This window comes from Streptomyces sp. NPDC020807, assembly GCF_040641575.1.
Lineage (GTDB): Bacteria > Actinomycetota > Actinomycetes > Streptomycetales > Streptomycetaceae > Streptomyces.
Genome location: NZ_JBFADU010000014.1, coordinates 55393 through 111915, shown reverse-complemented (window position 1 = coordinate 111915; position 56523 = coordinate 55393). Strand labels below are relative to the sequence as shown.

49 protein-coding genes (2 of these 49 cut by a window edge) are annotated in these 56523 nt (G+C 73.9%); 19 read left to right on the top strand and 30 right to left on the bottom strand.

Annotated features, from left to right (window positions below):
• The 3 genes from AB0G79_RS21125 to AB0G79_RS21115 form a co-directional block, all read right to left on the bottom strand.
• On the bottom strand, window positions 1-26 hold the beginning of the coding sequence (locus AB0G79_RS21125; RefSeq protein WP_360808681.1) for an SDR family oxidoreductase. It extends 742 nt beyond the left edge of the window; the window shows 26 of its 768 coding nt (coding positions 1-26); its start codon is at window positions 24-26; the stop codon falls past the left edge of the window.
• Window positions 27-58: 32 nt separating this feature from the next.
• On the bottom strand, window positions 59-1465 hold the full coding sequence (locus AB0G79_RS21120; protein ID WP_360808577.1) for a DUF6421 family protein: 1407 nt from the start codon (window positions 1463-1465) through the stop codon (window positions 59-61).
• Between the two features lie 167 nt (window positions 1466-1632).
• Entirely contained in the window at window positions 1633-2184 is a 552-nt protein-coding gene (locus tag AB0G79_RS21115; RefSeq protein ID WP_360808575.1) for a GNAT family N-acetyltransferase, read from the bottom strand.
• A 162-nt stretch (window positions 2185-2346) separates the two neighbouring features.
• Between AB0G79_RS21115 and AB0G79_RS21110 the strand changes: the two genes are divergently transcribed.
• The 4 genes from AB0G79_RS21110 (at window position 2347) to AB0G79_RS21095 (ending at window position 5609) form a co-directional block, all read left to right on the top strand.
• Window positions 2347-3009 (top strand): DUF5134 domain-containing protein, encoded by a 663-nt coding sequence (locus tag AB0G79_RS21110; RefSeq protein ID WP_360808573.1) that lies wholly within the window; start codon window positions 2347-2349, stop codon window positions 3007-3009.
• Between the two features lie 95 nt (window positions 3010-3104).
• On the top strand, window positions 3105-4043 hold the full coding sequence (locus tag AB0G79_RS21105) for a M56 family metallopeptidase (RefSeq protein WP_360808571.1): 939 nt from the start codon (window positions 3105-3107) through the stop codon (window positions 4041-4043).
• An 88-nt stretch (window positions 4044-4131) separates the two neighbouring features.
• The gene (locus AB0G79_RS21100) at window positions 4132-4800 is read left to right on the top strand and encodes a phosphatase PAP2 family protein (RefSeq protein ID WP_360808570.1); all 669 of its coding nucleotides are present in this window, start codon (window positions 4132-4134) and stop codon (window positions 4798-4800) included.
• 149 nt (window positions 4801-4949) lie between these two features.
• Window positions 4950-5609, top strand: a complete 660-nt coding sequence (locus AB0G79_RS21095) for a helix-turn-helix domain-containing protein (protein WP_360808568.1) — start codon at window positions 4950-4952, stop codon at window positions 5607-5609.
• Here the strand turns inward: AB0G79_RS21095 and AB0G79_RS21090 are convergent.
• Entirely contained in the window at window positions 5588-7126 is a 1539-nt protein-coding gene (locus tag AB0G79_RS21090) for a hypothetical protein (RefSeq protein ID WP_360808566.1), read from the bottom strand. The genes AB0G79_RS21095 and AB0G79_RS21090 overlap by 22 nt on opposite strands.
• A gap of 178 nt (window positions 7127-7304) precedes the next feature.
• Here AB0G79_RS21090 and AB0G79_RS21085 point away from each other — a divergent pair, with 178 nt between their 5' ends.
• The gene (locus tag AB0G79_RS21085) at window positions 7305-7952 is read left to right on the top strand and encodes a DUF305 domain-containing protein (RefSeq protein WP_360808564.1); all 648 of its coding nucleotides are present in this window, start codon (window positions 7305-7307) and stop codon (window positions 7950-7952) included.
• On the opposite strand, the gene AB0G79_RS21080 is transcribed toward AB0G79_RS21085, so the two are convergent.
• Window positions 7930-8295 carry a helix-turn-helix transcriptional regulator gene (locus AB0G79_RS21080; RefSeq protein WP_360808562.1) on the bottom strand — a complete coding sequence of 122 codons (366 nt, stop codon included), beginning with the start codon at window positions 8293-8295 and terminating at the stop codon, window positions 7930-7932. The two genes, AB0G79_RS21085 and AB0G79_RS21080, sit on opposite strands and share 23 nt — an antisense overlap.
• A gap of 150 nt (window positions 8296-8445) precedes the next feature.
• Between AB0G79_RS21080 and AB0G79_RS21075 the strand changes: the two genes are divergently transcribed.
• Window positions 8446-9525 carry an NADH:flavin oxidoreductase/NADH oxidase gene (locus AB0G79_RS21075; protein WP_360808560.1) on the top strand — a complete coding sequence of 360 codons (1080 nt, stop codon included), beginning with the start codon at window positions 8446-8448 and terminating at the stop codon, window positions 9523-9525.
• A gap of 122 nt (window positions 9526-9647) precedes the next feature.
• Window positions 9648-10730, top strand: coding sequence for an exo-alpha-sialidase (locus AB0G79_RS21070; RefSeq protein WP_360808558.1), 1083 nt, complete (start codon window positions 9648-9650; stop codon window positions 10728-10730).
• Between the two features lie 40 nt (window positions 10731-10770).
• Here AB0G79_RS21070 and AB0G79_RS21065 read toward each other — a convergent pair whose 3' ends face one another.
• Window positions 10771-11448 (bottom strand): uracil-DNA glycosylase, encoded by a 678-nt coding sequence (locus tag AB0G79_RS21065; RefSeq protein ID WP_360808556.1) that lies wholly within the window; start codon window positions 11446-11448, stop codon window positions 10771-10773.
• 81 nt (window positions 11449-11529) lie between these two features.
• On the opposite strand from AB0G79_RS21065, the gene AB0G79_RS21060 reads away from it, so the two are divergent.
• Complete coding sequence (locus AB0G79_RS21060) at window positions 11530-12543, top strand: BadF/BadG/BcrA/BcrD ATPase family protein (RefSeq protein ID WP_360808554.1); 1014 nt, start codon at window positions 11530-11532, stop codon at window positions 12541-12543.
• Between the two features lie 133 nt (window positions 12544-12676).
• Window positions 12677-13594, top strand: a complete 918-nt coding sequence (locus tag AB0G79_RS21055; protein WP_360808552.1) for a hypothetical protein — start codon at window positions 12677-12679, stop codon at window positions 13592-13594.
• A 68-nt stretch (window positions 13595-13662) separates the two neighbouring features.
• On the opposite strand, the gene AB0G79_RS21050 is transcribed toward AB0G79_RS21055, so the two are convergent.
• From AB0G79_RS21050 to AB0G79_RS21010, 9 genes are all read right to left on the bottom strand, one after another.
• Complete coding sequence (locus tag AB0G79_RS21050; protein WP_360808550.1) at window positions 13663-14757, bottom strand: lactonase family protein; 1095 nt, start codon at window positions 14755-14757, stop codon at window positions 13663-13665.
• Between the two features lie 89 nt (window positions 14758-14846).
• Window positions 14847-16403 (bottom strand): FUSC family protein, encoded by a 1557-nt coding sequence (locus AB0G79_RS21045; RefSeq protein WP_360808548.1) that lies wholly within the window; start codon window positions 16401-16403, stop codon window positions 14847-14849.
• A 227-nt stretch (window positions 16404-16630) separates the two neighbouring features.
• Window positions 16631-17431, bottom strand: coding sequence for a hypothetical protein (locus AB0G79_RS21040; RefSeq protein WP_360808546.1), 801 nt, complete (start codon window positions 17429-17431; stop codon window positions 16631-16633).
• A 172-nt stretch (window positions 17432-17603) separates the two neighbouring features.
• Window positions 17604-18344, bottom strand: coding sequence for a DsbA family protein (locus AB0G79_RS21035; protein ID WP_360808544.1), 741 nt, complete (start codon window positions 18342-18344; stop codon window positions 17604-17606).
• Window positions 18341-22150 (bottom strand): multicopper oxidase domain-containing protein, encoded by a 3810-nt coding sequence (locus AB0G79_RS21030; RefSeq protein ID WP_360808542.1) that lies wholly within the window; start codon window positions 22148-22150, stop codon window positions 18341-18343. Before AB0G79_RS21030 ends, AB0G79_RS21035 begins: the two co-directional genes overlap by 4 nt.
• Before the next feature lie 73 nt (window positions 22151-22223).
• The gene (locus tag AB0G79_RS21025; RefSeq protein WP_360808540.1) at window positions 22224-23525 is read right to left on the bottom strand and encodes a methyltransferase domain-containing protein; all 1302 of its coding nucleotides are present in this window, start codon (window positions 23523-23525) and stop codon (window positions 22224-22226) included.
• Complete coding sequence (locus AB0G79_RS21020) at window positions 23522-25219, bottom strand: dihydrodipicolinate synthase family protein (RefSeq protein ID WP_360808538.1); 1698 nt, start codon at window positions 25217-25219, stop codon at window positions 23522-23524. Before AB0G79_RS21020 ends, AB0G79_RS21025 begins: the two co-directional genes overlap by 4 nt.
• Window positions 25220-25222: 3 nt before the next feature.
• The gene (locus AB0G79_RS21015; protein ID WP_360808536.1) at window positions 25223-25771 is read right to left on the bottom strand and encodes a DUF6190 family protein; all 549 of its coding nucleotides are present in this window, start codon (window positions 25769-25771) and stop codon (window positions 25223-25225) included.
• The gene (locus AB0G79_RS21010) at window positions 25761-26945 is read right to left on the bottom strand and encodes a pyridoxal phosphate-dependent aminotransferase (protein ID WP_360808534.1); all 1185 of its coding nucleotides are present in this window, start codon (window positions 26943-26945) and stop codon (window positions 25761-25763) included. Before AB0G79_RS21010 ends, AB0G79_RS21015 begins: the two co-directional genes overlap by 11 nt.
• Before the next feature lie 554 nt (window positions 26946-27499).
• On the opposite strand from AB0G79_RS21010, the gene AB0G79_RS21005 reads away from it, so the two are divergent.
• Window positions 27500-28099 carry a helix-turn-helix domain-containing protein gene (locus tag AB0G79_RS21005; RefSeq protein ID WP_360808532.1) on the top strand — a complete coding sequence of 200 codons (600 nt, stop codon included), beginning with the start codon at window positions 27500-27502 and terminating at the stop codon, window positions 28097-28099.
• A 180-nt stretch (window positions 28100-28279) separates the two neighbouring features.
• Here the strand turns inward: AB0G79_RS21005 and AB0G79_RS21000 are convergent, their stop codons facing one another.
• Window positions 28280-28849, bottom strand: coding sequence for a YceI family protein (locus AB0G79_RS21000; protein ID WP_360808530.1), 570 nt, complete (start codon window positions 28847-28849; stop codon window positions 28280-28282).
• 38 nt (window positions 28850-28887) lie between these two features.
• Complete coding sequence (locus tag AB0G79_RS20995) at window positions 28888-29217, bottom strand: rhodanese-like domain-containing protein (RefSeq protein ID WP_360808528.1); 330 nt, start codon at window positions 29215-29217, stop codon at window positions 28888-28890.
• A 91-nt stretch (window positions 29218-29308) separates the two neighbouring features.
• Here AB0G79_RS20995 and AB0G79_RS20990 point away from each other — a divergent pair, with 91 nt between their 5' ends.
• The 4 genes from AB0G79_RS20990 to AB0G79_RS20975 all read left to right on the top strand — a co-directional run bounded on the left by AB0G79_RS20990 (window position 29309) and on the right by AB0G79_RS20975 (window position 32309).
• Entirely contained in the window at window positions 29309-29764 is a 456-nt protein-coding gene (locus AB0G79_RS20990; protein WP_360808526.1) for a MarR family transcriptional regulator, read from the top strand.
• Window positions 29765-29906: 142 nt separating this feature from the next.
• Entirely contained in the window at window positions 29907-30989 is a 1083-nt protein-coding gene (gene corA, locus AB0G79_RS20985; protein WP_360808679.1) for a magnesium/cobalt transporter CorA, read from the top strand.
• 98 nt (window positions 30990-31087) lie between these two features.
• Window positions 31088-31579, top strand: coding sequence for an Lrp/AsnC family transcriptional regulator (locus tag AB0G79_RS20980; protein ID WP_360808524.1), 492 nt, complete (start codon window positions 31088-31090; stop codon window positions 31577-31579).
• 103 nt (window positions 31580-31682) lie between these two features.
• Entirely contained in the window at window positions 31683-32309 is a 627-nt protein-coding gene (locus AB0G79_RS20975; protein ID WP_360808522.1) for a DinB family protein, read from the top strand.
• 16 nt (window positions 32310-32325) lie between these two features.
• Here the strand turns inward: AB0G79_RS20975 and AB0G79_RS20970 are convergent, their stop codons facing one another.
• Window positions 32326-34413, bottom strand: a complete 2088-nt coding sequence (locus tag AB0G79_RS20970) for a SpoIIE family protein phosphatase (protein ID WP_360808520.1) — start codon at window positions 34411-34413, stop codon at window positions 32326-32328.
• A gap of 418 nt (window positions 34414-34831) precedes the next feature.
• Between AB0G79_RS20970 and AB0G79_RS20965 the strand changes: the two genes are divergently transcribed.
• Genes AB0G79_RS20965 through AB0G79_RS20945 form a run of 5 tightly spaced genes read left to right on the top strand, consistent with a single transcriptional unit; the run spans window position 34832 to window position 44249 of the window.
• On the top strand, window positions 34832-36523 hold the full coding sequence (locus AB0G79_RS20965; RefSeq protein ID WP_360808518.1) for an FAD-dependent monooxygenase: 1692 nt from the start codon (window positions 34832-34834) through the stop codon (window positions 36521-36523).
• A gap of 59 nt (window positions 36524-36582) precedes the next feature.
• Window positions 36583-38088 carry an NAD(P)/FAD-dependent oxidoreductase gene (locus AB0G79_RS20960; RefSeq protein ID WP_360808516.1) on the top strand — a complete coding sequence of 502 codons (1506 nt, stop codon included), beginning with the start codon at window positions 36583-36585 and terminating at the stop codon, window positions 38086-38088.
• The gene (locus AB0G79_RS20955) at window positions 38085-41351 is read left to right on the top strand and encodes a ferritin-like domain-containing protein (RefSeq protein WP_360808514.1); all 3267 of its coding nucleotides are present in this window, start codon (window positions 38085-38087) and stop codon (window positions 41349-41351) included. Before AB0G79_RS20960 ends, AB0G79_RS20955 begins: the two co-directional genes overlap by 4 nt.
• A 4-nt stretch (window positions 41352-41355) precedes the next feature.
• Window positions 41356-42984, top strand: coding sequence for an FAD-dependent monooxygenase (locus AB0G79_RS20950; protein ID WP_360808512.1), 1629 nt, complete (start codon window positions 41356-41358; stop codon window positions 42982-42984).
• 11 nt (window positions 42985-42995) lie between these two features.
• The gene (locus AB0G79_RS20945; protein WP_360808510.1) at window positions 42996-44249 is read left to right on the top strand and encodes a cytochrome P450; all 1254 of its coding nucleotides are present in this window, start codon (window positions 42996-42998) and stop codon (window positions 44247-44249) included.
• On the opposite strand, the gene AB0G79_RS20940 is transcribed toward AB0G79_RS20945, so the two are convergent.
• The 12 genes from AB0G79_RS20940 to AB0G79_RS20885 form a co-directional block, all read right to left on the bottom strand.
• Window positions 44227-44811, bottom strand: a complete 585-nt coding sequence (locus AB0G79_RS20940) for an isochorismatase family protein (protein ID WP_360808508.1) — start codon at window positions 44809-44811, stop codon at window positions 44227-44229. The two genes, AB0G79_RS20945 and AB0G79_RS20940, sit on opposite strands and share 23 nt — an antisense overlap.
• Before the next feature lie 140 nt (window positions 44812-44951).
• Window positions 44952-45920, bottom strand: a complete 969-nt coding sequence (locus AB0G79_RS20935; protein ID WP_360808506.1) for a hypothetical protein — start codon at window positions 45918-45920, stop codon at window positions 44952-44954.
• A complete protein-coding gene (locus tag AB0G79_RS20930) occupies window positions 45917-47176 on the bottom strand; it encodes a DUF2306 domain-containing protein (RefSeq protein ID WP_360808504.1) in 1260 nt (419 codons plus the stop codon). Before AB0G79_RS20930 ends, AB0G79_RS20935 begins: the two co-directional genes overlap by 4 nt.
• Before the next feature lie 135 nt (window positions 47177-47311).
• Complete coding sequence (locus tag AB0G79_RS20925) at window positions 47312-47827, bottom strand: helix-turn-helix transcriptional regulator (RefSeq protein ID WP_360808502.1); 516 nt, start codon at window positions 47825-47827, stop codon at window positions 47312-47314.
• 43 nt (window positions 47828-47870) lie between these two features.
• A complete protein-coding gene (locus tag AB0G79_RS20920; protein ID WP_360808500.1) occupies window positions 47871-48227 on the bottom strand; it encodes an STAS domain-containing protein in 357 nt (118 codons plus the stop codon).
• 92 nt (window positions 48228-48319) lie between these two features.
• Entirely contained in the window at window positions 48320-49228 is a 909-nt protein-coding gene (locus tag AB0G79_RS20915) for an anchored repeat-type ABC transporter permease subunit (RefSeq protein ID WP_360808498.1), read from the bottom strand.
• Window positions 49225-49959: an anchored repeat-type ABC transporter ATP-binding subunit gene (locus AB0G79_RS20910; RefSeq protein ID WP_360808496.1), complete on the bottom strand. Its 735-nt coding sequence runs from the start codon at window positions 49957-49959 to the stop codon at window positions 49225-49227. Before AB0G79_RS20910 ends, AB0G79_RS20915 begins: the two co-directional genes overlap by 4 nt.
• Window positions 49956-51692, bottom strand: a complete 1737-nt coding sequence (locus AB0G79_RS20905) for a choice-of-anchor M domain-containing protein (protein WP_360808494.1) — start codon at window positions 51690-51692, stop codon at window positions 49956-49958. Before AB0G79_RS20905 ends, AB0G79_RS20910 begins: the two co-directional genes overlap by 4 nt.
• Window positions 51689-53275, bottom strand: coding sequence for an anchored repeat ABC transporter, substrate-binding protein (locus tag AB0G79_RS20900; RefSeq protein ID WP_360808492.1), 1587 nt, complete (start codon window positions 53273-53275; stop codon window positions 51689-51691). Before AB0G79_RS20900 ends, AB0G79_RS20905 begins: the two co-directional genes overlap by 4 nt.
• Window positions 53272-54501 (bottom strand): choice-of-anchor M domain-containing protein, encoded by a 1230-nt coding sequence (locus tag AB0G79_RS20895; RefSeq protein WP_360808490.1) that lies wholly within the window; start codon window positions 54499-54501, stop codon window positions 53272-53274. Before AB0G79_RS20895 ends, AB0G79_RS20900 begins: the two co-directional genes overlap by 4 nt.
• A gap of 116 nt (window positions 54502-54617) precedes the next feature.
• Entirely contained in the window at window positions 54618-55268 is a 651-nt protein-coding gene (locus AB0G79_RS20890; protein WP_360808488.1) for a choice-of-anchor M domain-containing protein, read from the bottom strand.
• Between the two features lie 186 nt (window positions 55269-55454).
• Window positions 55455-56523, bottom strand: partial view of an aminopeptidase P family protein gene (locus AB0G79_RS20885; RefSeq protein WP_360808486.1) — the 3' portion only. 353 nt of this gene lie beyond the right edge of the window; the window shows 1069 of its 1422 coding nt (coding positions 354-1422); its start codon lies beyond the right edge, outside the window — the gene reads right to left on this strand; the stop codon is at window positions 55455-55457.

Sequence of the window (56523 nt, the reverse complement as noted above, 5' to 3'; positions counted from 1 at the left end):
CCGTTGACGTTGACGTTGGCGTTCACGGGCGACTCCTCCGTCGGCTCGATGAGGTCGCTCACGCGGCGGCCCGCGCGATGCTCGGGACGTCGGCGGCGGTGATCCCCTTGGTGTCGGCGATCACGCCCTTCAGCTTCTTGGCGAGGGCCTCGAAGAACATGCTGAGCGGAAACTCGTCCGGAAGCACGTCGTCGACCAGCTTGCGCGGCGGCAGCGTGAGGTCGAGGGCCTCGGAGCCCTTGGCCCACTTGGAGGCCGGGTGCGGGGCGACGTAGGTGGTGACGAACTCGTACGCCTTGATCCAGTGGACCAGCTTCGGGCGGTCGATGCCGTCGCGGTAGAGCGTCTCGATCTCGGCGCAGAGCTGGTTCGTGACCTCGGGGGCCCGCTGCCAGTCGATCGTGAGGACGTTGTCCGTCCAGCGCACCACGTCGTGCTTGTGGAGGTACGCGAAGAGCAGCTGGCCGCCCAGGCTGTCGTAGTTCCGGGTCCGGTCGCCGGTGAGCGGGAAGCGGAACATGCGGTCGAAGAGGACCGTGTACTGCACGTCGCGCCCGTGGGCGTTGCCCTCGGACTCCAGGATCACGGCCTGCTTGAAGGCGGTGAGGTCGCAGCGGAGCTCCTCGAGCCCGTACATCCAGAACGGCTGGCGCTGCTTGATCATGAAGGGGTCGAAGGGCAGGTCGCCGCGGCTGTGGGCGCGGTCGTGGACCAGGTCCCAGAGCACGAAGGCCTGCTCGCAGCGGGTCTGGTCGTCGACCATGGCGGCGATGTCCTCGGGCAGCTTGACGCCCAGGGTCTCGACGGCGGCCTCGGTGACCTTGCGGAAGCGCGCGGCCTCGCGGTCGCAGAAGATGCCGCCCCAGGTGAAGCGCTCGGGGACCTCGCGGACCGCGACGGTCTCCGGGAAGAGGACGGCCGAGTTGGTGTCGTACCCGGCGGTGAAGTCCTCGAAGGTGATGCCGCAGAAGCCGGGGTTGTCGTACCGGGCGGCCTCGAGCTCGGAGAGCCACTCGGGCCAGACCATGCGGAGCACGACGGCCTCGAAGTTGCGGTCGAGGTTGCCGTTCTGCGTGTACATCGGGAAGAGCACGAGGTGCTGGAGCCCGTCGGCACGGCCGGCGGCCGGGTGGAACTCCATGAGGGAGTCCAGGAAGTCCGGCACGGTGAAGCCGCTCTCGACCCACTTGCGCAGGTCCGCGACGAGGGCGCGGTGGTAGGCGCCGTCGTGCGGGACGAGCGGGGAGAGCTGCTCCACGGCCGCGATCATGCGGTCCACGGTGAGCTCGACGAGCGCGCGGGCGGGCGCGTCCTCGGCCTCGAAGTCGATGGAGCCGTCCGCGCTCTGCCAGGGGCGGATCTCCTCCACGGCATTCTTGAGCTCGGGCCAGGCCGGGTGCTCGACGACCCGGGCCTCGGTGGATATCCCCCCACCGGTCACGTCCTGCACAAGAATTTCCGTCATGCCTCTTCCTCCACAGGAGAACCTTGCGTCAAGGAACCGTATCGAGGCATGGGTCTTCCCCGCAAGAGGAGGCAAGAGAAATTATCCTGTGCGACCCCATGGTCACCGAAATTTTTCCTGCCTCCCAGGGTCGAAAGCCCTCTTCCGCCGGAGAGATGACCTGACGCTCAGCCCAGCTGCTTCACGAGCAGCTCGAACTCCAGGTCGTCGCGCTGGGGCAGGCCGAAACGCTCGTCGCCGTACGGGAAGGGCGTCATCCGCCCCGTGCGCCGGTAGCCGCGCCGCTCGTACCAGGCGATGAGCTCCTCCCGCACCGAGATCACCGTCATGTGCATCTCGCGGACGTCCCAGAGCTCGCGGACCCGCCGCTCGGCCTCCTCGATGATCCGCTTGCCGAGTCCGGCGCCCTGGAGCTCGGGGCGGACGGCGAACATGCCGAAGTAGGCGGCCTCGCCGCGGTGCTCCAGCTGGCAGCAGGCGACGATCCCGCCGTCCCGCTCGACGACCAGGAGGCGGCTGCCGGGGGCGGTGATGACCGCGGCGACGCCCTCGGCGTCGGTGCGCTGCCCCTGGAGGATGTCCGCCTCCGTCGTCCAGCCGGTCCGGCTGGAGTCGCCCCGGTAGGCCGACTCGACGAGCGGGACCAGGACCGGGACGTCGTCGAGGACCGCCTCGCGGTACTCGATCCGGCCGGTCTCCTGGGACGTGGCGGTGTCCATGCGTACGGGCTCCCCTCGGGCGCTGACGATCGGCGTGCGCGATCGTCCCGAGCCTAACGCGCGCACCTCGCACTCCCCCTCGTACATCCGTGCGCGCCCGTGCGCCCGCGTGCGGGCTCCCGGCGGCGGGCATTCCTCCTCCCAGGAGGGGGGTGATGAGCCGTGCACGGAGCGGCGCTGACCGGGTGGCTGCTGGTCGCGCTCGGCGCGATGGCGGGCGCGTACTGCCTGGTGCGGATGCGGGCGTCCGACGGGGAGGAGCGGCGGACGGCCGGCGGCGAGGCGGCGATGGGTTTCGGCATGGCGGTCATGGCCCTGCCCGCGGCGGTCCTCAGCCCGCCTGAGTGGACATGGGTCGTGTACGCGGCGGTGTTCGGCGCGACCGCCCTGCTCGGGCTGGCCGGGGCCGCCCGGAGCGGCCGTCGGCGACTGCACCACCTCCACCACCTCGTCGACTCGCTCGCCATGCTCTACATGGCGGTCGCGATGGCGGCCCCGGCCCTCCTGGGCGCGCGGGGGGCGCACGGGGGGCACGGAGCGCACGCGGGGTTCTCGCCGTCCGGGGCGTCCGGGACGGCCGGCGCGATCGGGGGCGTCGGCGGCATCCCCCTCCTGACGGGGGCCCTGCTCCTCTACTACGTGGTGTACGTGCTCCACGCGGGCGCGCGGCTGGTACCGGTGGCGAGACCCGTGCCGGCGGCGGTGCCGGCGGGGACGGACTCCGGGGTGGGGGCGGGGGTCTCCTGGGCGACCCGGCCGGAGCTGACGCTCGCCTGCCGGCTCTCGATGGCGCTGGCGATGGTCGCGATGCTGTTCACGCTCTGACGCGGCCGCACCGGTGACCAACGGAACCGTGGCGTACGTCACTTGGGGTCCGGGCCCATACCCCGGGGCCGTACCGCGCTCATAGGGTGACGCCCATGTGGGTCTCCCTCGCGCTGCTCCTGCTCGGCGTCCTGACCTCTCTCGCGGCCCCCCGGCTGCTCACGCGGGCCGAATGGGCCGAGCGAGAGCCCGTGGTGGCGCTGTGGGTGTGGCAGTGCGTGGTGGCGGCCGTGCTCCTGAGCTTCGCCCTGTCGATGACGTTCAGCGCGTCCACGGCCTGGCAGGCCGTGCGCGGGCAGCTCTTCGCCCCGGCGCCGCACGCGGTGGTGGAGGCGTACGAACTCGGCACGAGCGGGCCGTGGTCGGCCGTCCTCGCGGTCGTCCTCGCCTGCGGCGGCCTCTGGTCCGGGGCGATGCTGGGCCGGGAGATCGGGCAGGCGCGCGCCCGGCGCGAGCGGCGGCACCGCGATCTCCTCGTCCGCGCGCCCCTGTTGCCCGGCGAGCGGCCGGACGGCGAGCGGCTCGTCGTCCTGGAGGGCGAGCGGGCGGACGCGTGGTGGCAGCCGGGGACGCCGGCCCGGCTGGTCATCACCACGGCCGCGCTGCGCCGCCTCAAGGGGCGGCAGCTCGACGCGGTCCTCGCGCACGAGCAGGGGCACGCGCGGGCCCGGCACGACTGGCTGCTGCACTGCTCGGCCGCGCTGGCGGGCGGCTTCCCGGGCGTCCCGGTCTTCACGGCCTTCCGCGACGAGATGCACCGGCTCGTGGAGCTGGCCGCCGACGACGTGGCCTCGCGCCGGTTCGGCCGGCTGACGATCGCGCTGGCGCTCGTCGAGCTGAACGAGGACCGGGGGGTCTTCGGCCCGGGGCCCGGTCCGGACGCGGGCCTGCCACAGCGGGTGCACCGCCTCCTCGCGGCGACGCCCCGGCTCACGGCCGGGCGCAGGCTGCGACTCACGGCCGCGGCGACCCTCGTCCCCGTGGTCCCGCTCCTGGTCGCCTTCGCCCCGGCGCTGACGACTCTGGGCCAGTGACCCGTCCGGAAAGTCCCGCCTGGCTCGCGGCGCGCGCGGTGCGGTCCCGGAGAGCCGTTCGGGAGGGTTCGTCGGGCAGGATCGGCCCATGCGTTCGTCCGCCGTGGTCTCCGGGGTCCTCTTCGTCGTCCTGCTCGTCCTCGTGGCCGCGGGGTGGCCACCTCTGCTCTCCTTCGACCGGTCGTTCGACGAGGCGCTGCACCGCCACGCCGTCGCCCACCCGGGCGTCACGCGGGTCAACCGGGTGCTCAGCGACTGGGTCTGGGACCCGTGGACGATGCGTGCCCTGGCCGCCGTCGCCGTGGTGCTCCTGTGGGCGCGGCGCGAGCGCCGGCTCGCGGTCTGGGTGGCCGTCACGTGCTTCGTCGCCGCGGGTCTCCAGCAGGGGATCAAGTTCCTGGTGGGCAGGGAGCGGCCGCAGTGGCCCGACCCGGTGGACTCGGCGCGGTTCGCGGCGTTCCCCTCCGGCCACGCGATGACGGCGACGGTGACCTGCGGGCTGCTCCTGTGGGTGCTCGCGCTGCGCTGGCGCGACGAGTGGCGCGGCTGGGGCGTCCTCGCGGGGGCCGCGCTCGTGTCGGTCGTCGGGGTCGGCTGGACACGGCTCTACCTGGGCGTGCACTGGCCGTCGGACGTGCTGGGCGGCTGGCTGCTCGGCTGGGTCTGCGTGGCCGCGGCCGTCCTCTCGTACCGGCGCTTCTCCGGTCCGGGCGGGTCCCGGGAGGACAATGGGAGCGAGACGGTGAGGACGGGGTGACAGCGGGATGAGGACGACGAAGCCGCCTGTTCTGGACGATCCCCCGTGTCGCCCAGAACAGACGGCGGCCCCGCCGGCCTGCCACGAGGGCGCGCCGACGGGATGCGCTGAGTATATTGGCCGCGAGCCAGTCAACGCAGGAGTCCAGGATGTCCCCGCGTAGCCCATCGGTCAATGAAGAGCTGCGGCGCAGGTCGCGCGAGCGGATTCTGGTCGCGACGGTGGAGCTCGTCTCGGCGCGCGGATACGAGGCCACGACGCTCGGCGACATCGCGGAGCGGGCGGGTTCGGCGCGCGGCCTGATCTCGTACTACTTCCCGGGGAAGCGCCAGCTGCTCCAGGCCGCGGTGCACCGGCTCATGCACCTGACCCTCGACGAGGCGCTGGAGCGCGAGCCGCGCACGGAGGACGGGCGCGAGCGGATGGCCCGGGCGATCGACGCGGTGCTGGGTCTGGCGGTGGACCGGCCGACTCTGATGCGGACCCACATGGCGGGAATCCTCCAGGCCGACGGGTTCGTGCAGTGCCAGGAGCAGCAGCGCCTCGCGTTCCTGCTGCGGGACACGGTGGTCCGGTACGGCTCCGACGACGTGGACACGGACTACCCGCTGCTGCGCGCCCTGCTCATGGGCGCGGTGGTGGCGGTGCTGCTGCCGGGGGCTCCGATGCCGATGGCGCGGCTGCGGTGGGAGCTGTTCCAGCGGTACGGGCTCGACTGGGAGATGGGCGCGCCGCCGGACGGTGGTCCGCCCGACGGCGCTTCGGTGGTGCGGGTGAGGGAGCCCGGTCAGTCGGCGAGCTCGAAGTAGTCCGGCTGGGTCTGGACGTTGAGCTGGTCGAGTCGGACGGCCCGCGCGGGGTCGGTGCGCGGGTCGGAGAGCTTCAGGACGTCGAAGCCCTTGGCGATGTCGTTGGAGTAGATCAGGCCGTTGTAGTAGTACGCGGACCAGGAGCCGCCGGTGAGGCTGGCGGTGGTGGAGAGCGGGCCGCGCTCGAAGTAGCCGATCTCCTTGGGGGCGGAGGAGTCGGTGAAGTCCCAGACGGAGATGCCGCCCTGGTACCAGGCCTGGACCATGAGGTCCTTGCCCTTGACCGGGATCAGCGAGCCGTTGTGGGCGACGCAGTTCTCGGTGTCGGCCTGGTGGCGCGGGATCTTGAAGTAGCTGCGGAAGACGAGCTTGCGCCGGTCGCCCTTGCCGACGATGTCGTAGATGCCGTTGGCGCCCCGGTTCGGGCCGACCTCGGCGTTGCAGGTGGCACCGCTGCCACCGCCGAGCTCGTCGGTGAAGACGACCTTGTTCGCCTTCTGGTTGAAGGTCGCGGAGTGCCAGAACGCGAAGTTGACGTTGTCCTGGACCCGGTCGATGACCTTCGGGCGCTCGGGGTCGGCGATGTCGAAGAGGATGCCGTCACCCATGCAGGCGCCGGCGGCCAGCTTCTTGTTGGGCAGCACGGTGATGTCGTGGCAGCCCGTGGTCTTGGAGACGCCGGGGTTGGTGGGACCGCCGGGGTTGCCGCCGCCGTCGGGGCCGTCGCCCGGGAAGAGGACGGGGAAGCTGACGACCGCGGCCTGCTCGGGGGCGTTGCGCGGGACCTTGATGACCGAGATGCCGTCGTGCGGGGGCTGGCAGTCGGGGAAGGCCGCGTTGGGCGAGTACGAGGAGACGTACACGTACACGTTCCTGCCCTTGGGCACGAGCGTGTGGGTGTGGGAGCCGCAGGCGGTCTCGACGGCGGCGACGTACCTGGGGTTGGTGACGTCGCTGATGTCGAAGATCTTCACACCCTCCCAGGACTCCTTCACCGTGGCGGGCTGCGACGTGCTGTTGCACGAGTTGTCGCTGCGGGACGCGTCGGTGGAGAGGAAGAGGAGGTTCCCGGAGACCGAGATGTCGTTCTGGCCGCCGGGGCAGAGGACCTGGGCGACGGTCTTCGGCTCCTTCGGGTTGCTGATGTCGAAGATCCGGAAGCCGTCGTAGTTGCCCGCGAAGGCGTACGTGCCCTGGAACGCGAGGTCCGTGTTGAGGCTCTTCAGGGCGTCCTTCGGGATGTTCGCGAGGTGCTCGATGTTCGGCGTGTGGACGATCTCGTCCACACCGGGTATCTCGCCGCTCCGGATCGCGGCACGCGCCTCTGCCTCCTGCTCCGCCGTGACGGCGCCCTGGACCCGGGCGGCGCCCGGGTCGGGGGTGGCGGCCGAGGGCACGGCCGCGAGCAGGGTGGCGAGCAGTCCGGCCGCGGCGGATGCCACACCCAGGCGTCTGATCCGCCCGCGCGGGTGACGCGCCTCGGCGGTCTGCGGCGTTGGGGTACGCAACGAAGTCACACCGTCCTCCCTGGTGTCCGTTCATCTTGAACGGATGCTGGACCCCGGCAGTATGGTCCTTGGCGTGCGCATCTCAATAGATGGCAACACAGATGTAATGAAGGAAGTTGATCGTTCCACCCGGGAAAAGTGCTAGGAACGAACATCCGTCCCGCAAGAACACCTGGAGGTCGCGTTGTTGATCCGCCGTCAGCGAGCCGTCGCCGCCGTGGCCCTCGCCGCCTTCGCCGTACTCGCCCTGGGCGCCTGCGAGTCGGCCTCCGACGACGCGAACCCGCGGGCCGCGGCCTCCGGCGGCGGTTCGGTCGTGGCGCCCGGCAAGCCCGGGGAACCGGCCCGCCGGATATCGCCCGAGGAGGCGGCGCGCCGGCTGCCCGACGAGAAGCCGAACGGCGCGGACTTCCGCTACGTGCAGATGATGATCGTCCACCACCGCCAGGCCCTCACGATGACCGAACTGGCCCCGGAGCGCGCGGGATCGACACCGGTGCGGAAGGTGGCCGAGCGGATCGCGGCCGCGCAGCGGCCCGAGATCGCCGCGATGGAGGCGTGGCTGGAGAACAACGGCGGGCCGCGCGACCAGGGCGCGCACGACCACCACGCGATGCCGGGGATGGCGTCCGAGGGTCAGCTGACGGAGCTGCGGAGGGCGAAGGGCAAAGCCTTCGACGAGCTGTTCCTGAAGCTCATGACGACGCACCACGAGGGCGCCGTGACGATGGCGGTGGAGGTCCTCGGCGAGGGGAACAACATCCTCGTCGAGGAGATGGCGAACGACGTGATCGCCCAGCAGACCGCCGAGATCAACCGGATGCGGTCCCTGTAGCCGACCGGCGGAGCTCCTGGGCGTCGACGGCCGCGAGGACGGCGTCCAGGAGGCCGGGGAAGAGCGCGTTCAGGTCGTCCTCGCGCAGGCCGTTGAGCTTGGCCGTGCCCCGGTAGCCCTGGTGGACGACGCCGGCCTCGCGCAGGACGCGGAAGTGGTGCGTCGTCGTCGACTTCGTCACCGGCAGGTCGAAGTGCGAGCAGCTCAGGGGCTCGCCCTCGCGCGCCAACTCCCGCACGATGCTCAGGCGCACGGCGTCCGAGAGCGCGTGGAGCACCCCTTCGAGCGTGATCTCGTCCCGCGCGGGGTGGTCGAGGGCGCGGGGGCTGGTGGCGGTCGTCATGACGGCGGCTCCACTTCTTCCGGTTGGCCTTCATCGTACGAGACCCGTCGTAGATAGGCTTGTACGAGAACCTTCGTAGTTTGACAGATCTCGTACTACGATGAGTATCGTACGAGTGTCCTTCTTCGAGGCCCCGAAACGGAGTCCGTCATGAGCGTCGCCCTCTTCGAGCCCTACACCCTGCGTTCGCTGACCGTGCCCAACCGGGTCTGGATGGCGCCCATGTGCCAGTACTCGGCCGAGATCACCGGCCCGAACGCGGGCGTGGCGACCGACTGGCACTTCGCCCACTACGGCTCGCGGGCCACCGGCGGCACCGGGCTCATCCTCCTGGAGGCGACCGCCGTCGCACCCGAGGGCCGCATCAGCCCGGCGGACCTCGGACTGTGGAACGACACCCAGAAGGAGGCGCTGCGGCGGATCGCCGGCTTCCTGAAGTCCCACGGCACCGTCCCCGGCATCCAGCTCGCCCACGCGGGGCGCAAGGCGTCCACCAACCGCCCGTGGGAGGGCCGCGGGCCCTACACCGGCGAGGCCTGCTGGACGCCCGTCGCCCCCAGCCCCGTCGAGTTCGACGAGGGCTACCCCGTGCCGACCGAGCTCAGCGTGGAGCGCATCCGGGAGATCACCGGCCAGTTCGCCGACGCGGCCCGCCGCGCGCTCGACGCCGGCTTCGAGGTCGTCGAGGTGCACGGCGCCCACGGCTACCTGATCGGCGAGTTCCTCTCCCCGCACAGCAACCACCGCACCGACGAGTACGGCGGCTCCTTCGAGAACCGCACCCGCCTCGCGCTCGAGGTCGTCGACGCGGTGCGGGCCGTCTGGCCCGAGGACCTCCCCGTCTTCTTCCGGATCTCGGCCACCGACTGGCTGGGCGACGCCGGGTGGACCGGCGACGACACCGTGCGCTTCGCCGCCCTGCTCCGCGAGCACGGCGTCGACCTGCTCGACGTCTCCACCGGCGGCAACGGCGGCCCCGCGCAGATCCCGGCGGCCCCCGGCTTCCAGGTGCCGTTCGCGAGCCGCGTCCGCAACGAGACCGGGCTGCCCGTCGCGGCCGTCGGCCTCATCACCGAGAGCGACCAGGCGGAGAGGATCCTCGCCGACGGCGAGGCCGACGCGGTCCTGATCGGCCGCGAGATGCTCCGCGACGCCTCCTTCGCCCGTCGCGCGGCCCGCGAGCTCGGCGCGGAGACCCACGCCCCGTCCCAGTACGCCTGGGCGATCTGAGGCGCGGCGCTCCCCGCGCGGCGGGAGTGGCGGGAGTTGCGGGAGTGTCCGGGGGCCGTTGTCAGTGGCCGGGTGCAGACTGGCCCGTATCCGTGACAACGGCGTCCTGGAGGTGGCAGACCATGCCCGACGTACTCCTCACCGTAGGCACCCGCAAGGGGCTCTTCCTCGGCCGCAGGCAAGGCGGCCGGTGGGAGTTCGACGATCCGGTCCTGCCCGCGCAGGCGGTCTACTCGGTCGCCATCGACACCCGCGGGCCGACGCCCCGGCTGCTCGCCGGCGGGGACAACGGGCACTTCGGGCCGTCCGTCTTCCACTCCGACGACCTGGGCAGGACCTGGACGGAGCCGCCGCGCCCGGCGGTGAGGTTCCCCGAGGACACCGGGGCCTCCCTGGAGCGCGTCTGGCAGCTGCACCCGGCGCCCGCGCACTCCCCCGGCGTCGTCTTCGCCGGGACGGAACCGGCCGCCCTCTTCCGCTCGGCCGACGGCGGCGAGTCCTTCGAGCTCGTCCGCCCCCTCTGGGAGCACCCGACGCGCTCCCGGTGGGTGCCCGGCGGGGGCGGCGAGGCCGTCCACACGGTCGTCACCGACCCCCGCGACCCCGACGCGCTCATGGTCGCGGTCTCCACCGCCGGGGTCTTCCGCTCCCGGGACGGCGGAGCGGCCTGGGAGCCCTCCAACCACGGTGTCTCGGCGGTCTTCCTGCCCGACCCGAACCCCGAGTTCGGACAGTGCGTCCACAAGATCGCCCAGGACGCGGGCGACCGGGACCGGCTGTACCTCCAGAACCACTGGGGAGTCTTCCGCAGCGACGACGCCGGCCGCACCTGGTCCGACATCGGCGCCGGACTCCCCTCCGACTTCGGCTTCGCCGTCGCCGCCCATCCCCACCGGCCCGACACGGCGTACGTCTTCCCCATCACGGCGGACTCCGACCGCGTCCCGGCCGGCCGGCGCTGCCGCGTCTACCGGACCCGGGACGCCGGGGCCACCTGGGAGCCGCTCACCGAGGGCCTGCCGGAGGGCGCCCACTACGGCACGGTGCTGCGGGACGCGCTGTGCACGGACGACGCCGACCCGGCGGGCGTCTACTTCGGCAACCGCAACGGGGAGGTGTACGGGAGCGAGGACGACGGCGACAGCTGGCGGCTGCTCGCCGAGCACCTGCCGGACGTCCTGTGCGTGCGGGCGGCGGTGGTCTGACGGGCCGGCGGCGATCCGGTCCAAGGCCGCCGCGGGACGGTCAGGGCAGGCGCCAGTCGACGGGCTGCGCGCCCTGCCGCAGGAGGAGTTCGTTGGCGCGGCTGAACGGACGGGAGCCGAAGAAGCCGCGGTCGGCGGACATCGGCGACGGGTGCGCCGACTCGACCGCCGGCAGGTCCCCGAGCAGCGGGCGCGCGTTCCGCGCGTCCCTGCCCCACAGGATGGAGACGAGCGGCTTCCCGCGGGCGGCCAGCGCGCGGATCGCCTGCTCGGTGACCTCCTCCCAGCCCTTGCCCCGGTGGGCGGCGGGCTTGCGCGGGGCCGTGGTGAGCGCCCTGTTGAGGAGGAGGACGCCCTGACGCGTCCAGGGCGTCAGGTCGCCGTTCGAGGGCCTCGGCAGGCCGAGGTCGGTGTGCAGCTCGCGGAAGATGTTCTCCAGGCTGCCCGGCAGGGAGCGGACCTCGGGCGCGACCGAGAAGCTGAGGCCCATCGCCATCCCCGGCGTGGGATAGGGGTCCTGACCCACGATCAGGACCCGCACCTCGTCGAAGGGCTGCTGGAACGCCCGCAGCACGTTCGCCCCGGACGGCAGGTACGTGCGGCCCGCGGCGATCTCCGCGCGCAGGAAGTCGCCCATCCGGGCCACCTGTCCGGCCACGGGCCGCAGGGCCTCCGCCCAGCCGGGCTCCACCAGTTCGTTCAACGGTCGCGCTGTCACGGTCCGTCACTCTACCGGCCTACAGTGACAGCGGACCTGCCCCCGATCCCCCTCCCCCACCCGCTGCGAGGACGGTGCACCGTGAACGAACCCGGCGTGGCCACGCACACCGAGGCCGCCGACGGCCTGGTCGTCGGCGTCGACTCCGGCGGATCGGGGCTGCGGATCGCCCTCGCCGACGCGGCGAGCGGCACCGTGCTCGCCACCGCCGCCTCCCGCGAGCCGGTGCGCACCGGACCCGGCGGGATCTCCGCCGCGCACTTCCTGGAGCAGGTCCTGCCCGCCGTCGACGCCCTCGCGGAGCCGTACCGTTCGCGGCCCCTGCGCGCCGCCGCCGTCGGCGCGGCCGGGATGGCGACGCTCGGGGACGAGCTCCGTGCGGAGCTGCCGGCCGCCCTCGCCGGGGCCTGGGGCGTGCGGCACCTCGCCCTCGCGGCCGACGCCGTCACCGCGTACGCCGGGGCGCTCGGGCAGCGGCCGGGGGCCGTCGTGGCGGGCGGGACCGGGCTCGTCGCCCTCGGGACGGACCTCGGCTCGTGGCGCCGGGCCGACGGCTGGGGCCATCTCCTCGGCGACTGCGGCAGCGGCGCCTGGATCGGCCGGGCGGGCCTGGAGGCGGCCATGCGGGCGTACGACGGCAGGCGCGGCGGCTCGGCGGCGCTGCTCGACCGGGCGGAGAAGCTCCTCGGCCCGGCGGCGGGCCTGCCGGGCGCGCTCTACCCCCGTACCGACCGTCCGGCCGTGCTCGCCTCCTTCGCCCCGGAGGTGGCGGCCTGCGCGCCCGGCGACCCGGTCGCCGCCGGCATCCTCGCGGAGGCGGCCGGGCACGTCGCGGACGCGGCCGCGGCCGTCTGCCCGGCGGAGCCCGGCGCCCCGGTGGCACTGACGGGCGGGCTCTTCAAGATGGGCGAACCCCTCCTCGTCCCGCTGCGGGCGGCGCTCGCGGAGCGCGTCCCGCACGCCCGGACGGTGGAGGCGGCGGGCGATCCGCTGGCCGGTGCGGTGAGCCTCGCGTCGGCGCTCGCGACCGGGGCGCCGGGGCTGCCGCAGGACACCGCCCTGCTGCGCGTGTTCACGTCGCCCGGGGCGCGATAGCCGGCGGCATCCGCCCAGGTGGGAAGCCGTGGACACGACACACCGGGCCGATCACCGGACATAGGGGGACAGACGGCGCGCGATCCCACCTCAGCGAAGAACGTGGTGGGCGAAACCAGTAGCATGCGGCGCCATGAGCACCCCCACTGGGCCCGCTTCCGGCCTGCCTGTACGAATGCCGCGCCCCCGCCAGTCCGGGCGGCACCGTCGCCCCGAGCCCGCGGCGGCGCCCGAGGGCGCTCCCGCACTGGTGCTCGCCGTTCCCGGTGAGCCCTCGGCCGCCATACGCTCCCTGGCCGAGGAGCTCGCGAGCATCGCCCGCTCGGAGCTGCCCGGCCTGGAGGCCGTGATCGGCTTCGTGGACGGCGACGACGCCGATTACCCCTCGCTCTCCGCCGTGCTCACCGCCGCCGAGGCGCTGCGCACCCAGCGGTACGAGATCGCCGTGGCGGCGGGCCGTGAGGTCGCCGCCCCCTCCGGTCCGCCCGCCGTCGTGGTCCCGCTCCTCGCGGGTCCCGACAGCGCGCAGATGCGGCTGATCCGCCAGGCCGTCATGGACAGCGGCAACACCGCCGAGCTGACGGACGTCCTCGGCCCGCACCCGCTGCTCGCCGAGGCGCTGCACGTGCGCCTGTCGGAGGCCGGGCTCGCCCGCGCCGACCGCGCCCGCCTGTTCACGGTCGCCACGGCCGCCGACGGCATCATCCTGGCGACGGTCGGCGGCGAGGAGGCCGTGCAGGCCGCCGGGATCACCGGCATGCTGCTCGCCGCGCGGCTCGCCGTGCCGGTGATGGCCGCCGCGCTCGACCAGGAGGGTTCCATCACCTCCGTCGCCGACCAGCTGCGCGCCGCCGGATCGGTCCAGCTGGCCCTGGCGCCGTACCTGATCGGCCCCGAGCTGGCCGAGAGCCTGCTCGAAGAGGCCTCGAAGGAGGCCGGCTGCGCCGTCGCCGAGCCGCTGGGCGCCTACCCGGCGATCGGCAAGCTGGTGCTCTCGCAGTACACGACCGCGCTGGGCATCCCCCCGCAGCAGAGCGCGCCCTCCGTCTGAGGGGCACGGGAAAGGGCCCGCACCGGACAGCCGGTGCGGGCCCTTTCGCGTACCGAACAGGACCGGACCTAGCGTCGCCCGAAGACGACGCAGGAGGCCGCCGGGGCCTCCACGGAGCCCGCGCGGACCGGGATGCCGGTCTCCCAGTCGATGTCGAACCAGGTGACGTCCCCGGAGCGCTCGTTGGCCGCGTACAGGCGGCGGCCGGTGGGGTCGAGGGCCAGGTCTCGGGGCCAGTGCCCGCCGCAGGGCACGGTGGCGACGTGGGCGGCGCGGGTGCCGTCGGCGTCGAGGGCGAGGACGGCGAGGGTGTCGTCGCCGCGGACGGCGACCCACAGGAAGCGGCCGTCGGGGGCGACGACGACCTCCGAGGGGTAGCGGGGGCCGTCGGGGAGGCCCTCGGGGACGACGGGGAGCTCGCCGACCGGCTCCAGGAAGCCCGTGCCCGCGTCCCAGCGGCAGACGGTGAGCGTGGGCTCCAGTTCGCCCAGGACGTAGGCGTGGCGGCCGTCCGGGTGGAAGGCGAGGTGGCGCGGGCCCGTGCCGGGGCGCAGGGCGGTCTCGCCGTGGACGGTGAGTGCGCCGGTGGCGGGGTCGAGGGCGCAGATCCGTACGGAGTCGGTGCCGAGGTCGACGGAGAGGACCCACCGGCCGGTGGGGTCCGGGAGCACCTGGTGGGCGTGCGGGCCCCCCTGGCGGTCGGCGACGGGTCCGGAGCCCTCGTGGCGCAGGGGCGCCGCGGCGGGGCGGGCGGTGCCGTCCCCGGCCAGCGGCAGGACGGTGACGCTGCCGGAGCTGTAGTTGGCGGCGAGGAGGTGCCCGGCGGCGAGCGCGAGGTGGGTGGGGTCGGCGCCGCCGACCGGGACGGGCGCGCCGAGCGGGCGGGGCGCGGGCCCGGTCACGTCGAAGGCGGCGACGGCGCCGTCCCCCGTCTCGGAGACCGCGTGGAGGACGGCGCCCGCGAGGGCGAGGTAGGAGGGGTTGGCGACGGCGTCGCTGGCGCCCGTGACGGTCAGCGCGCCGGTCCGGCCGTCGACGTCGGCGGCGAGGACGCCGCGTCCCCCCGCCGTGGTGAACGACCCGATGTACGCGCGCAGCGCTCCCCGGCCGTCCGCCGCCCCTGTGCCGTCCGTGCCGGCTGTGCCGCCCCTGGTGCTCGTCATGCGGCAGACGGTAGCAGGTCTAGACCAGGCCCCACGGGGTTGTCCCGGGGTGCCTCCCCCGCGCCGTGTGCGGCGCGCCCGGCCCGCCCTCAGGCCGCCGGGACCAGCGGCTCGCGCGGCGAGGTCCGCAGCGGGGCGGCGAGGTCGACGAGGGCCTGTTCGAGGCTGTGCAGGTGGACCAGGGCGGCCTCGGCGCCGGGGTGGTGGTGCGGGACTCCGGCCGTCGCGCGGGCCGGGTCCGTCACGGGCCGGACCTGGGGTACGAGAGCGTGGACGGCGGACTCGACGCGCCAGGCCGCCGCGGCGAGCCGGGCGTCGTGCGAGGCGTCGGCGTCCCCGGCGACGGCGGCGAGGCCCTTGATCTCGCGGGCGCAGTCGTCGAGCAGCGCGAGGACCCGGCGGGCCCGCGCCTTGCGGGCCCGCAGCGGGCTCAGCGGGTGGACGAGCGGCGCGAGGGTGAGCCGGGCGCGGCCGAGGAGGAGTTCGAGCTCGGCCGCGTGCGGGGCCGGGTCGGCGTGCGGGTCGCCCGCGAGGCGCCGGGCGGCGGCCGTGGTGCAGGTGTGCACGCAGGTGACGGCCCGCTCGATCCAGGCGTTGGTGGCGGCGTGCGTGGTCACCGGCAGCAGGGCGACGCCGATGACCGCGCCCAGGGCGCCGACGGCGGTCTCCTCGAAGCGCAGGACCAGGAGGCCGGGGTGGAGGACGCCGAGGAGCCCGTACAGGAGTCCGGCCATGACGGTCACGAAGAACATCATCCAGCTGTACGAGAGCGGGGCGGTGTAGAAGATCCCGAAGACGCAGGCGGCCACGAGCAGGGCCGTGGGGGCGGGGGCGCCGCCGAGGGGGACGGCGACGAGGAGGCCGGCCGCGATGCCGGTGACCGTCCCGAGGACACGGCGGAAGCCGCGGACGAGGGTTTCGCCGCGCGAGGCGGTGTTGACGAAGATCCACCAGGCGGTGCCGACGGCCCAGTACCAGCGCTCGTGCGAGATCAGCTGCCCGGCGGCGAGGGCGATGCCGCAGGCCACGGTGGCCTGGAAGGCCTGGCGGGTGGTCGGCCGGGCGAGTCCGGTACCGGGGAGCGGGGCGGGTGCGGCCGGCGGCGGGACGCGCCGCTCGATGGGCCAGAGCCCGAAGCGCACGAGCCCGGCCGAGGCCAGGGCGACGCCGGTCGCCGCGAAGAGTTCGGGCAGCTGGGCGGGGAGGGCGTGCAGGAACTGGGTCACGAAGAACTGCATGAACGCGAAGATGCCGAGCGCGTGGCCGCGCGGCCCCCAGCGGCGCGCGTACACCCCGGCGAAGACGACGAGCAGCCAGGCCGCGTCCCGCGCGGGCGGGGCGCCGTGCAGCAGGGTCGCGGCCGCGAGGGCGGGGAAGCCGACCACCGGGAGCAGGGCGGTGGTGACGGCCTGGCGGCGGACGGTCGCGTCGCCGACGGTGAAGAAGGCGAGCAGGGCGGCGAGACCCGCGGTGATGGACGCGACGAGGGAGAGGCCGAGCAGCTCGGCCACGGCGACGGCGAGCGCGATGCCGACGACGGCGCGGGCCGATGTCCGCAACCGGACGCGCCCCGGATCCGGAGCCGTGAAGAACTTCTGCAGCGTGCGCACGGCGGCCAATCCCGCCCCCCTTGTCCTGTCCCTCATCGCGCACGAGGGTCCCCGGGGGTGGTGGGGGCTCGGACACGACGAAAGCACCGCGCACCGTGCCGGCCTCGTCGCCGGACGGCGCTGCGCGGCGCCGAAAACCATGTGTTGGCTACAAGAATAGACGGAAGAGGGGACAGCGGCCCAAACGGCCATGGAATCGCTGGGCCAATGGCCTTCCCGACACCCGGTTCGATGGGCCGGAAGGCGCCATTGGCCCAGGGCGGTCAGACCGCGCGGCGGTTGCCCTCGTCGTCGCAGGGGAGGTCGGCGGCCGTGTGGTGGCGGAGGAAGTCCCGGGTGGCCTGACGCTCGGCCTCGGCGATGGCGGTCGGCTCGACGTTGATGATGCCGCCGAAGGGGCGGTCGACGTCCTTGATGATGCACAGGGCGGTGGTGAGCAGCGCCGTGATCACGACGAGGGTGAGGATCTGGCCCCGGTTGTTCCTGCGCGGCAGGCAGATCCCCAGGGCGGTGACGGTGATGATGAGCGTGGCGAGGAGGAACCACAGGATGGCGCCGGGGATGCTCGCGGTGGCCTGGGTCAGGCGTTCCTCGCGTTCGTCCGAGCGCTTGTTGTCCGCCGAGACGACCATGCCGAAGACGGGCTTTCCCTCCAGTTCCTTGAAGACGCGCCGGAAGTCGGTGGACCACACGTTGGGCGCCGCGGAGCCCTTGCCGTCCGCCATGGCCGGCCACTCCTGGACGCGTACGGCCCTGGCGTAGCAGACGGCGTCCGCCTGGAGCGCCTCGCGCTGGGCGACCGGTCCGTAGTCGGCCGCCTCGACGAGCTGGTCGAGGGCGCGGGCCTCGCCGCGGGAGGCGACCTCGGCCTTGCCGTACGAGCCGTTGGCGGTGACGAGGACGAAGGCGAGCAGGAGGACCGTCAGGGTGAGGAGCGGGCCGACCAGGTCCTTCACGGCCATGCCCGTGTCGTCGTCCTCGCTGAGCAGCCGGGGCCGCAGGTAGCGGTTGGCGGCCAGGCCGGCGAGGAGGGCGAGGGCGGCGACGACGATGATGAGGACCATGGGCGGGCACCTCCGGGGGCGGGGACGGTGGGCTGCCCCGCGCCGGCGGGGCGCACCCATCCCTTCCGCGGCCTCGGCCCGCACGGAACCGACAAAACGATTCCCCACGCTCGAACGGGGGACCGCCGTCCGCCCCGGGAGGAGCGGACGGCGGCCCCCGGACCGGGCCGCCCTAGAGCAGCCCCGCCGCCTGGGTCAGCAGCTTCTCGTAGACCTCGGGCCGGTCCTCGTCGATGACCGGGAACCCGACGCCGAAGTCACCGTTCACCCACCGCGCGCCGATGCCCGGGTTGGCGCTGTCCGTCCCGTCGTACAGGAAGACGTGCGGGCTGCAGTTCACCCGGCCGTCCCGCGCCGACTCGTACTGCGCCATGATCGCCGGACGCGCCGTGCCGCTGTCGAGGACGCCGGCGAGCGCGGCCGCGTCGACGGCCCCCGTCTCCTCCGCGACCTCGAGGATCACGTGGCGCTGGGAGATGCACCGGCCCTGCGCCCAGAACGCGCGCCGCAGGGCCCGGTCGAGCTGCTCACTGGCGTGCCAGCTCTGGGCCTTGGCCGCGTGCACGGCCTCCAGGGCCGGCAGGGTCGTCACCGGGTACGTCCAGTCCGGGCCCTGCCACAGCCGCCAGCCCGCCTCCGGTTCGAGGGCGCCGAGGACCGAGATCTCCGAGTCCACGCCGGGCCGGGCGTTCACCTCCCGGTTGAAGAGTTCGAGCGGGAACGCCCGCAGGTCGAACCACACGCGCCCTTTGAGCCCGAGCCTCCGCCGCGTCTCGTGCAGCCGGTGCACGGCGACGTGCGCGAAGGAGCAGTTGAGGTCGGTGTAGACGGCGATCGTGTCCGGCGCGGCCGGCAGGCGGGGGTCGGACCCCGCCTCCGCCCCGGTCCGGGTCACGCTCGTCGTGTCGGTCATGGTGCCTCCTCGACTCGGATCAGCCCCCACCAGCCCTCACTGACACCCCAGTGGAGGTTTCCGGTGCGGTAGAGATGGTCCCCCGGATGCTGGGCGCGGAACCGCACGGTCCGGGTGCTTCCCGAGGCCAGCGCGCCGAGGGTCGACACGTACCAGCCGAGTCCGGTCTCCGACGCGTCCCACACCTGGCCGTGCACCGTGAAGCCCTGGTTGCGCATCCGGTGCGAGGGGACGGCGAGGTGGACGGCGACCTGGTCGCCGGCGCGGACGGTGAGGAGCGGGGTCGGCGGGTTCGGATCGGAGAGGACCGGGTCCAGCGGGTGCAGGGCGGCGGTCCGGTAGTTGTACGCCTTCTGGCCGGCGTCGTCGGGGCTGTCCGAGAACAGGTCGGTGACCGGCTGGGTCAGGTCCCCGTCGTGGTAGAGCCGCAGGCCGTCCTGGGAGACCAGGACGAGTTCCCTCACCGGCTCGGCGTCTGGCCTGCGGACGACCGCCCGCTCGCCGGTCCACCGCTCGCGGCCCGTCTCCGGGTCGTACGGCGTGGCGTCGGCCTCCTCCACGACGAGGACCCCGACCAGACCCCGGCGCGGGTGCGAGACGACGTCGGCGTGCGAGCGGAGCAGCACCACCCCGGGCTCGGCCGCGTGCCAGCGGTAGGTGCGCGAGGCGCCGGGCTTGACCGTGCTGTCGGCGTTGCGGCCGACGTGGGCGCCGTCGTCGGTGCGCACGTCGTAGTCGAGCAGCGTGGGGTGGAGGGAGACGCGGCCGGAGATCGTCCGGGCCCCGCTGTCCGCCTCGTTCATCAGGCGCGGATCGAGGGGGCTCGCGGGCGGCGGCCCGTCCAGCTCGTTGACGAGGGTGACCTCGACCCACTCCCCCGCCCGGCAGCGCAGCACCAGCGGCCCTTCCTCGGGGCCGCCGTCGCCGTCGGCCGTGAAGACGAGGCCGTACGGGTCGGTGCGCAGCGGGCTGTACGCGATGACCTCGGCGCGGGCCCGGACGGTGTACCGGCGGACCTTGCGGCGGGCGGGTCGCGCGGGGGCGTCGGCGGTGCGGCCGGGGAGCGGCGGCAGGTCGGCCTGGGGGCGGTCGTGCAGCCGGAGCAGGCCCCAGCAGCCGAGCCACAGGTCGTTGGCGGCTCCGAAGGACCACAGGTGGTCGCCGGCGCCGAGGGTCGGGGCGAGGGCGAGCTCCGCCACGTTGGAGATTCCCAGGGTCTGCTGGTTGCGCCAGGCGGTGTCCTCGCGGCCCGCCCATTCGCGCCAGCGGGCGCCGGAGATCGTGAAGCTGTGCTGGAGGTCGTGGGAGCCCTGGAGGACGTGGACCCGCAGGTCCTCGCCGGGGTAGCCGCGCAGGAGCGGGGTGCCGGGGTCGCCGTGGACGGCGCTGGAGAACCAGTGGGCCGGGTCGCCGCCGCGCTCGGAGAGCGGCGCGCTGCGGTAGTTGACGCCCATGGAACCCTGGTCGTCGGGGGCGCCGGGGACCGGCGGCGGGTTGATCGGACCGCCGTGGTCGCCGTGGCCGTGCCTGACCATGGGGACGAAGTCACCGATGGCGAGGACCAGTTCGCGGTGGGCGGTGCCGTCGGCCAGCTTGATGACGGCCTGGGCGCCGCGCCGCAGCTCCTTGCCGTGGTCGTCGGGCGCGACCCAGACGGCGCCCTCGGGCTGCGTCTGGAGCGCGCCGAACAGGCCGTGGCGCTGGCGGTAGTTGGCGAGCAGGTGGTCGTGGAAGAGGACGGTGCCGAAGTCCTCGTCGACGTACCAGCGGTACGTCCAGGAGTTGTACCGGCCGTTGTCCTCGGCGCCCTGGTCGGCGGTGGTGGTCGCGGAGAGGTAGTTCCAGCCCACGGCCGATCCGTCGGAGACGAGTGGGTCGTACTTGACGAGGTGGGTGTGGAGGCCGCACTCGGGCTGGAAGGCCAGCGCCGGGTCGAAGGCGGACTCCTTCTGCGGGCCGGCCGGCAGGGCGTTGGTCAGGGTGAGTTCGAGCACCTCGCCCTTGTTGGCGCGGATGACGAGCGGCTCCAGGGTCCGCTCCCCCTTGGCGAGCTGCCGCTTGAACTCCTCCAGGCCGCCCGCCTCCTCGATCTCCTCGGCGAGGACGTAGAAGTGGGCGTTGTGGTCGTGCCAGGTCGCGGCGTGCTCGTCTGCCGGGTCCCCGTAGTAGTGGAGGGTGCCGTTGGTGACGACGAGGTCGTAGCGGCGTACGGGGGCGTCCGCGGGCGCGATCTTGACGAAGGCCTCGCCGGGCTGCGGGTCGTCCACGAAGGCCGCCGCCTCCAGCGGGGTGGGTTCGCGGCCCATGCCCGGCGGAAGGAGCGGGGTGCGCGGCGGGCGCGGGTTCTTCTGCGGGAAGGTCGCCGACTGGGCGAGGAAGCCGGGGAAGCCGGGTCGCTCGGGCGTCGGGAGCGGCGGGGCCGCGCGGTGCGGCAGCGGCACGAGCCGCTGGACGGGCCGGCCGTCCGGGTAGGCGCCGTCGCCGTCCTGGAGGGTGTCGAAGATCCGGAACATGCCCCACATGCCCATGTGGAAGTGGACGTACATGTGGCAGTGCCATATGGAGTCGCCGACCGCCCCCTGCGTCGAGCCGAGCCCGCCGATCAGTTCCAGGGTCATGGCCTCCTGCGGGCCGATGCTGACGGAGTCGACGATCGGGGCGTTCTCGTCGTCGGCGCGCAGCCGCCACTGGTGGAGGTGTGTGTGGAACACATGGGTGTCGCGCATACCGCCATGGACGAGCCGGATGACCGTGGGGTCGCCCGAGTAGCCGCGCAGGACGGGCGTGGCGGGGTCGCCGAAGAGCCAGGAGCTGTGGTGCACCTCCTCGCCGTGGACGGCGTCCCGCACCGGGTCGATCCGCCCCTCGTCGAGGAGCTGCTGGTAGCGGTGCATCCGCCACTCCATGGGCTCGATGCGGTGGTTCACCGGCAGCATCGCCATGTTGGGCGGGGTGAGGTCGTCGACGGTGTCCGAGGTGCCGGGGACGGCCGCCGGGGCGCCCGTGGCGGAGGGCGGGGCGGGGAGCGGGGCGGTGGGGCGGTAGATCCCGGCCGCGGAGGCGGCCGTCGTGTGCGCCTCCCCGTGACCTCCTCCGTGGCCGCCCCCGTGGCCGTGGCCCGGCATCGGCGGCGGGACCACCGGGTTGTCGTTGCTCGGGTACTCCATCATGAAGATCACGAACTCGCGGAAGCTGCGGTCCGGGAGGTGGACGTCCGCGTACAGGCCGGTCGCGAGCGGCCCGCCGGTCTCCGGGTCCGTCCAGGTGGCCTCGGGCGCCTCCACCACGACGGCGCCGACCATGCCGTGGCTCTGGGACCCCTCGCCGCGGGCGTCGGACATGTCCCCGAAGTGGAAGACGCCCTCGTGCTCGCAGTCCCACTCGTAGACGCGGGTGCCGCCCGGCGGGACGCTGCTGTCCGGGTTGCCGCCCGCCGCGAGGCCGTCCATGGTGCGGACGTCGTACCGGACGCCCTGGACGGTGATGCCGGCCGGCCGCGCGAGCTCGTTGGTCAGCCGGACCCGCAGCCGCTCGCCGCGCCGGACCCGCAGGACCAGCGGGCGGGCGAGCGGGTGGGTGCCCGGGACGAGCTCCGGGTTCTCCAGGTAGCTGGGGAAGGGCGTCGGCCAGGTCGCGGCGACCTCCCGCAGCTCCGGGGCGTCGGACGCCAGGACGTACAGGGCGCCGTTGCGGTCGTGGTCGCCGAACTCGTTGTACGCGATGGGTACGTGGAGGGCGACGACGTCGTACGTACGGACCGGGCGGCCGTCCCCGCGGCGCCCTTCGGACTGTTCCGTGGTGCTCATGTTCGGTGGTACTCCCCCGTGCTCGATGGTCGTGTCGGTGGCCGGCCGGGGCTCCGCCCGGCCGGCCGGCGGGTCATGCCGTGGTGCCGCCCGTGCTGTGGGCGAAGCGGGCCACCACCCGCGAGCCGGAGAGGACCTGCCCCTCCCAGCCGTAGGTCTGGCCGAAGGGGTCGCCGTCGCGACCCCCCTCCCTGCTGAAGGCCAGGGCGATCCGGTCCCCGCGCCGCACCCGCACCGGCCGTTCGACCGGCAGGTAGCAGTGCTTCCAGCTGTCGGACGTGGTGCGTCCCTCGATGTCGTCCCCGGAGATGTCGAGGGCGACGGTCTCGGAGAGCTGGGCGACGAAGTAGCCCTTGAACCCGGTGAAGACGCCGTCGCGCTGGACCGTGTACGCGAGCGGCACCCGGTACGAGGTGGCGGCGCCGGCCCCCGCCGGCACCCCCGGTTCGTACCGCCGGATCAGGCGCGGGGCTGCGAGGTGTCCGGAGACCGGCAGGATCGTGTCGTAGTACAGGGCGAACGGATCCTTGGCGCCGCGGGCGGCGAGCAGGGCCGCGAAGCCCTCGGCCCCTCCCGCGTCCTGGGGCGCCGCACCGGCCAGCTGGGCGTGGGCCGACTCGGCCGCCACCGGGACGAGGAAGCTGTCCACGAGGCCGGGCAGCATCACGCCACCGGGCTTCAGGAACCGCTCGCGGGCGTCGTCGAGGATCGCGGAGAAGTTCTCGTTGTCGGCGAGGTTCCCCATGATCTCCGAGATCACGATGTCGACCCGCTGCGGGAGCTCCAGGTCGAAGGAGAGCCCGGCGAGGGGGTGGAAGCGGTCGGCGAAGCCGGCGTCCGCGAGCCGCTCGGAGGCCGTGGCGAGCACGTCCTCGTTGAGGTCCATCCCGTACACCTCGGCAGCCCCGGCCTCCAGGGCCCAGCGGGCCAGGATGCCGGTCCCCGTACCGAGGTCCAGGACGACGTCCCCGGGCCGGACGGCCTCGGTGACCGCGGTCCTGAAAGCGGTCATGCGCAGCTCGTCACCGAGCATGAGCTCGTGGAACTCGGGCCCCCAGTCGAGCAGTTGCTCCGAGGCCGGCAGCCAGACCTGTTCGGGTCCGTAGTAGCCGGGCCAGACACCCGACCGGTGGACGGTCAACGGGTCGCCGCAGGGGCCGCCGACGGCGGCACCGGTGGCGAGGTCGAAGCTGCTGTGGTGGAGCGGACAACTGATGCGCAGCGTGCGCGGGTTGACGTATCCGTGCACCAGCCTGCCCTTGCGGTGGGGGCAGGAGGCGCCGACGACGAACTCCTGTCCGGCAGCGCGGACGCGCAGCCGGTCGCCGGGGAGCTCTTCGAGTGACGGCTCGGCGGCGGAGCCGTACCCGCTCACGCGGTGGCTCCGACGGGGTGCCCGCCGCCCGCGAGGCTCCTCGCGCGGTCCACGGCGGCGTCGAAGGCGGCGCCGATCAGGCCCGAGACCAGCCGCGCGCCGGTCCACAGCCGCGCCGGGTCGAGGCTTCCGGCCGCCTCGCACTCCTTGATGGCGAGCTGCATCTCCTGCATGTGGAAGGTGTCGATGTGCAGGTGCTCGGTGTAGTAGCGGCCGTGGCGGATGCCGAGCCGCTCGCAGGCGCGCGCCTGCGGGACGAAGGCGTCGGGTATGGACGCCTCCAGATAGGCGAGGCCACCGAGGAAGTACTCGACGTGCGGCGCGCGCTGCGTGAGCCAGTAGAAGACGTTCAGGAAGGCGAAGGTCTCGTCCCCGGTGGTGTCGAGGAACTCCTCCGGCTCCTGCGGCAGTTCGAGTTCGGCGAGGAGCAGCCGGTAGAGCTGGGAGTGCGCCTGCTGGAGGTTCCCGCAGCCGAACTCGTCGATGAGGACCCGCATGACGGCCATCTGGGCCTTGATGGGGAGCCGGGGCACGGCCGGGAAGAAGTTCTGCGCCTCGGTCAGGCCGTCGAGCGCGAACTCGCGGACGACCAGGGCGAATTCCTCGCGGCTCGCCTCGTCGGCGAGGTACGCCCCCGCCGGGCCGCCCTCGCGTTCCTCTGCGAGGAGCCCGTCGAGGAGGTCCTGCCACGCGGCCCGGTCGGGGACCGGGTCGCCGGACGCGTCGAGGGAGGCGACGAGGGGGACGATCCAGTCGCCCTCGATCTCCTCGATCCTGGCCAGCAGCCGGGAGTCCTGGAGCTCCCGGTTGAGACGGAAGAGCTCCCGGTGGCGGGAGCTCCCGGCGGAGGAGTTCCCGGCTGAGGAATTCCCGGCGGAGGGATTCCCGGCGCCTTCGGGGCGATGGACCTGTGCGGCGTCCACCGTCCTGTCGTTCTCCAGGATCCCCCGCTCGTACAGCGCGGTCTTCACCCAGCGGTACCAGTCGTCCTTCTCCAGGCCGTACCGCTCGCACGCGGCGTCGAGCGGGGTCGCCGGGTCGTCGAGACGACCGGCGAACAGGTCGGCGCACAGCTCCGGTTCGACGTTGGCGAGGGCCACGACGTACCCGTCGACGGGTCCGGATTCGAGCAGGAGGTGTTCGAGGCCGGCGAGGACGGCCGCCCCGGGCTCGGCCTCGACCAGCCGCCGGGTGAAGGCGGAGCTGCCCGAGGAGTCCTTGACGCCGACGACGCCGGGCAGTTCGCAGATCCGCAGGAGGGTGTCGAAGTCGGCGGCGTTCCCGGAGACCTCGGTGCCGTGGTAGACGATCACGGGCAGTCCGCCGTCGGCGGAGAGCCGCGCGAAGTGCTCGTAGATCTCGTCCTGGGTGACGTCGGGGCCGTACGGGCTGGTGGCGACCAGCGCGTGGGCGCCGAGCTCCACCGCGACCCGAGCGCGTTCCAGTACCTGTTCGGTGGTGGGGCGCAGGACGCCGGCGAGGACGGGGAGGCCGTCGGCGTGCGTGACGGTGGCGCGGAGCATCGCCTCCCACTGGGCGTCGGTGAGCAGGCGGCCCTCTCCTGTACTGAGGTTGGGCAGCAGGCCGTCGACGTGGGGGCGGAGGGTGTCGAGCAGTCCGGCGACCGCCCTCTCGGAGACCTCTCCGGTCTCCGAGAAGGGGGTCACCAGGGCCGCGATCACTCCCTGGTTCATCTCTCAGGCTCCCTCGGGTACGGCCCCGGTCACGACCGGGGGCAGGCGCAGGGCGAGCGACGCGGTGTAGAGCCGCTCCAGCGGCTCGGGGAAGGCGGGCTCCGGCTCGCCGACGGGCGGGGCGGGCACGCCCCGGACCGGCAGCCCCGGGAAGGCGGCCGCCCGGGGGCGGACGGTGTGGAGGAGTCCCTTGCGGTTGATCACCTGGCCGAGCACGAGACGGTCGGTGAAGGTCAGGTGCGCGGGGACGGCGGAGTCGGCGGAGTCGTCGAGGGCGAGCCGGACGTCGGCCGGGTCGTAGGGCTCCCGGCTGATCTCCATGACCGTGTGGAGCACGTCCATGAACGGGTAGTAGGCGTCCTGGAGTTCGCGCGAGTAGCCCCAGATGACGTCGTCGCAGCGGCCCACCTGTTCGAGGCTCATCACGACGCGCCCGTCGAGGCGCTGGACGAAGAACGCCTTGGCGGCGAGACGGACGGACTCGTCGGCGCTGTGCATGCCGAGGAAGAGGGCCGCGTCGATGAAGCCGCCGTCGAGATCGTCAGCGGGCATACCGGTCGAGCACCTCCCGCAGCCGCTTCATGGCTCCGGCGAACATCTCGGGCTCGCGGGCGAGCGCCATGCGGACGAACGGCTCGCCGCGGCCGGGCTGGCTCCAGTAGAAGAACCGTCCCGGGAGGACGTACACGCCGACCTCGCGCAGCTCGGCCTGGAGTTCGGTGGCGGTCAGCTCGGGGTGGTCGATCCTGGCCCAGGCGACGCTGGTCTTCGCCAGCGGCTCCTGGTACTCGAGGATCGTCCCCTGGAGGGCCTCCTTCACGGCGGCCCGGTTGACGTCGAGGACGTCACGGACGGAGGCGAGGCTGTCGGCCTCGGAGTTCTCCACGTACTGGGTGAGCATGTTGAGCACGAACGGCGAGACGTTGAGCAGGACGCTCGTGTGGAGGTTGTAGACCTCCTCCTTGATGTCGTCGCTCGCCGTGAGCATGGCCGCCTTGGCGTCCTGGACCGGCCACGTCTTGCCGGTGTCCTCGATCGCCAGGTAGCGGACGCCGGACTCCTCCAGCAGTTCGTATACGTCGAACCGGGCGAGCTCGGGGTCGTACAGGGTGAAGGAGGCGAAGCAGAAGTCGATGATCAGGAGCTTGTTGTGGTCCTTGCAGAACCGGACGACCTCCTCGAAGCCCTTGCGCCCGGAGTGCATCAGGCTGAACCCGGTGGGGTTGTTCGGGTCGACGAGGAAGAGCGCGTCGGTGCGGACCCGGCGCTTGAGCTCGGCGTAGATCCGGTCGGGGTCGTGGAGCGCGGACTCCTCGACCGGGTAAAGCGGGACGCCCATGTTCGACAGGACGTCGTGGAGGTTGTCGAAGCAGGGCTCGACGAGGGTGACGGCCATGCGCTGCCGCTTGAGGTACATCGCGACGACCATGGTCGAGATGGAGGCGGCGTACGAGAGCAGCGTCTTCTTCTTGGCCAGGGCGGTGGGCTGGCGGTGGAGGCGGAAGAACGCCTCGATGAACCGCTGCTCGTAGGTGGCCTGGAGGCCTTCCTCCGCCTCGTACCAGAGCTCGGGCAGCCGGGCGACGATCTCGTGCTGGGCCGCGGACTGACGCTGGTGGGTGTGGGCGTCGGCGAGGTTGAACTCGGTCAGCAGGGCCTGGATCTCGTGCTGGGTGAGGTCGAGGAGCGCCTGGTTGTGCAGGGTGGTGCCGGCGTGCGCGGTCATGCTTCCTCCATGCGTACGGCATTTGGGTGAGCGCGTGCGGGCGTGCCAGCGTGACGTCGTGCGCCACGAAGCTGCGCGTGTGCCACGGTGCTGTCCGTGTGCCGGCGGGGCGGGCGCCGCGGGTGCGGGGGCGCCGGGCGGGCACACGAAGGTCCGCCTCAGGGAGGCGGCGGCTAGGGGAACACCCCTACAGGAGGAGACCGAGAGACCCGTCGTCGGTTGCGACGCGACATCGGAAACAGGTTCCAGACATGTATCTCCCCCGTAAACGGACTGCGGTCCGATTGGGGGCGACTCTGCCACATCGCGCGGCGAGCGGACAAGCGATCCGGGGCCGGGGCGCGTCGCGGCCGCGCGGAGGTCGGCGGTAGGCCAACCTCCGGTCCTGCAGGGGTTGTTGGAGCGCCACGCGCCGTCGGCCGGACCGTCGTCGGCGCGCGGATCACCGATGCGCGGCACGCGGGCGAACTGTGGCCGTAAACTGCCGGAACGCCACCCCGGCCCCCACCCGGGATCCCCCGCGGAGCGAGATGCGAGAGGCCCAGGTGCAGCACGTGCGACCCGACCTTGCCGCCGTCCCCGTCGAGCCGGGAGCGGAGCGGTCGGACGCCGCCCGCAACCGGCTGCGCATCCTCGTCGCGGCCCAGTCCCTTTTCGACCGGTACGGCGTGGAGGGCGTGTCGATGGACCGCGTCGCCACCGAGGCGGGCGTCGGCAAGGGCACGCTGTTCCGCCGGTTCGGGAGCAAGGCGGGGCTCGCCGCCGCCCTGCTCGACGCCCAGGACAGCCGGCTCCAGGAGCGCATCCTCTTCGGACCGCCGCCCCTGGGCCCCGACGCCCCGGCGGCCGAGCGGATCCTCGCCTTCTTCGACGCGTACCTGGACCTCCTGGACGACAACCTGGAGCTCCTGCGGCTGTCCGAGACGGCCGCGCCGGGAGCCCGGTACCGGATCGGCTCCTACGGCTTCTGGCGCGTCCACCTGGCCATGCTGCTGCGCGAAGCGTGTCCGGATGTCGACGCCGACCTCGCGGCCCACCTGCTGCTCGCGCCGCTCGACTCCGACCTCCAGCACGCGCTGCGCCAGGGCGAGTTCACGGTGGACCGGATCCGGGACGGCGTGCTCGCCCTGGTGCGGCGCGTCGTCGGCGCCTGACCCCCCTCGACCCCCTCGCCTCCCTCGCCCCCTCCCCCTCGCCTCCCTCGCCCCTCCCCCTCGCCCCCCTCGGGCGCGGCGCGGTCGTTCGGGCGCCCAGGGTCCCGGGTGCGCGGACACGCCGAAGGAACCCCGGCGCGGGTACCGACGCGCCGGGGTCCTTCGCCGAGGCGCTCCGGGTCAGCCCTCCCGGATCGCCTCGAAGTCGAGGGACAGCTCGATCTCCTTCGAGACCAGGATGCCGCCGGACTCCAGGACCATGTTCCAGGTCAGGCCCCAGTCCTCACGGTTGACCTTGCCGTGGGCGGAGAAGACCACGCGGTCGTTGCCCCACGGGTCGCGCGCGTAGCCGACGTAGTCCACCGCGAGCGTCACCGGGTGGGAGACGTCCTTGATGGTGAGGTCGCCGACGAGCGTGCCGGTCTTGCCGTCCCAGGTCACCGAGGTGGACTCGAAGGTGGCCTTCGGGTACTTCTCGACGTCGAAGAGGTCCGCCGAGCGCAGGTGGTCGTCGCGGGTCGTGTCGCCGCTCTCCACGCTGGCCACGTCGATGACCGCGGTGACCTTGCTGTCCTCGGGGCGCTCGCCGACGACCAGCGTGGCGTCGACGCCGGTGAACCGGCCGCGGACCTTGGTGAGCATGAAGTGGCGGCCGACGAAGCCGACCTCGGCGTGGCCGGGGTCGATCTTCCAGGTGCCGGCGGAGGGAAGCTCGACGCCGTCGACGGTACGAGTCGGTGCGGTGGTCATGTTCGTACGCTCCTTGTCGATCTCTCGATCAGGCTTGGTCAGACACCGGACTCGACGGGAAGACCCGCCTCGACCCAGTCGGACTTGCCGTCGTAGTACTCGAAGACGTTGGTGTAACCGAGCTCGACCAGGCGCTCGGCGGCGATGCCGGAGTTGGGGCACGGGCCGTCGGAGCAGTAGACCGCGACCTGGGCGTCCTTGTTGGGCAGGAGGGACGGGGCGAGCTCGTCCACCTGGTCGTGCGGGAGGTTGAGCGCTCCGGGCAGGTGCTTGTCGTTGTAGTACGAGGCGGGCAGCGCCTCGACGACGGTGACGACCTTCTCGTCGATCTTCTTCTTCAGCTCGTCCCGGGTGATGCGCTGAGCCATGGTGGAGCCCTTCTGGAGAAACGAAATAGTCCGTGCGTCTGCACACACCTTAGTAGGTTCGTGCGTGCGCACACAAGCTATACTGGGAGGCGTGAGCAAAGGTGAGTACCGAATCGAGGCATGGCGAGCGCTGCTGCTCGCCCACAACGCCGCCGTGCGCGCCATCGAGACCGATGTGCAGCGCAACGGGCGGGTGCCGCTGACCTGGTACGACGTGCTCCTGGAGCTGCGCGGTGCCGGCGAGCAGGGGCTGCGCATGCAGGAGGTCGCCCAGCGGGTGGTGCTCAGCCGTACGCGGGTGAGCCGGCTGGTCGACGAGATGGCGCGGGCCGACCTGGTGACCAAGCGCCCCGACCTCACGGACAAGCGCGTCACCTGGGCGGTCATCACCGACGAGGGCCGATCCGCGCTGCGCGCGACGGCCCCGGCCTACATGCGCGGCATCCAGGAGCACTTCGCCCGGCACCTCACGGACGAGGAGGCCGCCGTGATCACGACGGCGCTGCTCCGGGTGGCCCGGGCGGGCGAGGACATCCAGCTGGGCTGACGTCGGCGTCCGGCCGGACCGCCGGCCCCGGACGGTCCGACGCCCCGGGCGGGGCCGCGCCTCCCCGTCGAGGACCCTCGCGGAGGCGTCGGCGGCGGTGGCAGACTGGCTCGTCGACCCGCCGAAGGAGCACGTCGTGTCCATGATCCAGCGCCTGCGCAGGGCCGTACGCCTGACCTACCGTCGCGCCGTCGACCTCAGCCACCCCGCCCGCTCGCCGCTCGGCAGCGCGGTCGTGAACTGCGTGGTGTACGTGGACGGGGTGCGGCGCAGCGGTCGCGGGCCGGCCGAGGAGGCGCTGCGCCGGGTCCGGAAGGCGGGTGACGGGTTCGTCTGGATCGGCCTGCACGAGCCGGACGAGAAGGAGTTCACCGTGCTCGCGGAGCTCTTCGGCCTGCACCCGCTGGCCGTCGAGGACGCGGTCAACGCGCATCAGCGGCCGAAGGTGGAGCAGTACGACGGCGTGCTCTTCGCCGTCCTCAAGACCGTGCGCTACGTGGAGCACGAGGAGCTCACCGCCACCAGCGAGGTGGTGGACACGGGCGAGCTGATGGCCTTCGTCGGCCCGGACTTCGTCATCACGGTCCGGCACGGCGGGCACGGCTCGCTCGGCCCGCTGCGCGAGGCCCTGGAGGAGATGCCCGAGCAGCTCGCCAAGGGCCCCTCCGCCGTGCTGCACGCGATGGCCGACCACGTCGTGGACGACTACCTCGCCGTCGCCGACGCCGTCCAGAGCGACCTGGACGCCATCGAGAGCGCCGTCTTCTCCGAGCATGCGGAGCGCGGGGACGCCGGCCGGATCTACCAGCTGAAGCGCGAGCTCCTGGAGCTGAGGCGCGCCGTGACCCCGCTCGGCCGGCCGCTCCAGCTCCTCGCGACCCAGCCGATGCCCCTGGTCGACCCGGACATCAGGGCGTACTTCCGCGACGTCGCCGACCACCTCGCCCGGGTCACCGAGCAGGTCACCGCCTTCGACGCGCTGCTCGACTCGATCCTCCAGGCCCATCTGGCACAGGTGACCGTCGCCCAGAACGAGGACATGCGCAAGATCACCGCCTGGGCGGCGATCGTGGCCGTCCCGACGATGGTGTGCGGGGTGTACGGCATGAACTTCGAGCACATGCCGGAGCTGCGCTGGACGTACGGGTACCCGCTGGTCCTGGGGGTGATGGCGGTGGCCTGCGTGGTCATCCACCGGGGCTTCCGGCGCAACGGCTGGCTCTGAGGCCGGCCCGCCGCTCCCTGGGTAGAGTCGTCGGTGGCGGACAACCGGAACCAGCGGTACCGCCCCGGTGGCACAGGAGCGAAGGAGGCCGGTCGGCCATGGCCGTGGACGCACTCGACACCCGCATCCTGCGGCTCCTCATCGAGCAGCCCCGGACGAGCGTGCGGGAGTACGCGCGCATCCTCGGCGTGGCGCGCGGCACCGTCCAGGCGCGGATCGACCGGCTGGAGCGCGACGGCGTGATCACGTCGACGGGTCCCGTCCTCTCCCCCGCCGCCCTCGGCCATCCGGTGCTGGCCTTCGTCCACGTCGAGGTGGTCCAGGGACACCTGGACGAGGTCGGCGACGCGCTCGCGGGCGTCCCGGAGATCGTCGAGGCCTTCTCGGTGACCGGCGGCGGGGACCTCCTGACCCGGGTGGTGGCCCGCGACGCGGGACATCTGGAGGACGTCATCCAGCGGCTGATCCAGCTTCCCGGCGTGGTCCGCACGCGGACCGAGATCGCGCTGCGGGAGCGTGTGGCACACCGGCTGCTGCCGCTGGTGGAGGCGGTGGGCCGGGGCCCGGCCGGTCGGCCATCCGCTCCCTGACGGCCTCTCAACGCCCCGACGGCGGCTGGAAATTCGGAGGCGTCCCCGACGGTCGCGTGGCAGGCTGCGGTCGCCCCGTCCCCTGACCCGCGAGGAGCGCCCGATGACCCTACCCGCCCGAATCGTCCCCCTGCTCGACCAGTTCGACTTCGCGCGGCAGCGGCTCACCGACCGGATGCGGGGGCCGGTGATGGACAGCGGGAACGGCACGGACGTCAAGGTCGGTCCGATGACCGACGACGAGTACTTCTGGGAGCCCGGGCCCGACTGCTGGTCCGTCCGCCGCCGCGCCGACGGCCCCGGGCCGCGCGCGACGCTGCTCGTGGGCGCGGGCGAGTGGGGTCGCGACTCGGCGGACGCGCCGCACCCGACCCCGCCGCCGTTCACCACGATCGCCTGGCGCCTGAACCACCTGAGCGAGATGTTCCTCGTACGCGCCGACCACACGAACGGCACCCGCTCCCTCACCCGCGACGACTTCGAGGCCGGCGGGAGCGCGGAGGCCGGGATCGCGGTCTTCGACGCCACCGCGACGGCCTGGCGGGAGGCGCTGCTCTCCGTGGACGACGCGGCGCTCGACACGGTCGGGTACTGCACGTACCCGCACGGCAGCGACCCGGAGAACCCGTTCTGGGAGATCGTCTGGTGGGTCAACCAGGAACTCCTGCACCACGGGGCCGAGATCGCGATGCTCCGCGACCTCCACCGGCTCCGGCGGGCCGGGGCCTGAGCCGTGCCGCTCGACGTCAGCCGTCGCCGTCGTCCGTACGCCGACGGGCGCGGGTACGGGCCATGAGCACCGCGACGTCGTCCTGCGCGGGCCCGTCGAGGAGCCGCGCGAGGACCTCGTCGCAGACGGTGCCGAGGGGCCGGTCGAGGCCCCGCAGCGCCCCGGCGATCTGCTCCATCCCCTCGTCGAGGTCCCGGTCGCGGGCCTCGATGAGGCCGTCCGTGTAGAGGACGAGCAGGCCGCCCTCGGGCAGGACGACCTCCTCCGTGCCGAAGTCGTGGACCCCGGTGCCGAGGGGGGTCCCGGGCGGGCCTTCGAGGAAGGTGATGGTGCCGTCCGGCAGGGCGACGGCCGGCGGCGGATGGCCGGCCCGGGCGATGACCCAGCGGCCGGTGGCCGGATCGTGCACCGCGTACACGCACGTCGCCATCTCGTCCTCGCCGAGGTCGGCGACGACGGCGTCGAGCGAGCTGAGCATCCGCGCCGGGTCGATGTCGTGCCGGGCCAGGGTCCGCACGGCGGTCCGGAGTTGGCCCATGACGGCCGCCGCGTGGATGCCGTGGCCCATGACGTCGCCGATGACGAGCCCCGTACGGCCGCCGGGGAGGGCGATCGCGTCGAACCAGTCGCCGCCCACGTCGTGGGCGCTCGCGGGGAGGTAACGGCCGGTCAGTTCGAGCCCGTCGACGTCGGGCAGCGCGTTGTTGGTGAGGCTGCGCTGGAGGGTGAGGGCGGCCTCGCGCTGGGTGGTGTAGAGGCGCGCGTTGTCGATGTTGAGGGCCGCCCGGGCGACGACCTCGTCGATGAGGACGAAGTCCTGCGCGTCGAAGGGCTCCCGGGTGCGCAGGCGCGTGACGGTGACCGCGCCGAGGACCTGGCCGCGGGCGACCAGCGGGACGAGCCGCGCCGAGCCGATCTTCGTGGCGAGGTAGGTGCGGAGGGCCTCCGTGCGCGGGTCGCGGAAGAGCTCGGGGAGGTCGGAGGAGCGGAGCATGGTGGGCTTGCCCCGGGCGACGACCCGCTCGTAGTCGGAGTCCGGCGGGAGCTGGAAGGTCTGGCCGGGGGCGAGGGCGGCCGTGGGGGCCCCCGGGTCGGGGAAGGTCGCGGCGAGCCGCCGCAGGACCCCGCGCGTGGAGGCGGCCGGGTCGTCCGGTTCGAGGACCGCTTCGAGCATCTGCACGTCGGCGGAGTCGGCGAGCTGCGGCACCAGGAAGTCGACCACCTCCTCGGCGGTCTGCTGGAGGTCGAGGGTGGTGCCGATCCTGGCGCCGGCCTCGGCGAGCAGGGCGAAGCGGTGCCGGGCCCGCTCCACCTCGATGTGCGCCTCCTGGCTCTCGGTGATGTCGACGAGGGAGGCGATGATGCCGAGCGGGCGCTCCTCGTTGCGGTCGATGAGCGGCGCGTACGAGCAGGACCAGATGTGGTCGCGGTCGGGGTCGGCGGGCGTGCGGCCGACGCGGCGGGCGTCGACGATGGCGGTGCCGTCGGCGAGGACCTGGTGCATCAGGGCTTCGAGGGCGTCGGCGTTCACGCCGGGGACGACCTCGGTGAGGAGGCGGCCGACGTGGGCGGCGGCCGGGACGCCGTTCATGCGGGCGAGGGCGTCGTTGACGCGGAGGAAACGCAGGTCGGGGCCGAGGAGGGCGAGGCCGATGGGCGACTGCGCGAAGAGGCTGTCCATCGCCGCGAGGTTCTCGCGCATGCGCAGGACCTCGGAGGTCTCCACGGCGATGAGCATGGCGCCGGGGCGCCCCCGCGGGTCCGCGGCGGGCACGATCCACATCTCCATGGCGACCGTGTGGCCGTCGCGGTGGCGGACGGGGAGCGTGCCGACCATCGTCTCGCCGTTCTGGACGCGCTCGGTGAGCCGGTCGGCGAGCTCGCGGTTGGCGTCGGGGACGAGCAGCGGTGTGGCGAGGAGTCCGAGGACGTGTTCGGGCCGGTGGCCCAGGAGGTCCTGGGCGGCGAGGGACCATTCGACGATGCGCCCGTCGGCGTCCTCGCGCCAGAGGGCGATCGGCAGGAGCTCACGGAGCACGCTGGCGTCGCCGACGGCCGCTCGGGGCGGCTGCGGAACCCTGCTCGACGACTGATGAGTGTCCAACGCAGCCCTACGCATCGTCCTGCCCCGGCGGGGCGCATTCCCTAACGAATCACCCTAGCCGAGAGGGTCACGACGGGCTCTGCGTGGGGGGCCGTTCGGTGCGCACGCGCACATTCCCGTTCGCCGTGTCCAGAACTCGCCAGTCTCGGGGGGCGGAAGATCACCCGTGGGACGGGACGGAACGTCCGCTCCGGGCCACGTCCGCTCCCGAGCGCGTGGTTTCGGCCACGGAAACGTCCCGTCACGGCACGGACGGCCGAATTCCGATCTCGTCACCCAAACGGACGTCATGATGCACACGTCGTGATCGTCGCAGGTCGGAGTGATCCTCGCGCCCCTGTGCACGCCCTGTCGCCGACGATCTTCCGCCCGCACCCTGGACTCCTGGACTGCATGTGGAGAGCGGGGGGTGGTTCGGGTGGGGACGGACGAGGACACCGGGCACGGGACCGAAGACACCGGGCACGGGACCGGAGACACTGGGCACGGGACCGGGGACACCGGGCACGGCGACGGATACGGGCGCGAGGAAGCGCCGACGCCGGACGTGTGCGTCGTCGGGGCGGGGCCGGTGGGGCTCACCCTCGCCATCGCCCTGCGCCGGCTCGGCCTGCGGGTCCGGATCGTCGACAAGGCGCCCGCGACCAAACGCGAGGCGCGGGCCCTGGTGCTGTGGGCACGGGCCCGCGAGGCCCTCGACTCCCTCGGGGTCGGCGAGACCCTCACCCGGCACGGCGTGGAGCTGGAGACCGTGACGGTCCACGCCCGCGACCGCGACCTCGGCCAACTCACCACCGGCTGGGCCCGGTCGGCCCACGCCCGGCCCCTCAACATCGAGCAGCACGACATCGAGCGCCTCCTCGCCGAGGAGCTCGCCCGGCTCGGCACCCGGGTGGAGTGGAACACCGAGGTGACCGACGTCAAAGTCCACGACGACCGCGCCGAGTTCACCCTGCGGCACGAGGACGGCACGGCCGAGTCGGCCGTCGCCCCGTGGATCGTCGGCTGCGAGGGCACCGCGAGCGTGGTCAGGGACCGTCTCGGCATCCCCTTCGAGGGGCGCCGCCGCACGGGGCTCCAGGTCGTCCAGGGCAACGCCCACCCCACCTGGCGGATCAGCGAGGAGCCCGGCAGGGGCCACATCTTCCTGGCCCCGCACCGCTCCCTGCTGGTCTTCCCGCTGCCCGGCGGCGGGTTCCGCTTCTTCTGCTTCCGCGACGACCCCGACCCCGCGCTCACCGCCGCGCCCACCCTCGACGAGCTCCGCGACCTGGTCGCGGAGACCGCCCGGATGCCCGGTCTGCGGCTCGCCGCGACCGAGCGGGTCTGGCTGAACCGGGCCCGGTTCAGCGACCGGGTCGCCGCCCGGCTCCGCCACGGGCGCGGGCTGCTCGCCGGCGACGCGGCCCACGCCTGGGCCCCGGTCGGCGGCCACGGCATGAACGTCGGGGTGCTCGGCGCCCACAACCTCGCCTGGAAGCTGGCCGCCGTGCACCACGGGCAGGCGGGCGAGGCGCTCCTCGACACCTACAGCGACGAGCAGCGGCACATGGCCGTGCGGTACATCCGCGAGATGCGCTTCAACTTCATGGAGCTGCCGCTCCCGCCGCTGGGCTACCGGGCGTTCACCGCCACCGTGCCCTTCGCCCTCGCCCGGCGCGGCTTCCAGCGCCGTCTCGACCTCCGGCTGAGCGACCTCGGCCGGAACCACGCCGACAGCACGCTGTCCCGGCACCGGCCCGCCCGCCGCCGACGGCCGGGGCCGCGCGCCGGCGGGCGGATGCCCGACGTCGCCCTCGCCACCGGCGAAGGCCCCGCGGCCCTCCGGCTGCACACCCTGCTCGGGTACGACCGGTGGACGCTGGTCCTGCGCGCCGGGCGCGCCGGCCCCGGCGTGCTCGACGCCGTCCACGTGGCCTGCCAGGGGTTCCCCTCGCCGGTCCGCGTCCTGCCGGTGACCCCGTGGAACGAGGCCGAGGCCCGGCGGCTCGGCCACCCCGACGACCTGCTGCTCGTCCGGCCCGACGGCTACGTCGGCCTGGTCGCGCCGCTCGCCCGCACGTCCCTGCTCCGCTCCTACCTGGCGGCACTCGCCGCCGGTCCCGCCTGACCTCGGACGCACCGGGCACACCCGACACCACAGGCACCGATTCGAGGGGGATTCGGACCATGTCGCAGCAGCACCTTCCGCTCCGGGGACGGCGCCGCACCCGCGCCAACAGCACGGTGACCGTCGTGGGGGCCGGGATGGCCGGACTCGTCGCCGCGTACGAGCTGGAGCGGATCGGGTTCCGCGTCGAGGTCGTCGAGGGCAGCCGTCGCCTCGGGGGCCGGATCCGCACGCACCGCTTCGGGGCCGCCGAGGGCGCCCCGTTCGTGGAGCTCGGCGCCATGCGGATCCCGACCGCGCACCACCGCACCATGCGGTACGTCGAGCACCTCGGACTCGCCGACCAGGTGCGCCCGTTCACCACCCTGCTCTCCGAGGAGAACGCCTTCCTCGCGACCAGTGCCGGGCACGTGCGGCTCCGGGACGCGCCGCGCGCGCTGATCGCGGACGTCCGCGCCTCGCTGCCCGGCGCCGGGTACCGGGAGGAGACCGTGGTCTTCGGGGCGTGGCTGGCGGCCGTCGTCGACGCCGTCGCCCCGCCGTCGCTGCGCGCCGGGCTGCGGGCCGACCTGGCCCGTCACCTCCTCGGCCTGGTCGAGGACGTCGACGTGTCGCCGTACCTCGTCGGCCACGCCAAGGACCGGATCGACGTCCACGGACTGTTCGCCGCGCATCCGGGGATCCGGGCGGGCTGCGGGACCCGGCTGAACGGCTTCCTCGACGACATCCTGACCGAGACCAGCCCCCAACTGGTGCGGCTCGCCTGCGGGATGGACCAGCTGGTGCAGCGGCTGGCCGCGCGGGTCCGTGGGCCGATCTGGTTCGGGCAGCGGGTGACGGGCTTCGAGGTGGCCGCCGACCACGTGCTCGTGCGCTTCGGGGGCGGCCCCCGGGCGGCCGTGCGGCGCTGCGACTACGTGCTGTGCACCGTGCCGTTCCCCGTCCTGCGGCGCCTCAGCCTCACCGGCTTCGACGAGGACAAGCTCGCCGTGGTGCGGGAGGTCGTCTCCTGCCCGGCGACGAAGGTGGCGGTGCACTGCCGCGAGCCGTTCTGGGAGCGCGAGGGGATCCGGGGCGGTGCCTCGTTCAGCGGCGGCCGGATCCGGCAGACGTACTACCCGTCGGCCTCCGCCGGGCCGGCGGCGGACCCGGCCCAGGGCGCGGCGCTCCTCGCGAGCTACACGATCGGCGAGGACGCCGACCACCTCGGCCGGATGCCTCCCGCCGTGCGGCACCGGACGGTCGTCGAGGAGCTGGGACGGATGCATCCGCAGCTGCTGCGGCGCGGGATGGTCCGGGGCGTGGCCAGTCTCGCCTGGGGCGAGCATCCGTGGACGGAGGGCGGCTGCACGATCCGCTGGGGCCAGGACGCCGCCGCGGGCGAGGAGCAACGGCGGCGGGCCGTGCGGCCGCAGCGCCGGATGTTCTTCGCGGGTGAGCACTGCGCGACCGAGCCGGCGTGGATCGAGGGGGCGGTGGAGTCGGCGCTCGAAGCGGTGGACCTGATCGCGCGGCACGCCCCGAGCCGTGCCGTGGCACCGCGGGCCGGGCTGGAGGCGGCATGAGCGTCTTCGACCTGCCCCGGCTGTACTTCGGCGGCTCCGCCGTCACCCGCCTGCCCACCGGGCCGCGCGGCGGACTCGTCGACCTGGCCCGGAACACGGCCCTCCGGGGCGCGGCGGGCGGCACCGCGCGGCCGTCGCCCGTGGGCCCGTTCGGGGAGGACGGGCCCGCCGAGGCGTACCACGAGCACCTGGCGGAACAGGGGGCGCGCGGCGGGCACTTCTCCGGGAACGGCCACTTCCTCCTGGACGCCCGGGTGACCGGCGTCCAGCGGGTGGACGGGGGCGCGGTCGACAGGGACGACCCCGTCGTGGGGCGGGCCGTCGACCTGTGGGGGCACCACAACCCGTACCTGGGGACGACGGTGAACAGGGCGCGGGTCTTCGACGTCGATCCGGCGTCGGCGTGGACGGCGACGCTGATGGCCGGCCGGTTCGCGTTCGGGCGTGACGGGCGCTCGCACGACACGGGGTACGTGTGCGTCGGGGACGTCGGCGGGTTCATGGCGCCCCGCTGGCAGGGGTTCGCGCCCGTGCGCCGCGCCCTGCACCAGTTCGCGATCGGCGCGGGCGAGGGGCTCGACTGGCCGTCCGGTCCGACGGACTCCCCCGCCGTCCGCGCCCTGCGGGCGGCGGCCGAGGAGCTCGAAGGGGGCGGAATCCTCGTCCAGTTCACGCTGGAGCGGACGGCCGGGGACGCCTCGGGGAGTTCCCCGGGGGCAGCGGACTCCTCCGGTGTGGACGACGCTCCGGAGGTGTGGCGGCTGCGGGGGACGATCGCGCCCTGGCGGCCGGAGGAGCCGCGCACGTACCCGGCGGGACGGCTGCTCGTCCCGGGGCCGGCCCCGGACGCGCCGGGGCCCTGCGCCGTGCGGGTCTCCCCGGCCGGGGTGTCCTTCCACTGGCCGTACGGGCGGGGCGCCGCCGTCGGCGGGGAGGTGCGCACCGCCCGGTCGGGCGTGCCGGTGGCCGTGGTGCCGGCCGGTGCGGGCGCGGACGGCGAGGTCGTGACCGTGCCGGCGGCGTCGGAGGAGGGCGTGCGGCGGGCCGGGGTGGAGGGGCTCGTGCTGGTGCGTGCCGAGCACGGGGCAGCGGAGGACGGGGCGGCAGAGGACGGTGCCGGCGGTGCGGGCGGCGGGATCCTGCTCCGTGAGCGGGAGGAGGTCGTGGTCACCGACGAGGCCGCGCTGGTCCTGGAGCACCCGGACGCCGAGCGCGGGGACGAGTACGCGGTGGAGGTCCCCGTCCGCACCCTCGTGCGGGGTGTCCCGGCGCCGCTCGACACGGTCGTGGTGCGGCAGTTCCCCAACGCCCGTGCCCTCCCGCTCGATCCGGTCGCCTCGGCGCCGGAGGCCCGCTGCGGCGACCTGCGGATCGTCCGTCTCCGGGCGGGCCGGGTCGCCGGGGAGAAGCCCCGGGACGACGCCGGGACCGGGGGTCCGGCCTGGTGCCGCATCGCCACGGACGTGCGCGGGAGGGGCTGGTTCACCGTCTCCGGCGCACGGGCGGGCACCGCCCGGCTGCTGCTCGGCGCCGGTCCCGGGGAGCGTCCGCCGTACGACCCGGAGCTTCCGGGCTCCGCGGAGACCTGCTACGACCACGACGACGCCCTGGGCTTCTGGCCATGGGCCGGATCCGCCGACGTCCGCGTCCTGCCCGACGACTGGCACCTCGACGCCGTGCTCCAGCAGGACGTGACCTTCGAGCTGCTGCACCGCGAGGTGTTCGCGTACTACGAGCAGCTGTTCCCGTTCATGCGCGACGAGGTGTTCAGCCTGGCGGACCGCTGCAAGGTGGAGACGTACGCGAAGCTCGTCTGGCAGATGTGCGACCCGGCGAACAAGGACCGGACGTACTACATGCCCCCGACCCGTGACCTGTCCCTGCCCAGGGCCCGGCTGCTCCTGAAGTACCTGCGCGCGCGGGGCGCGGCCGCCGCCGTGCCCCCGGCGGCCGTCGCCTCGCCGGTCAGGTCGTACCCGCAGATCACCACGCGGGCCCAGCTGCGCGCCGCGCTCCGGCAGGCGGTCACGGTGGAGCTCGCCACCTCGCTCCAGTACCTGTACGCGGGGTACTCGGTGCCCACGCACGGCACCGGCTTCGGGTACGTGCGCAGCGGGGTGTGGACCCCGCGCCAGCTGCGGCTCGCCTGCGGGGACGGCGGGGAGACCCTGGCCAAGGGGGTGCGGGACAGACTCTTCGAGGTGGCCAGGGAGGAGATGACGCACTTCCTCGTCGTCAACAACATCCTGATGGCGATGGGCGAGCCGTTCCACGTCCCGGAGATCGACTTCGGCACCCCCGGACGGCTGCCGCTCCCCCTGGACTTCGCCCTGGAGCCGCTGCACCTCGGGAGCCTCCAGCGGTTCGTCGCCATCGAACGGCCGGAGCGGCTCGCGGGCGGGACCGGGGCCGCGGACGACACCGGGGCGGCGGACGGCACGGGGGCGGCGGACGGCGTCGCGAACCCGTTCGGGTCGCCGAGCGAGTTGTACGCGGGCATCCGCGAGGGCCTGACCCGGGTGCCGGAGCTGTTCCCGGTGGCGCGGGGCCGCGGCGGCGGCGAGCACCACCTCTTCGTCGGCGAGGCCGTCGACTCCGTCCATCCGGACTACCAGTTGGAGGTCGACGACCTGTCGAGCGCGCTGTTCGCCGTCGACTTCGTGACCGAGCAGGGCGAGGGAGGGATCCTCGACACGGAGCGAACCGGCTCGGAGTCCCATCACGAGACCTTCCTGCGCCTCTCCGAACTCCTCATGACCGAGCGCGCCGACGGGCCGCACGGCGAGGGCGCCCCGTGGCACCCGGCGTACCCGTCGCTGCGCAACCCGACGCTCGACCCCGGCCACCCGGGGCGTGCGGCCGTGCGCGATCCGCACGCACGGCAGGTCATGCGGCTCTTCAACCGCTGCTACTTCATGATGCTCCAGCTGATCGTGCAGCACTTCGGGGAGAGCCCGGACGCGAGTCTGCGCCGGTCGAAGCTGATGAACGCCGCCATCGACGTCATGACGGGGATGATGCGCCCGCTCGCCGAGCAGCTCATGCCCATGGCGTCGGGATGGCGGGGGCGGACGGCGGGGCCGTCCTTCGAACTGGAGGAGCCGCCCGCGTACATCGCGCGTCCCGACGTGGCGCGGCGCGGCTTCGCGATGCGGTTCCGGCATCTCGCGGCGATGGCCCGGGAGTGCGAGGGGGTGCCGGACCGGGTGCCGGAACTGATGGCGTGGTACGCGGAGTACTTCGCCCACGAGGGGAGGAGCTGAGGCGATGCCGGAGAACACCGGTGCCCGGAGGCCGGACCAGGAGACCGAGGTGCTCGTCGTGGGGGGCGGGCCCGTGGGACTGGCGCTCGGTCTCGATCTCGCCCACCGGGGCGTGGACTTCGTCCTGGCGGAGGCAGGGGACGGCAGGGTCGGGCACCCGAAGGTCTCGACCGTCGGGCCGCGTGCGATGGAGGCGTTCCGCCGCTGGGGCGTGGCGGACGCGATCCGGGACGCGGGCTGGCCGCCGGACCACACCCTCGACGTCACCTGGGTGACCGCCGTCGGCGAGCACGAGCTGCACCGGCTGCGGCTCGGGACGGCCGGCGGGCGCCCGCTGCCGTCGTACACGCCCGAGCCCGAGGCCGTCTGCCCGCAGCACTGGCTGGCGCCGCTGCTCACCGACCGCGTCGGGGCGGGCCCCGCGGGTCCGGTGCGCCTCGGCACCCGGCTCGTGGGCCTCACGCAGCGGCCGGACCGGGTGAGCGCGGTCCTCGTCGACGACGCGGGGTTACGGCGGACCGTGCACGCCCGGTTCCTCGTGGGCTGCGACGGGGCGTCCTCCACCGTGCGCGGGGCCTGCGGGATCGGGATGCCGGAGCGGCACGGGACCCGCTCCCTGCGCAACGTCCTCTTCAGGGCGCCCGGTCTCGCGGACCGTCTCGGGGCGCGCGCCGCGCTCGTCCACTTCCTCACGGACCCGACCGGCCTGCGCTATCCGCTGCGGGCGATCGACGGCCGCGACCTGTACCGGCTGACCTGCCCGGCCGGACCCGCCGAGGCCGCGCGGGTCGTCCGGCGGGCGGTGGCCGTGGACGTCCCGGTCGAGGTGCTGTCGGACGGGATCTGGCACCTGACGCACCGGGTGGCCTCGCGCTACCGAGCCGGGCGGGTCCTCCTCGCGGGCGACGCGGCGCACACGCTCTCGCCCTCGGGCGGTCTCGGCCTCGCGACGGGCATCGGCGACGCGGCCGACCTGGGGTGGAAGCTGGCGGCGGAGCTCGCCGGCTGGGGCGGCGCCGGGCTGCTCGACACGTACGAGGGCGAACGCCGGCCGGTCGCCGTCCGGAGCCTGGAGGAGAGCCACCGCAACCTGCGGCGGACCGTGGACCGCCGTCTGCGGGCGGCGCTGCGCGACGCCACCCCCGAGGGGGAACGGGCCCGTGCCGAACTGGCCCGGGAGATCGCGGACTCCGAGCCGCTCCGCGAGTTCGACGCGCCCGAGACGCACTTCGCGTACCGGTACGCGTCCCTGGCCGTGGCGGGCGAGACGGAGGGACCGCCGGACGGCGGCACGGAGGAGGTCGAGGGGCCCGCGTGGAACCGCACGACCCTGCCGGGGGTCCGGGCCCCGCACGCGTGGCTGGGGACCGGCCGGTCGACGCTCGACCTGTTCGGCGACGGCTTCGTCCTGCTGGCGTTCGGGGACACCGGCGTCCCGGAGGGCCTCGTCCGGGCCTTCGCCGGGCGCCGGGTGCCGCTGCGGGTGCGGCGCTGCCACGATCCGGAGGTGGCGCGACGGTACGAGCGGCCGCTGGTCCTCGTACGACCGGACGGCCACGTGGCGTGGCGCGGCACCGCTCCCCCGGGCGATCCGCAGCGCGTCGCGGACCTGGTGCGCGGGGCGGGCGGATGAGGACCGGAGGGGTGGCGCCCTTCGACCCGGCGCGGCTCGACCTGGCCGACCCGTACCCCGTCTACCGACGGTACCGGGAGGCGGACCCGGTGCACGCCGTCCGCGCGCCCGGCGGTCCGGCCGCCACCACCTGGTACGTCTTCGGGCACGCGGACGTGGCCCGCGTCCTGGCCGGGCGGGCGTACGGGCGGAGGTCCCCGCTCACCGCGCGGGCGGCGCCCGTGCCGGACGGGTACGCGATGCTGCGCCAGGTCGTGGAGAACTGGCTCGTCTTCCTCGACCCTCCCCGGCACACCCGGCTGCGCGCGCGGGTGGCGCCGCCGCTCGGGCCGGCGGCGGTGGCGGTGCTGCGTCCCCGGCTGCGGGAGATCGCGGAGGAGTTGGTGGCGCCGCTGGAGCGGCGGTCCGTGGTGGAGTTCGTGGAGGGGTTCGCCGCGCCGTACCCGCTGCTCGTCATCGGGGGGCTGCTCGGCGTCGAGGCCGAGCGGTGGCCGTGGTTCCGTGCCCGGGCGGTCGCCCTCCAGGGGGCGGGCGGGACCCGGGGGGAGCGGACGGCCGCCGCGCTCGACGGGGCCGAGCGGGCGGCGGCCGAGCTGGACGGGTTCTTCCGCCGCGAGCTGGCCGCGCGGCGCGCGGAGGACCGGGGCGACCTCCTCTCCGCGCTCGCACGGGCCGGGACGGAAGACCCTTTCCTGAGTGAGGCGGAGTTGGCGGCGACCTGCACGCACCTGCTGACCGCGGGGCACGAGACGACCACCGGGCTCCTCGGCAAGTCGGTCCTGGCGCTGCTCGCGCGGCCGCTGCTCGCCGACGAACTCCGTGCCGATCCGGGGCTGCTGCCCGGTGCCGTGGACGAGTTCCTGCGGCACGACCCGCCGGTCCAGACGGTGACCCGCTGGGCGCACCGGGACGCGGAGCTCGGCGGCCGGAGCATACGCAGGGGCGACCGGCTCCACCTGGTCCTCGGCTCGGCGCTCCGCGACCCGGCGTGCTTCCCGGAGCCCGACGTGCTCGACATACGCCGGGACAGCGGCCGGCACTGCGCGTTCGGCCTGGGCATCCACTACTGCGCCGGGGCGGGCCTCGCGCGGGCGGAGGCCGAGACGGGCCTCGGGGTGCTCCTGGACCGGCTTCCGGCGCTCGCCCCGGGCGCGCGGACCCGGGTCGAGGTGGAGTACGCGCCCGACTGGGTCTTCCACGGTCCGTCACGACTGACGCTGACGACCGGCGCGGGGGGCTGCCTCAGCGGGCGCCGGGTGCCGTGAAGGTGACGTCGGCGGCGGCCGTGGTGACCTCCGCGTCGCTGCCGAGGGCGTACGCGGCGACCCGCGAGACCGTGGCGGCCGGTACGGCCGCGTGGACTCCCGGGACCGCCGGGCAGTCCTGGGTCGCGTGGGCGTCGTGCGGCACGACGACCCGGTAGCCGCGGTCGAGGGCCGTGCGGGCCGTGGCCTGCACGCACATCTCGGACATGACCCCGCAGACGGCGACCGCCCGTACTCCCGCGTCGGCGAGCACGGTGCCGAGCGGGGTCTCGCGGAAGCCGTCGTCGTAGGGCTTGCGGATCACGGACTCCCCGAGCCGCCGCTCGACCCGGTGGTGCAGCTCCCATCCCGGGGTGTGGGGTTCGTCCTCCGCGCCGGGCGGTCCGTCGTTCTGGAGGTGGACGACGAGCGCCCCCGCCCGGCGCGCTCGCGCGATGAGGTCCGCCGTCCGCCCGACGAGCCGGTCCGCCGCCGGGACCGCTCCCGGGCCGGTGACGAAGGCCGTCTGCACGTCCACGACGATCAGGGCGTCCACGGGCTGAGCCGGTGTGTGCGGGGTCATCGGACCATCATGGTCGCCGGACCGCCCTGGTTCCACGGGGTTTCGGCCGGTGGCCGGTCCGGCTGGGGGTCACGTGCGCCGTCGAGCGGGCGGGGTTCGCGCGCCGTCGACGCCCTCGACGTCCGCGCGGCTCGCCGGGATCACGGTCGCGCTGCGGCGCCGGACGCCCGGGCAGGGCCCGGTTTCCGGGACTCCGTGCGGGCCAGGATCAAGCGGCCCGAGACGCCCGTCGCGAACAGGCCGGTGATCAGGGCCGCGAGGGCCGCGCCCGGCCCCGACGTCCAGTCGACGGCCCCGGCGTGGACGGCCAGGACGACGGCGCTCGCCAGCGCGACCGCCGGGACGGCCGTGAGCGCGGGTCGGATGCGGGACAGGTCGTCCTCGACGAGCGATCCGAGGACGCCGACGCCGAGCGCGAGCGCCCACACGCCGAGGCCCTGCGCGTCCGCGCGGTTCACCGTCCAGGGCAGCAACGGGCCCCAGAACGCGGGGAGGACGAGGAGGCCGGCGCCGATGCCGAGCCATCCCGAGCCGAGGACCGCGAGGAGCGGCTTCGACCAGGCCGGCAGCGGTACGGGGGCGGGGCGCGCACTTCCGGCTCCGGTCGGCACCGACGTCGGCACCGGCACCGGCACCGACGGCTTGCGGTACTGGGCGCCGAGGCACACGACCGCGCCGAGCGCGAGGAGACCGAGCGTGGCGACCCAGCCGAGGCTGAACAGGGCGAGGAACAGCGGGCCGCCGCGCACGGCCTGGAGGGAGCCCGCGTTGAGCAGGCTCACCGTGAAGAGACCGACGAGGACGACGGCGAGCGGCAGGACCAGGGTCCGGACCTCCACCCACCGGCGGGCCCGGCCGACCGTGAACAGGGCGGGCGCCACGCCCGCCATCGCCGCGCCGACGAGCCCCGGCGTGAGCGCGTCCGCGGACACCCAGGCTCCGGCGGCCCGGCCGAACAGGCTGGTTGCGACGAGCAGCGCGCCGACGGTGAGGCTGACGCCTCCGACGATCCCGCTCAGGAGGACGACGGCGGGCGCGAGTGCGCGGCCGTGAGCGGTCGAGGAGCCGGTCGCGGAACCGGTCGCGACGGGGTGCTCCGCGGCGCTCACCGGGCGTCCCCCGGTGCCGCCACCGCCGCCGCCCCGGCCTCGTCGTCGGCGTCTGTGACGGTGGCGGTGGCGGTCCCGGTGTCAGCCGCGGTGGCGGTGACGGCCGGTCCGGACGCCGTCGACGCGTGTTCCCGCCTGAGGAGCTCGCGACCGTACAGGACGCGCAGGCTGACGACCGTGACCGCCGCGTAGGCGAGCATGCCGCAGCCGATGCCGACGCCCGCCGTCAGCGCCGTCGCGCGGTCGAGGCCCATCGTCCGCTCCAGCACGGGAACCGTCACCGCCGAGAACGCCGGGGCCAGGCAGAGGGCCGTCAGGTGGATCCGCCACTCCTCGCGGGCCCACGCGTCGCCGCGTACACGCGCGCGTACCGCCCGCACGGCGACGACGCCGTGGACGAGGGCGTACGGGACGACGTACGCCACGAGCAGGCGGCGGCCGTCCGTCCCCTGGTCGAGGAAGGCCCGGGCCGTCCAGGCGAGCCCGGCGGCGGCCGCCAGGTGGGCGGCGACGAGGACGGGCGTCGGGCACCACGTGCCGGTGACGCCGGGGACGGTGGTGCGCCGGTCGAGCGCGCGGGAGGCGAGCAGCGCGCCGAAGGCCACGAGGGCGCCGAGGTGCATGATCGCGACCCGGTTGATCTCCAGGATGGACAGCCCGGGGTAGAGCGACGGCAGGAAGCCCCATTCGAGGCGGAGCAGCGGGGCGGTCATCAGGAAGCCGTAGCAGAGCAGCATCCAGCGCTGGTGGAGGTCGGGGAGGCCGCGGACGGCGGCGAGGACGCCGAAGCTCACGCTGCCGAGGGTCCCGACCAGGATCGTGGCGAGGACGATCCAGAACGCGGCCCCGCTGAAGGCGTCCTCGGGCGGAGTGCGGACGAGGTAGAGCGCGGCGCCGCCCATCGACACGTACACGGTCGCGGCGAAGACGAACCCGGCGGTCCGGTGCAGCCCGACGCGTCGGCGGACCGCCGACAGCAGCTGGACCGGGCCGAGGAGCATCAGGAGCCCGCCGAGGACGGAGTGCACGACCAGCGGGGCGAGGCTGCGGCTGTACGGTCCGATCCGGTCCCGCACGGCCTCGGCGACGAACTCGGGCGACACGGATTTGCCGAGGACCCATTCGCCGATGGCGGGCGCGCCGGGCTTCGCGTACGGCCAGAGTTCGGTCATCGCGAGCGGCGCGTACGCCAGGCAGACCACCGTCACGGCGATGACGGCGGCCCTCCCCCGTCTCGTGCTTGTCGGACGCCCCACGGTGGTTCCCCCTCCGAACGCGCGATAGTCCTGTCTGGACTATGGAGGAAGGTAGGGCGGGGCGGGGACGGGGTCAACCCGTCGGTAACATCCGATTCGGTAACGGGAGTTCCGTCGGGGCCCGCCCTCGGCCGGTCAGGGCTCGCGACCCTCGACCCACTCCCAGAACTCGACCATCATCCGTTCGTACCGGATGCCGAACTCCAGCGCCTCGCGCTGCCCGCGCGTCAGCAACTCGCCGACGCTCTCGGCCAGTTCCTCGTACCCCGCCAGCGTGCCGCGGTGCTCGTCGATCTGGACGGGGGCGTGGACGCGCGGACTCGCGCCGAACCAGAGCTTGAGGATGCCGCGCTCGCGGGCCTCGACGGGGACGAAGGAGGAGTCCGCGAGCCAGTCCCGCAGCGCGGCCGCGCCCTCCTCCGTCAGCTTCATCAGGCGCCGGTTGCGGCCGCCGGGCTGCCGGACCTCCGAGAGCAGACCGGCCTCCAGGAGCCGGTCGCACTGGGCGTAGACCTGCGCGTGCGGCATCGACCAGAAGGGCGCCACCGTGCGCGCCGCCTCCACCTTCACGTCGTACGGGCTGGCCTCGCCGAGCTGGTCGATGAGGCCGAGCACGAGGAAGGACGGCGTGGTCAGACGGACTTCAGGCATGCCGGGACCGTATCGCGAGGAACCCGGCCCGGTGGCCGGACGTTCACGTTCCCCGCGGATCGGGGCCCTCGGGAGCCGCCTCGGGGCGCAGGAGGTCCCCGAGGTCCGTCAGCCGGATCAGGCGGAGGATCCACGGCTGGTCGCAGACGAGCCGCCAGCGGGCGCCCCGCGCCCGGGTCCGCCCGGCGCAGTGGGCCAGCAGACCGAGGCCGGTGGCGTCGCAGAAGGTGAGCCGGCGGATGTCGACGGTCAGCTCCTCGGACTCGCGGACGAGGGCGTCGAGCTCGGGCCTGAGGTGCCGCACCAGGACGAGGTCGAGCTCGCCGCAGAGCGCGGCGACGGTCCGGCCGCCGGTCCGGCGGATGTCGAGGTGCGGGTCGTGACGGGGGATCAGCTGCATCGGACGCTCCACAGGGTGGGTCCATGTGTCCCGACGAGCGTGGACGCGTCCGGTGCGGGAAATTCGTTTCGCCTCGGTCACCATCACCTGGATCAGTGAATACGCGACCCCTGAGCTGCCGTCCGGACGCTCTGGAATCGAACGTACGAGGGAAGGCGGCCCAGGTGCCGGGCCAGCAGGCCGTGGCGCGGCGCGAACAGCCAGACCACGACGAAGAGCGCCGTCAGGACGACGACGACCGAGCCTCCGGCCGCCAGGTCGTACGCGTAACTCGCGTACAGCCCCGCCATGCTCCCCGCGCATCCGAAGAGCGAGGCCAGCAGGGTCATCGTCCACAGCCGCTCGGTGAGCAGCCGGGCGGTGGCGGCGGGGGTGATGAGCAGCGCGAGGACGAGGATGTTCCCCACGGCCTCCAGGGACATCACGATCGTCGCCGTCACCACGATGTACAGGGTCAGGTCGAGTCCCAGGACGGGGAGCCCCGAGGCCCGGGCCGTCTCTCGGTCCAGGCTGACCGCCACCAGCTCCTTGCGGAGGGCGAGGACGACCGCGACGAGCACGGCCCCGATCCCTGCCACCCGCCAGACGTCCGCCGCCTCGACGGCGAGGACCTGCCCGAAGAGGAACGAGGACAGGTCCGTCGTCCAGCTGTCGCGGGTCGAGACGAGCACGATGCCGAGCCCGAAGGCGAAGGCGAAGAAGACGCCGATGACGGTGTCCTCCTTCAGGCGCCGGTTCTGCGAGACGAAGGCGATGAGCACCGCCGTCGTGACCCCGGCCGCCGCGCCGCCGAGCAGCAGGTTGCCCTCGAAGGCGTACGCGAGGGCGACCCCGGGGAACGCCGAGTGGGCGACGGCGTCGCCGATGAACGCCATGCCCCGCAGGACGACGTAGACGCCGACGACCCCGCAGACCAGGCCGACGATCCCGGCGACGGCGAACGCGCGGCGCATGAAGGGCAGCGCCCACGGGTCCGTGAGGAGGGAGAGGAACTCGCTCATGCCGCCGGCTCCCCCTCGTGCGCGAGGCCGTCCGGTTGCCGGAGGCCGAAGGCCCTCAGCATCTGTTCGGCGTCGGAGAGGAGTCCGGAACCCCCCTCCGCCACGACGCTCCGGTTGAGGAGCACCACCCGCGTGCAGGTGCGGGCGGCGGCGGCCAGGTCGTGCGTCGTCATGAGCAACCCCCTTCCCTCGGCGGCGAGGCGGCCGAAGAGTTCGTTCAACAGGTCCTGCGTCGGGACGTCCACGCCCGTGAAAGGCTCGTCGAGGAGGAGCAGCCGGGGCCGGGCGGCGAGGGCCCGCGCCACCAGGACGCGCTGCCGCTGGCCGCCCGACAGCTCGCCGATCGGCCGCCGCCGCAGGTCGGCGAGGCCCGCGAGCTCCAGCGCCTCGTCCGCCGCCGCCCGGTCGGCCGCGCCGGGCCGCCGCAGCCAGCCGACGGCCCGGGTACGGCCGCTGAGCACGGCTCCGGCGACGTCGACGGGGAAGTCCCAGGCGAACTCGTGGCGTTGGGGCACGTAGCCGACCGGGCCGCGCGCGTCCACGGAACCGGCCGCCGGCTTCAGGAGCCCGAGGACGGCGCGGAGGAGGGTGGTCTTGCCCGCGCCGTTCGGGCCGAGGAGACCGACCAGTTCCCCGCCGGCCACGGCGAGGGAGACCGCGTCGACGGCCTTGCGTCCGCCGAGCTCGACGGAGACCGACCGGACGCGGAGGAGGTCGTCGTTCCCGCTCATGAGCGGCGCCTCCCGCGGGTGAGGACGACGGCGCCCGTGCCGAGGGCGGCGAGTGCCGCCGCGGCGCCGGCGAGGACGGCGGTGGACTCCGCGCCGGTGGCGGCCATGGAGCCCTTGGCGGGCGGGGTCGTGGGGGCGCCGGGGGTGCGGGCGCTCGGGGTGCCGGGGGTTCCCGAGGTGCCGGAGGTGCCCGTCGAGGAGCTGCCGCCGGTGGTCGGGGGCCGCGTGGCGCCGCCGGCAGGGGTACGGGTGCCGGAACCGGTCCCCGCGCCCGTGCCCGTACTCGTACCGGAGCCCGTACCCGTACTCGTACCGGAGCCGGAACCGCCGCCCGAGCCGCCTCCCGTCCCGCTTCCCGTCGCGCCTCCCGAACCGCCGCCCGTCCCGCTTCCCGGGCCTGCGCCCGCGCTCGGCGTCGCCGCCGGGCCGGTCGAGCCGACCTCGAAGGTCAGTGTCTCCGTGTCGCTCGTCCTCGTCCCGTCCGCCAGCTCGCCGGACATCGTGAAGGTGAGCCTGTAGACGCCCTCCTTGCCGAAGGCCCATCCGCCGTGCGCGTGCGTGTTCTGCGGGACGCCGAAGGAGTCGGGAACCCCGTCGGCGCTGTTGAAGCGGACGGAGGCGCCCGACAGGCCGTCGTAGTTGTAGAGGACGAAGCTGCCGGGCCCCTCGGCCTTGACCAGGGAGAAGGCGATCTCGCCCCGGGTGGCGCCCGCCGCCATGGCGTCCGTCGACCAGCCGGGCCAGAGGAGCTCCGGCCGCTGCACCTGGTCGAGGAGCCACACCGGATCGCCCGCCTTCCCGAGGAAGGCGAAGGCCGGGTTGGCGGGGATCTCCTTGCGGGCCTCGGGGCGGACGCGGAGCACCAGGGAGGAGGGCTCGCGCCAGACCGACGTGCCCGGCACCGTCCCGTCCTTCACGTGGATCTGGAGCTTGCCGCCGACGACGCGGGCCGCGATGTCGATGTGCCCCTGTTCGAGCACGGTCGGCTCCGTGCTGACCGGTCCGTCGGCGGACGCGTCCGCGACGGCCCCGGCGTCGGCCGCTCGCGCTACGGGGGCTTCGGCGTCGAAGCGCCGGGCGGGCGGAAGCGGCGACCGGGTGCGTTCCTGTGTGGGGGACGGGACGACGGCCTGCGGCTGTTCCCCGACGCGCACCGTGTACGTCGCCTCGACCGCGCCCTGCCCGGCGGCCTCCGCCACGAGCGTCAGGCGGTAGACGCCGGGGGCGTCGAAGACCCAGCGGGTCTCCCCCCGGCTCTCGCCCGGGAGTTCCGTGCTGTCGGGCAGTCCGTCGCCACTGTCGAACCACGGGGCGGGCGCCGTCCCGGCTCCCGGGACCTCCGGGACCTCCGGGGCCACCGGGGCCTCCAGGGCGTCCGGGGCCGCCAGAGCCTCCGGGACCTCCGATACCCCCGGCTCGCCGTACACCGTCACCCGCCCCGGCCCCTCCGCCCCGGTCAGCGACCAGCGCACCGGGGCCGGTCCGGACGGGAGCGCCGTCGTGTCCCAGGCGGGCCTGAACTCCCAGCGATCCGATCCCTCCTCGCCGGGGATCCGGTTGCTGTCGCCGAGGTCGACGACCCCTTCCGCGCCGAGGGCGAGCACCCCCGCCGACGGCGTCCGTACCGGTGCGGGTGCCGCTGTCGGCTCCGGCGGGACGGTGAGCGCCGTGCCGCCGAGGGCCAGCGCCCCCGCCGCCGCGAGGGCGGCCCTGCTGTTCCGTGCGAGCCTCATCGGGCCCCACCACCCTCCCGGCCCAGGCAGCGGGCCAGTTCGTTCGCGTTGTGGCGCATCATCGCCACGTAGTCGTGGACCTTGTCGTCGAAGGAGTCGCCGTAGATCGTGCAGATCCCGATGCCCTCGTCCTCCGCGACCCGGCGCAGGACGTCCGCGCGGGCGGCGAGGTTGGGTTCGAGGAAGACGGCCGGCACCCGCTGCTCGCGGATGGTGGCGCGCAGCCGCTCGACCTCGGCGGCGCTGGGTTCTCGGCTGGGCACCGGGACGACGAACCCGGCGATCTCCAGGTGGTAGGCGTGCGCGAGGTAGCCGAAGGCGTCGTGCGTGGTGATGAGCTTGCGCCGCTGCTCGGGGATGGCCGCGAGCGTCCGGGCCACCTCGTCGTCGAGCGCCGCGAGACGCTTCAGGTAGCGGGCGGCGTTCCGCTCGTACGTGGCCCGGCCCTTCGGGTCGGCCTTGGTCAGCTCGGCCTGGATCCGGCGGACGTACGCCTCCGCGTTCGCGACGTCCTCCCAGGCGTGCGGGTCGAGGTCGCCGTGGACGTGCCGTCCGATCACGGCCTGCGGCAGGACCCAGAGGGGTGCGCCCGGAGGGCCGAGGAAGCGGTAGGCCTCCTCCTTGGGCACGTTCTCCCGCGCCCGGTCGGGTACGGAGAGCACGACGTCGTCCACGTCGCGGTGGACACGACGGCCGGTCGCCGGGTCGTCGGAGCGGACCCTGACCGTGCGGCTCCCCGCGTCGAGGGCGATGTCGGCGTGCCCGCCGTCGAGGACGGTCCGCCCGGCGGGCGCGGTGGCGCCGCCGACGACGAAGGTGACGGTCCCGCCGCCGATGGGCGCCGGCGTGCCGTCGAGCGTCTCGGTCCGGCCCTGGACGGTGAGCCGGTACGTACCGGGCTTGCTGAACGCCCAGTTGACGTGGGTGTGCGCCTCGGGCGGGAGGGTGAGGGAGTCGCGGGCGTCGAAGCCGTCGGCCGAGTCGATGACGACCTGGGGCGTGCCGAGGGTGTCCGTGAGATAGACGCGCAGGTCGCCGGGGCCTTCCAACGCCGTCGCGGTCGTGCGGACCTGTGAGCCGTCGCCGGCCACTTCGCCCTCCACCGCCCAGCCCAGCCAGAGCACGTCGAGCCCGAGGTCCTCGGTGAGCTTGATGACGGACCCGCCGTACTGTTCGAGCCGGTCGCCGAGCTCGACCTTCGGCGTCTTCTTCGGCGCGTTGGTGTGGATCATCTTCATGATCCCGGGCTCCTCGAGGAGCAGTCCGTTGCCGAAGACCAGCTCCGAGCGTGCGATCCGGGCCGCGTCGCCGGGGCTCGGCTCGTACGAGTGCGGGTCGCCGTGGTGCGGCACGACGGAGGTGACGTCGACCCGGTCGCCGCCGACGTTGCGGACGAGGTCGGCGATGATGGCGGTGGTCGTGGAGACGGTCAGCGCGGCCCCCTTGTCGTCCGGGCCCCGGTCGGGACCGGCGCCGCAGCCCGCGAGGAGAAGCGCGGCACCGAGGACCGGGACGGCCGCCCGGAAACGCGTACGAGCACGGGCACGGATACGGGTACGGGTACGGGTACGGGTCACGCTCATCGGACGGCCCGCTTCCGGCGGACGAGGACGACGAGGCCCGCACCGGCGAGCAGCGCGCCGATGGCGAGCCCGGCGGGGAGGGCCGGATGCCCGGCGCCGGTCGCCGCCAACTGACCGCCGGCGGCCTGGACCGGGGAGGGCGCCTGCGTCCGGGGGGCCGTCGGCGACGACGGGGGCGGCCCCGCCGGGGCCGTCCGCGTGGGCGTCGCCGTCGCCGTGGCCGCGGTCGTCGGCGCGGGCGTACGGCTCGGCGTCCCGGTCGGCGCCGGGGTGTCCGTACGCGGAGCGGAGGGAGAGGGTGTGGAAGTGGGCGTGGGCCCGGCCGACGAGGACGTGGGGGTGGGCGTCGGCGTCGCCGCCGTGGATGTGGGTGCGGGTGTGGCCGAAGGCGTGGGCGTGACCGAAGGCGTGGCCGTGGCCGTAGGCGTGGGCGTGACCGAAGGCGTCGGATTCGTCGGCTCCGGCCCCGCCGTCCCCTCCCCCGGCTCCACCGTCGACGGGTCGACGTCGTCGCCCACCACGACCGCCAGCGTCTCCCGGTCGGAGATCCGCTCCCCGGACGGCAGGGTGGCGCTCATGTCGAGGGTGATGCGGTAGACGCCCTCCGCGTCGAAGATCCACAGCGGGTGGGCGTGGGTGAAGGCGGGCAGGTCCACGCCGCCCGGCGCCGGCCGGGCGCTGTCGACGGTGACGCCGATGCGGATGCCGAGGTCGGGGTCGTCCTCCCACTGGCCGAGGACGAAGCGTCCCGGGCCCTCGATCTTCGGGAAGGCGACCTCCACTCCCCCGCCGCCGAGCTGCGCGGGCAGGACGTCGAGGGTGTTCCAGCCGGGCCAGAGCAGCCCTTCCCTCACCTCGAAGTCCTTGTCGACCCAGAGGCTCGCGCCGGGTGCGCCGAACCCCTCCAGCTGCGGGACCTCCTCCCTCGGCGGGATGACGATCTCGTGGCGCGGGTCGAAGTGCAGCAGCACGTCCGAGGGTTCGCGCCAGACCGCGGTGCCGGGAACCGTCCCGTCCTTGACGCGGAACTCCAGTTGTCCGTCGATCAGTCGGGCCGCCAGGTCGAGATGGCCGCCGTTCAGGACGACCCGCTCTCCGGCGGGCGCCTCGCGCGGCGGCGGGTCGGCGGCGTGCGCGGCCGGGGCGGCCGCCGCCAGGGCGAGGACGGCCCCGAGTACGGCGGACGGGAGGACGGGCGAGGTCGGTGGTGTGAGGCGTGCCCGCATGACGGGGCGGCTCCTTCGGGCGTACGGACGGACGGACGGGTCCACGGCCGCGCCGGGGGCGGTTCGAACGGCGGGTCGGGGCCGCCCCCGGCGCGGGGTTCATGGAGGGGTGGGCGTCAGCCGACCTGGAAGGTGTACGTGGCGGAGGCGGGCGCGACCGGGGTGCCGTTGGCGAGGGTGCCGCTCACCGTGAAGGTCGCGGTGTACGAACCGGCCTTGGTGAAGACCCAGTTGGCGTGGTCGTGCTCGCCGGCGGTGACGGCCCGGGTGTTGGCGAGCGTGGCGTCGCCGCTGTCGAAGGAGCGGTTGCTCTTCGGGCAGATGCCGTTCTTGTAGACGGTGAGCTTGCCGGGGCCGCTCACGGAGTCGAGCTTGACCTGCACCTTGTCGCTCTGGAAGACGCCGGTGGCGAGGTGTTCGCCGGAGATGCCCGGCCACAGCAGGGCGGTGTTCTCGACCTGCGGCAGGCGGTAGACGGTGGAGCCCGCGGTGCCGAGGTGGCTGTAGCAGGTGCCGGTGGGCACGGTGTACGCGGAGGCCGGCAGGGCGCGCAGGGTGACGTCGGCCGGGGCGTACTCGACGTCGGGGGTCACCGACTCGTCGTGGACGTGCAGTTCGAAGCCGGTGCCGGTGTACTCGACGTCGAGGACGTCGACGTGACCGGTCGACAGGGTGGTCCCGGCGGCGTGGGCCGCGGTGAGACCGGCGACGGCGAGCGCGGCGGCGGCGGTTCCGGAGACGGCCAGGGAACGCGTGAAGGTACGCAAAAGAAGCCCCCCTTGGGCATGGTTGAGTGTGCGCGAACAAGGGAGACGATAATCGTTTTCATTAAGGGATGACAAGGGGGACCCTGGGGCGGACGGGACAGCAGAACGCACGATGCCCCCGGCCCGCCGAACGCACGGTGCCCCCGGCCCGCTGAGCGGGTCGGGGGCACCGGACGACGCGTCGGATCAGCCGCCGAACTCGGCCATCCACGCCTCGACCTCGTCGGCCGTGCGCGGCAGACCGGCGGAGAGGTTCTCGTGGCCCGACTCGGTGACGACGAGGTCGTCCTCGATCCGGACGCCGATGCCGCGCCACTCCTCCGGCACCGTCAGGTCGTCGGCCTGGAAGTACAGGCCGGGCTCGACGGTGAGGACCATGCCGGGCACGAGGGGACCGTCGACGTACTCGGAGTTCCGCGCGTCCGCGCAGTCGTGGACGTCGAGTCCGAGCATGTGGCCGGTGCCCGCGAGGGTGAAGCGCCGCTGGAGACCGAGCTCGTAGGCGCGGTCGGCCGGGCCCTCGATGAAGCCCCACTCGACGAGCTTCTCGGTCATGCTCCGCTGGCAGGCCTCGTGGAAGTCGCGGTACGAGGCGCCCGGCTTGACCGTGGCGATGCCGGCCTCCTGGGCCTCGTACACCGCGTCGTACACCTTCCGCTGGACCTCGTTGAAGGTGCCGTTGATGGGGAGGGTGCGGGTGACGTCGGCGGTGTAGAGCGAGGTGGTCTCGACACCGGCGTCGAGCAGGAGCAGCTCGCCGGGGCGCACCGGGCCGTCGTTGGTCGTCCAGTGCATGATCGTGGCGTGCTCGCCGGCGGCGCAGATCGAGCCGTAGCCGAGGGCGTTGCCCTCCAGGCGGGCGCGGCGGAAGAAGGTGCCCTCGATCCAGCGCTCGGAGGTGGCGATGGCGCGGGAGAGCTCGGCGACGCAGTCGGTGAAGCCGCGGACCGTGGAGTCCACGGCCTTGCGCATCTCGCCGATCTCCCAGGCGTCCTTGACGAGGCGCAGCTCGCTCAGCGTGCCCTCGAACTCCTCGTCGAGCTCCTCGTCGGTGGTGACGGCGGCTTCGAGGGCGGGGTCGATGCCGCGCACGATGCGGGTCGGGACACCGGCGGGGGCGGCGGCCAGATCCTCGGTGATCTTGCGGACGTCGCGGGTGGCGACGCCGAGGACGGTCGCGGCCTCGGCGAGGGAGCGGCGGCGGCCCATCCACAGCTCCGCGTGGTAGCCGAGCCAGAACTCGTCGTCGTCGCGG

Bases quoted from the DNA above. Each gene is read 5' to 3' on its own strand.
- AB0G79_RS21095 (WP_360808568.1), top strand. From the start codon at position 4,950: ATGTCCCCGCGTAGCCCATCGGTCAATGAAGAGCTGCGGCGCAGGTCG.
- AB0G79_RS21040 (WP_360808546.1), bottom strand. From the start codon at position 17,431: ATGGTCCTCATCATCGTCGTCGCCGCCCTCGCCCTCCTCGCCGGCCTG.
- AB0G79_RS20995 (WP_360808528.1), bottom strand. From the start codon at position 29,217: ATGGCTCAGCGCATCACCCGGGACGAGCTGAAGAAGAAGATCGACGAG.
- AB0G79_RS20980 (WP_360808524.1), top strand. From the start codon at position 31,088: ATGGCCGTGGACGCACTCGACACCCGCATCCTGCGGCTCCTCATCGAG.
- AB0G79_RS21030 (WP_360808542.1), bottom strand. From the start codon at position 22,150: ATGAGCACCACGGAACAGTCCGAAGGGCGCCGCGGGGACGGCCGCCCG.
- AB0G79_RS20940 (WP_360808508.1), bottom strand. From the start codon at position 44,811: ATGACCCCGCACACACCGGCTCAGCCCGTGGACGCCCTGATCGTCGTG.
- AB0G79_RS21120 (WP_360808577.1), bottom strand. From the start codon at position 1,465: ATGACGGAAATTCTTGTGCAGGACGTGACCGGTGGGGGGATATCCACC.
- AB0G79_RS20915 (WP_360808498.1), bottom strand. From the start codon at position 49,228: ATGAGCGAGTTCCTCTCCCTCCTCACGGACCCGTGGGCGCTGCCCTTC.
- AB0G79_RS21115 (WP_360808575.1), bottom strand. From the start codon at position 2,184: ATGGACACCGCCACGTCCCAGGAGACCGGCCGGATCGAGTACCGCGAG.
- AB0G79_RS20960 (WP_360808516.1), top strand. From the start codon at position 36,583: ATGTCGCAGCAGCACCTTCCGCTCCGGGGACGGCGCCGCACCCGCGCC.
- AB0G79_RS21020 (WP_360808538.1), bottom strand. From the start codon at position 25,219: ATGAACCAGGGAGTGATCGCGGCCCTGGTGACCCCCTTCTCGGAGACC.
- AB0G79_RS20975 (WP_360808522.1), top strand. From the start codon at position 31,683: ATGACCCTACCCGCCCGAATCGTCCCCCTGCTCGACCAGTTCGACTTC.
- AB0G79_RS21075 (WP_360808560.1), top strand. From the start codon at position 8,446: ATGAGCGTCGCCCTCTTCGAGCCCTACACCCTGCGTTCGCTGACCGTG.
- AB0G79_RS21035 (WP_360808544.1), bottom strand. From the start codon at position 18,344: ATGACCGACACGACGAGCGTGACCCGGACCGGGGCGGAGGCGGGGTCC.
- AB0G79_RS20950 (WP_360808512.1), top strand. From the start codon at position 41,356: ATGCCGGAGAACACCGGTGCCCGGAGGCCGGACCAGGAGACCGAGGTG.
- AB0G79_RS20905 (WP_360808494.1), bottom strand. From the start codon at position 51,692: ATGAGGCTCGCACGGAACAGCAGGGCCGCCCTCGCGGCGGCGGGGGCG.
- corA (WP_360808679.1), top strand. From the start codon at position 29,907: ATGATCCAGCGCCTGCGCAGGGCCGTACGCCTGACCTACCGTCGCGCC.
- AB0G79_RS21010 (WP_360808534.1), bottom strand. From the start codon at position 26,945: ATGACCGCGCACGCCGGCACCACCCTGCACAACCAGGCGCTCCTCGAC.
- AB0G79_RS20925 (WP_360808502.1), bottom strand. From the start codon at position 47,827: ATGCCTGAAGTCCGTCTGACCACGCCGTCCTTCCTCGTGCTCGGCCTC.
- AB0G79_RS20955 (WP_360808514.1), top strand. From the start codon at position 38,085: ATGAGCGTCTTCGACCTGCCCCGGCTGTACTTCGGCGGCTCCGCCGTC.
- AB0G79_RS20900 (WP_360808492.1), bottom strand. From the start codon at position 53,275: ATGAGCGTGACCCGTACCCGTACCCGTACCCGTATCCGTGCCCGTGCT.
- AB0G79_RS21050 (WP_360808550.1), bottom strand. From the start codon at position 14,757: ATGACGAGCACCAGGGGCGGCACAGCCGGCACGGACGGCACAGGGGCG.
- AB0G79_RS20910 (WP_360808496.1), bottom strand. From the start codon at position 49,959: ATGAGCGGGAACGACGACCTCCTCCGCGTCCGGTCGGTCTCCGTCGAG.
- AB0G79_RS21105 (WP_360808571.1), top strand. From the start codon at position 3,105: ATGTGGGTCTCCCTCGCGCTGCTCCTGCTCGGCGTCCTGACCTCTCTC.
- AB0G79_RS20920 (WP_360808500.1), bottom strand. From the start codon at position 48,227: ATGCAGCTGATCCCCCGTCACGACCCGCACCTCGACATCCGCCGGACC.
- AB0G79_RS21070 (WP_360808558.1), top strand. From the start codon at position 9,648: ATGCCCGACGTACTCCTCACCGTAGGCACCCGCAAGGGGCTCTTCCTC.
- AB0G79_RS21080 (WP_360808562.1), bottom strand. From the start codon at position 8,295: ATGACGACCGCCACCAGCCCCCGCGCCCTCGACCACCCCGCGCGGGAC.
- AB0G79_RS21000 (WP_360808530.1), bottom strand. From the start codon at position 28,849: ATGACCACCGCACCGACTCGTACCGTCGACGGCGTCGAGCTTCCCTCC.
- AB0G79_RS21015 (WP_360808536.1), bottom strand. From the start codon at position 25,771: ATGCCCGCTGACGATCTCGACGGCGGCTTCATCGACGCGGCCCTCTTC.
- AB0G79_RS21100 (WP_360808570.1), top strand. From the start codon at position 4,132: ATGCGTTCGTCCGCCGTGGTCTCCGGGGTCCTCTTCGTCGTCCTGCTC.
- AB0G79_RS21055 (WP_360808552.1), top strand. From the start codon at position 12,677: ATGAGCACCCCCACTGGGCCCGCTTCCGGCCTGCCTGTACGAATGCCG.
- AB0G79_RS21045 (WP_360808548.1), bottom strand. From the start codon at position 16,403: ATGAGGGACAGGACAAGGGGGGCGGGATTGGCCGCCGTGCGCACGCTG.
- AB0G79_RS20895 (WP_360808490.1), bottom strand. From the start codon at position 54,501: ATGCGGGCACGCCTCACACCACCGACCTCGCCCGTCCTCCCGTCCGCC.